Origin of the sequence: Idiomarina rhizosphaerae (genome assembly GCF_024159085.1) — a bacterium.
Lineage (GTDB): Bacteria > Pseudomonadota > Gammaproteobacteria > Enterobacterales > Alteromonadaceae > Idiomarina > Idiomarina rhizosphaerae.
In genome coordinates this window covers 115,343-173,013 of record NZ_JAMZDE010000003.1, presented here as the reverse complement: position 1 = coordinate 173,013, position 57,671 = coordinate 115,343, and the positions used below count along the sequence as shown (strand labels likewise).

General features: G+C 46.4%; 50 protein-coding genes and 1 pseudogene (2 of these 51 running past the window's edge). 46 read left to right on the top strand and 5 right to left on the bottom strand.

Going from position 1 to position 57,671, the window contains the following annotated elements; genetic code table 11:
• The 4 genes from ptsP to NJR55_RS03160 form a co-directional block, all read left to right on the top strand.
• On the top strand, positions 1-187 hold the final stretch of the coding sequence (ptsP, locus tag NJR55_RS03175) for a phosphoenolpyruvate--protein phosphotransferase (protein WP_253618055.1). The gene continues 2,084 nt to the left of window position 1, outside the view; 187 of the gene's 2,271 nt are visible here — the last part of the coding sequence; its start codon lies beyond the left edge, outside the window; its stop codon occupies positions 185-187.
• A gap of 2 nt (positions 188-189) precedes the next feature.
• Positions 190-981: a sulfite exporter TauE/SafE family protein gene (locus NJR55_RS03170; RefSeq protein ID WP_253617779.1), complete on the top strand. Its 792-nt coding sequence runs from the start codon at positions 190-192 to the stop codon at positions 979-981.
• A gap of 23 nt (positions 982-1,004) precedes the next feature.
• On the top strand, positions 1,005-1,805 hold the full coding sequence (gene lgt / locus NJR55_RS03165) for a prolipoprotein diacylglyceryl transferase (protein ID WP_253617777.1): 801 nt from the start codon (positions 1,005-1,007) through the stop codon (positions 1,803-1,805).
• A 219-nt stretch (positions 1,806-2,024) separates the two neighbouring features.
• Positions 2,025-2,876 (top strand): thymidylate synthase, encoded by an 852-nt coding sequence (locus NJR55_RS03160; protein WP_253617775.1) that lies wholly within the window; start codon positions 2,025-2,027, stop codon positions 2,874-2,876.
• Positions 2,877-3,066: 190 nt separating this feature from the next.
• Here NJR55_RS03160 and NJR55_RS03155 read toward each other — a convergent pair whose 3' ends face one another.
• A complete protein-coding gene (locus NJR55_RS03155; RefSeq protein ID WP_253617773.1) occupies positions 3,067-3,624 on the bottom strand; it encodes an REP-associated tyrosine transposase in 558 nt (185 codons plus the stop codon).
• A 543-nt stretch (positions 3,625-4,167) separates the two neighbouring features.
• Here NJR55_RS03155 and NJR55_RS03150 point away from each other — a divergent pair.
• From NJR55_RS03150 to tcdA, 3 genes are read left to right on the top strand one after another with little or no spacing between them, the layout of a single operon-like run.
• Positions 4,168-5,190 (top strand): response regulator, encoded by a 1,023-nt coding sequence (locus NJR55_RS03150; RefSeq protein WP_253617771.1) that lies wholly within the window; start codon positions 4,168-4,170, stop codon positions 5,188-5,190.
• Positions 5,187-5,606, top strand: a complete 420-nt coding sequence (locus NJR55_RS03145; protein ID WP_253617769.1) for a PAS domain-containing protein — start codon at positions 5,187-5,189, stop codon at positions 5,604-5,606. The genes NJR55_RS03150 and NJR55_RS03145 overlap by 4 nt, the downstream gene beginning before the upstream one ends.
• Positions 5,599-6,384, top strand: coding sequence for a tRNA cyclic N6-threonylcarbamoyladenosine(37) synthase TcdA (gene tcdA, locus NJR55_RS03140; RefSeq protein ID WP_253617767.1), 786 nt, complete (start codon positions 5,599-5,601; stop codon positions 6,382-6,384). Before NJR55_RS03145 ends, tcdA begins: the two co-directional genes overlap by 8 nt.
• A gap of 115 nt (positions 6,385-6,499) precedes the next feature.
• On the opposite strand, the gene NJR55_RS03135 is transcribed toward tcdA, so the two are convergent.
• Positions 6,500-6,862: a SufE family protein gene (locus tag NJR55_RS03135; RefSeq protein WP_253617765.1), complete on the bottom strand. Its 363-nt coding sequence runs from the start codon at positions 6,860-6,862 to the stop codon at positions 6,500-6,502.
• Between the two features lie 124 nt (positions 6,863-6,986).
• On the opposite strand from NJR55_RS03135, the gene NJR55_RS03130 reads away from it, so the two are divergent.
• The 9 genes from NJR55_RS03130 (at position 6,987) to ung (ending at position 17,788) form a co-directional block, all read left to right on the top strand.
• On the top strand, positions 6,987-7,736 hold the full coding sequence (locus tag NJR55_RS03130) for an electron transfer flavoprotein subunit beta/FixA family protein (RefSeq protein ID WP_114981866.1): 750 nt from the start codon (positions 6,987-6,989) through the stop codon (positions 7,734-7,736).
• Positions 7,733-8,662 (top strand): electron transfer flavoprotein subunit alpha/FixB family protein, encoded by a 930-nt coding sequence (locus NJR55_RS03125; RefSeq protein ID WP_253617763.1) that lies wholly within the window; start codon positions 7,733-7,735, stop codon positions 8,660-8,662. The genes NJR55_RS03130 and NJR55_RS03125 overlap by 4 nt, the downstream gene beginning before the upstream one ends.
• A 181-nt stretch (positions 8,663-8,843) precedes the next feature.
• A complete protein-coding gene (locus tag NJR55_RS03120) occupies positions 8,844-10,742 on the top strand; it encodes a DUF1302 domain-containing protein (RefSeq protein WP_253617761.1) in 1,899 nt (632 codons plus the stop codon).
• A 268-nt stretch (positions 10,743-11,010) separates the two neighbouring features.
• Positions 11,011-13,026 carry a S9 family peptidase gene (locus tag NJR55_RS03115; protein WP_253617759.1) on the top strand — a complete coding sequence of 672 codons (2,016 nt, stop codon included), beginning with the start codon at positions 11,011-11,013 and terminating at the stop codon, positions 13,024-13,026.
• Positions 13,027-13,100: 74 nt separating this feature from the next.
• Positions 13,101-13,790: an acylneuraminate cytidylyltransferase family protein gene (locus tag NJR55_RS03110; protein WP_253617757.1), complete on the top strand. Its 690-nt coding sequence runs from the start codon at positions 13,101-13,103 to the stop codon at positions 13,788-13,790.
• Entirely contained in the window at positions 13,783-14,841 is a 1,059-nt protein-coding gene (gene neuB, locus NJR55_RS03105) for an N-acetylneuraminate synthase (RefSeq protein WP_275978031.1), read from the top strand. The genes NJR55_RS03110 and neuB (NJR55_RS03105) overlap by 8 nt, the downstream gene beginning before the upstream one ends.
• The gene (gene neuC, locus NJR55_RS03100; RefSeq protein ID WP_253617754.1) at positions 14,841-15,980 is read left to right on the top strand and encodes a UDP-N-acetylglucosamine 2-epimerase; all 1,140 of its coding nucleotides are present in this window, start codon (positions 14,841-14,843) and stop codon (positions 15,978-15,980) included. The genes neuB (NJR55_RS03105) and neuC (NJR55_RS03100) overlap by 1 nt, the downstream gene beginning before the upstream one ends.
• Positions 15,967-17,028 (top strand): polysialyltransferase family glycosyltransferase, encoded by a 1,062-nt coding sequence (locus NJR55_RS03095; RefSeq protein ID WP_253617752.1) that lies wholly within the window; start codon positions 15,967-15,969, stop codon positions 17,026-17,028. The genes neuC (NJR55_RS03100) and NJR55_RS03095 overlap by 14 nt, the downstream gene beginning before the upstream one ends.
• Positions 17,029-17,137: 109 nt before the next feature.
• A complete protein-coding gene (ung, locus tag NJR55_RS03090; RefSeq protein ID WP_253618051.1) occupies positions 17,138-17,788 on the top strand; it encodes a uracil-DNA glycosylase in 651 nt (216 codons plus the stop codon).
• 201 nt (positions 17,789-17,989) lie between these two features.
• Here the strand turns inward: ung and NJR55_RS03085 are convergent, their stop codons facing one another.
• Entirely contained in the window at positions 17,990-18,856 is an 867-nt protein-coding gene (locus tag NJR55_RS03085; protein ID WP_253617750.1) for a LysR family transcriptional regulator, read from the bottom strand.
• Positions 18,857-18,968: 112 nt separating this feature from the next.
• Here NJR55_RS03085 and NJR55_RS03080 point away from each other — a divergent pair, with 112 nt between their 5' ends.
• The 3 genes from NJR55_RS03080 to NJR55_RS03070 are packed head-to-tail and all read left to right on the top strand — an operon-like array spanning position 18,969 to position 22,758.
• Entirely contained in the window at positions 18,969-20,294 is a 1,326-nt protein-coding gene (locus NJR55_RS03080) for an NADH-quinone oxidoreductase subunit L (protein ID WP_253617748.1), read from the top strand.
• Positions 20,291-22,564 carry a putative inorganic carbon transporter subunit DabA gene (locus tag NJR55_RS03075; protein WP_253617747.1) on the top strand — a complete coding sequence of 758 codons (2,274 nt, stop codon included), beginning with the start codon at positions 20,291-20,293 and terminating at the stop codon, positions 22,562-22,564. Before NJR55_RS03080 ends, NJR55_RS03075 begins: the two co-directional genes overlap by 4 nt.
• Positions 22,561-22,758: a hypothetical protein gene (locus NJR55_RS03070; protein WP_253617745.1), complete on the top strand. Its 198-nt coding sequence runs from the start codon at positions 22,561-22,563 to the stop codon at positions 22,756-22,758. The genes NJR55_RS03075 and NJR55_RS03070 overlap by 4 nt, the downstream gene beginning before the upstream one ends.
• Positions 22,759-23,168: 410 nt before the next feature.
• Here the strand turns inward: NJR55_RS03070 and NJR55_RS13700 are convergent, their stop codons facing one another.
• Positions 23,169-23,297 (bottom strand): hypothetical protein, encoded by a 129-nt coding sequence (locus NJR55_RS13700; RefSeq protein WP_275978030.1) that lies wholly within the window; start codon positions 23,295-23,297, stop codon positions 23,169-23,171.
• Between the two features lie 149 nt (positions 23,298-23,446).
• Here NJR55_RS13700 and NJR55_RS03065 point away from each other — a divergent pair.
• Positions 23,447-23,758 (top strand): annotated as a pseudogene (locus tag NJR55_RS03065) (DUF4143 domain-containing protein); the annotation flags it as partial.
• Between the two features lie 8 nt (positions 23,759-23,766).
• Complete coding sequence (locus tag NJR55_RS03060) at positions 23,767-25,278, top strand: Fic family protein (protein WP_253617743.1); 1,512 nt, start codon at positions 23,767-23,769, stop codon at positions 25,276-25,278.
• A 117-nt stretch (positions 25,279-25,395) separates the two neighbouring features.
• Here NJR55_RS03060 and NJR55_RS03055 read toward each other — a convergent pair whose 3' ends face one another.
• Complete coding sequence (locus NJR55_RS03055; protein ID WP_253617741.1) at positions 25,396-26,787, bottom strand: MBL fold metallo-hydrolase RNA specificity domain-containing protein; 1,392 nt, start codon at positions 26,785-26,787, stop codon at positions 25,396-25,398.
• 358 nt (positions 26,788-27,145) lie between these two features.
• Here NJR55_RS03055 and NJR55_RS03050 point away from each other — a divergent pair, with 358 nt between their 5' ends.
• The 25 genes from NJR55_RS03050 to NJR55_RS02930 all read left to right on the top strand — a co-directional run.
• Positions 27,146-28,312, top strand: coding sequence for a nucleotide sugar dehydrogenase (locus NJR55_RS03050; RefSeq protein WP_253617738.1), 1,167 nt, complete (start codon positions 27,146-27,148; stop codon positions 28,310-28,312).
• A 47-nt stretch (positions 28,313-28,359) separates the two neighbouring features.
• Positions 28,360-29,376: a Wzz/FepE/Etk N-terminal domain-containing protein gene (locus tag NJR55_RS03045; RefSeq protein ID WP_253617736.1), complete on the top strand. Its 1,017-nt coding sequence runs from the start codon at positions 28,360-28,362 to the stop codon at positions 29,374-29,376.
• Between the two features lie 154 nt (positions 29,377-29,530).
• Positions 29,531-31,240 carry an ABC transporter ATP-binding protein gene (locus tag NJR55_RS03040; protein ID WP_253617734.1) on the top strand — a complete coding sequence of 570 codons (1,710 nt, stop codon included), beginning with the start codon at positions 29,531-29,533 and terminating at the stop codon, positions 31,238-31,240.
• A 79-nt stretch (positions 31,241-31,319) separates the two neighbouring features.
• Positions 31,320-32,510, top strand: coding sequence for a UDP-N-acetylglucosamine 4,6-dehydratase (locus NJR55_RS03035; RefSeq protein WP_253617731.1), 1,191 nt, complete (start codon positions 31,320-31,322; stop codon positions 32,508-32,510).
• Positions 32,511-32,522: 12 nt separating this feature from the next.
• Positions 32,523-33,665, top strand: coding sequence for a LegC family aminotransferase (locus NJR55_RS03030; protein ID WP_253617728.1), 1,143 nt, complete (start codon positions 32,523-32,525; stop codon positions 33,663-33,665).
• Positions 33,666-33,675: 10 nt separating this feature from the next.
• A complete protein-coding gene (gene neuC, locus NJR55_RS03025; RefSeq protein WP_253617726.1) occupies positions 33,676-34,839 on the top strand; it encodes a UDP-N-acetylglucosamine 2-epimerase in 1,164 nt (387 codons plus the stop codon).
• A gap of 5 nt (positions 34,840-34,844) precedes the next feature.
• Positions 34,845-35,918, top strand: coding sequence for an N-acetylneuraminate synthase (neuB, locus tag NJR55_RS03020; RefSeq protein ID WP_253617724.1), 1,074 nt, complete (start codon positions 34,845-34,847; stop codon positions 35,916-35,918).
• Positions 35,911-36,549 carry an acetyltransferase gene (locus NJR55_RS03015; RefSeq protein WP_253617722.1) on the top strand — a complete coding sequence of 213 codons (639 nt, stop codon included), beginning with the start codon at positions 35,911-35,913 and terminating at the stop codon, positions 36,547-36,549. Before neuB (NJR55_RS03020) ends, NJR55_RS03015 begins: the two co-directional genes overlap by 8 nt.
• A gap of 4 nt (positions 36,550-36,553) precedes the next feature.
• Positions 36,554-37,609, top strand: coding sequence for a nucleotidyltransferase family protein (locus NJR55_RS03010; protein WP_253617720.1), 1,056 nt, complete (start codon positions 36,554-36,556; stop codon positions 37,607-37,609).
• Positions 37,609-38,604, top strand: a complete 996-nt coding sequence (locus NJR55_RS03005; RefSeq protein WP_253617718.1) for a Gfo/Idh/MocA family protein — start codon at positions 37,609-37,611, stop codon at positions 38,602-38,604. Before NJR55_RS03010 ends, NJR55_RS03005 begins: the two co-directional genes overlap by 1 nt.
• Before the next feature lie 7 nt (positions 38,605-38,611).
• Entirely contained in the window at positions 38,612-39,301 is a 690-nt protein-coding gene (locus NJR55_RS03000; protein WP_253617716.1) for an acylneuraminate cytidylyltransferase family protein, read from the top strand.
• Complete coding sequence (locus NJR55_RS02995; RefSeq protein WP_253617714.1) at positions 39,301-40,074, top strand: oxidoreductase; 774 nt, start codon at positions 39,301-39,303, stop codon at positions 40,072-40,074. Before NJR55_RS03000 ends, NJR55_RS02995 begins: the two co-directional genes overlap by 1 nt.
• Positions 40,071-41,456 carry a surface carbohydrate biosynthesis protein gene (locus NJR55_RS02990; protein ID WP_253617711.1) on the top strand — a complete coding sequence of 462 codons (1,386 nt, stop codon included), beginning with the start codon at positions 40,071-40,073 and terminating at the stop codon, positions 41,454-41,456. The genes NJR55_RS02995 and NJR55_RS02990 overlap by 4 nt, the downstream gene beginning before the upstream one ends.
• 263 nt (positions 41,457-41,719) lie before the next feature.
• Positions 41,720-43,210, top strand: a complete 1,491-nt coding sequence (locus tag NJR55_RS02985; protein ID WP_253617709.1) for an asparagine synthase-related protein — start codon at positions 41,720-41,722, stop codon at positions 43,208-43,210.
• A 110-nt stretch (positions 43,211-43,320) separates the two neighbouring features.
• Entirely contained in the window at positions 43,321-44,382 is a 1,062-nt protein-coding gene (locus NJR55_RS02980) for an EpsG family protein (RefSeq protein WP_253617707.1), read from the top strand.
• Positions 44,383-44,401: 19 nt separating this feature from the next.
• A complete protein-coding gene (locus NJR55_RS02975) occupies positions 44,402-45,505 on the top strand; it encodes a glycosyltransferase (protein ID WP_275978037.1) in 1,104 nt (367 codons plus the stop codon).
• Positions 45,506-45,509: 4 nt separating this feature from the next.
• Positions 45,510-46,358, top strand: a complete 849-nt coding sequence (locus tag NJR55_RS02970) for a glycosyltransferase (protein ID WP_253617703.1) — start codon at positions 45,510-45,512, stop codon at positions 46,356-46,358.
• Positions 46,351-47,322 carry a UDP-glucose 4-epimerase family protein gene (locus NJR55_RS02965; protein WP_253617701.1) on the top strand — a complete coding sequence of 324 codons (972 nt, stop codon included), beginning with the start codon at positions 46,351-46,353 and terminating at the stop codon, positions 47,320-47,322. Before NJR55_RS02970 ends, NJR55_RS02965 begins: the two co-directional genes overlap by 8 nt.
• A 14-nt stretch (positions 47,323-47,336) precedes the next feature.
• The gene (locus NJR55_RS02960; protein WP_253618047.1) at positions 47,337-47,885 is read left to right on the top strand and encodes a sugar transferase; all 549 of its coding nucleotides are present in this window, start codon (positions 47,337-47,339) and stop codon (positions 47,883-47,885) included.
• Positions 47,882-48,937 carry an NAD-dependent epimerase gene (locus tag NJR55_RS02955; RefSeq protein WP_253617699.1) on the top strand — a complete coding sequence of 352 codons (1,056 nt, stop codon included), beginning with the start codon at positions 47,882-47,884 and terminating at the stop codon, positions 48,935-48,937. The genes NJR55_RS02960 and NJR55_RS02955 overlap by 4 nt, the downstream gene beginning before the upstream one ends.
• A 122-nt stretch (positions 48,938-49,059) precedes the next feature.
• The gene (locus NJR55_RS02950; protein ID WP_253617697.1) at positions 49,060-51,825 is read left to right on the top strand and encodes an SLBB domain-containing protein; all 2,766 of its coding nucleotides are present in this window, start codon (positions 49,060-49,062) and stop codon (positions 51,823-51,825) included.
• 164 nt (positions 51,826-51,989) lie between these two features.
• Entirely contained in the window at positions 51,990-52,286 is a 297-nt protein-coding gene (locus NJR55_RS02945; RefSeq protein WP_253617695.1) for a hypothetical protein, read from the top strand.
• A 136-nt stretch (positions 52,287-52,422) separates the two neighbouring features.
• Positions 52,423-53,142 carry a YjbF family lipoprotein gene (locus NJR55_RS02940; RefSeq protein ID WP_253617693.1) on the top strand — a complete coding sequence of 240 codons (720 nt, stop codon included), beginning with the start codon at positions 52,423-52,425 and terminating at the stop codon, positions 53,140-53,142.
• Positions 53,139-56,021, top strand: coding sequence for a YjbH domain-containing protein (locus tag NJR55_RS02935; protein ID WP_253617691.1), 2,883 nt, complete (start codon positions 53,139-53,141; stop codon positions 56,019-56,021). The genes NJR55_RS02940 and NJR55_RS02935 overlap by 4 nt, the downstream gene beginning before the upstream one ends.
• A gap of 43 nt (positions 56,022-56,064) precedes the next feature.
• Positions 56,065-57,671: the 5' portion of a nucleoside-diphosphate sugar epimerase/dehydratase gene (locus tag NJR55_RS02930; RefSeq protein ID WP_275978036.1), read on the top strand. It continues 298 nt past the right edge of the window; the window shows 1,607 of its 1,905 coding nt (coding positions 1-1,607); its start codon is at positions 56,065-56,067; its stop codon lies beyond the right edge, outside the window.

Sequence of the window (57,671 nt, the reverse complement as noted above, 5' to 3'; positions counted from 1 at the left end):
ACAGCTCAGCATGAACAGTTACAACGTCGACCGGGTACGCTGGATACTGCGTAATGTGCGCTCCAGTACGCTTAACGTAATGCTGGCGAAAGCCTTGCAGGCACGTAACCCCGATCAAATTCGCAAAATGATTGCCGAGAAGATGGAAAGCATCGGACTCGGTGGTTTTGTCAGAGCAGGGAAATAAGCATGTTACTCACCACCTGGATTTGGTGTATTGGCGGCGGAGCAGTGGCGGGTTTATTAGCCGGCTTACTGGGTATTGGCGGTGGTCTGGTTATTGTGCCGCTGCTCATTTATTTATTGCCTATTATTGGCGTATCGCCGGAATTGGTTGTCCCCAGCGCTATCGCCACCAGTCTGGCAACCATTTGCATGACCACAGCCAGTGCATCACGTGCGCATGCTAAACATGGTTTGATGGAAAAGTTTTGGCTAATTCGGGTATTGCCGGGGTTATCGGTTGGCGCAATGACAGGCGCTTTTCTGGTCACTGTTGTTGATCCAGACTGGTTAAAAATCATTTTCTCAATTGTGTTAATAGCCCTGGCTGCCCGCATGGTACTTCCGCAGAAAACTGGCGAACCATTAACGTCAGTTTCTAAACGGTTAGTGGCGCTGGGCAGTTATATTATCGGAACTATATCGGGCCTGGTTGGTATTGGCGGTGGCGCGCTGACCGTGCCATTTTTAAGTCGCATGCGCTTGCCGGTGCGCCAGGCTATCGCTATTTCCTCGCTCGGCAGCTTTGTTATTGGTTGTAGCTCGGTGGTGATGTTTATTTTAAATGGCTGGTTGTCGGGTCGGGAAACTGGTGCTTTAGGTTTAATTAATGTGCCTGCCTGGTTAGGGATTTCCGTTGCATCGGTGCTATTCGCCCCTCTGGGTGCTAAACTTGCGCACAAATTACCAGTCAAACAGTTACAGCGCGTTTTTGCGGCGTTTTTAATTCTGGTCGCCATACAACTTATTTTTAATTAACCATAAAGCAGGGAGTACAAGCAGTGCCGTCTAATGACTATTGGCAATTTCCGGCCATTGATCCTGTTCTTTTTCATATTTGGGGACCTTTGGACATTCGCTGGTATGGCCTGGCCTATATAGCGGCTTTTGCCTTCGCTTATTTTTGGGGCATGCGCCAGACCAAAACAGACCCCAACTGGAGCAAGGAAGAGTTCAGCGACTTGATGTTCTGGGGTTTTATCGGCGTTATTCTCGGTGGTCGCATCGGTTATACCCTGTTCTATCACTTCGACTACTTTATCGATAACCCGTTGTACCTGTTCTATATACACGAAGGCGGTATGTCGTTCCACGGCGGTTTGCTGGGTGTTATTGCCGCTATGTATCTGTATGCCCGCAAAAAACAGCGCTCATTTTTGCAGGTAGGTGACTTTGTTGCTCCGTTAGTGCCAATGGGGTTGTTTTTCGGACGCATTGGTAACTTTATTAACGGCGAGCTTTGGGGGCGTGCGGCAGAAGTGCCCTGGGCTATGTATTTCCCCAGTGGCGGGCCGGTGCCACGCCATCCGTCGCAGTTATACGAAGCCTTGTTAGAGGGCTTGCTGTTGTTCGCCGTTATTCTGTGGTTCCAGCGCAAACCCCGTGGCGTTGGTGCGGTTAGCGGACTGTTTCTGTTAGGCTACGGCGTTGCACGCTTTATTGTCGAGTTCTTCCGCGAACCCGATGCTCACTTAGGTTTATTATCACTCGGCATGTCCATGGGCCAATGGCTGACCCTGCCAATGATCATTCTGGGTGTTTTCCTGATGGTTCGTGCAAAGAAACAATCGCCTACGGGCTGATGGATGCGGGACGTAGCCTGACATTTATGTCAGGTGGGATATTAGCCCTGACATAAATGTCAGGCTACGAAGAGGTTATGTGAGATACCGTTCCTGACATAGATGTCAGGCTACTGCAGATGGCCTTCCACGGATAAGATCTCACCTGATGCAATAGCATCAGGCTACAGCATCAGGTACGATATAAAACATTACGCACAAGATGATTCTGCATAAAAAATGAAACAATATTTACAACTGTGCCAACGCATTGTCGACGAAGGGGTCTGGGTTAAAAATGAACGTACAGGCATTAACTGCCTAACGGTCATAAACGCTGACTTAGAGTACGACGTTGCCAACAACCAATTCCCGCTAATTACTACTCGGAAAAGCTATTACAAGTCGGCTATTGCTGAGCTTCTAGGGTACTTGCGAGGCTACGACAGCGCCGCTCAATTCCGTGATATTGGCTGCAAAACCTGGGACGCCAATGCCAACGAAAACCAGGCATGGTTGAATAACCCGAATCGCAAAGGCGAAGACGACATGGGACGCGTTTATGGCGTGCAGGGGCGCTCATGGCAAAAACCGGACGGAAGCCACTTAGATCAGTTGAAAAAGGTTATTAATAACCTGTCGAAAGGCATTGATGACCGCGGAGAGATAGTGACCTTCTATAACCCGGGCGAATTTGAACTGGGTTGTTTGCGTCCGTGCATGCATACCCACAACTTTTCACTGTTAGGTGACACGTTGTATCTGACATCGTACCAACGCAGCTGCGACGTACCGCTGGGACTCAATTTTAATCAAATTCAGTGCTTTGTTCTTTTAGCTTTGGTGGCACAAATTACCGGTCACAAGCCGGGCAAGGCATATCATAAGATAGTGAACGCTCACATTTATGAAAACCAGTTAGAGTTAATGCGCGACGTTCAGTTGAAACGTGAGCCTTTCCCATCGCCGCAGCTGCACATAAACCCAGACATTAAATCTCTGGAAGACATTGAAACCTGGGTCAGCAAAGACGATTTCACCGTCAGCGGTTACCAGTGCCACGAACCCATTAAATATCCCTTCGCCGTGTAGCCTGACGTTTACGTCAGGAAGGATGTCGAACACAAGGCACCGCCTAATTATTTGGGCGGTATTTTCATCGGTGATATCTCACCTGACATAAATGTCAGGCTACGCCCGTAATATCGCAGTTTATCTCCCGTAGCCTGACGTTTACGTCAGGATCGATGTCGAACACACGGCATCACCAACGCAGGTTGCGTCATGGGTCGTACGCGGCGAGGTTACTGTCTACCCAAGATTCGTTAATGTAAGCCCAATCGGGTGGGTAGCGCCTGTTGCGTAGATATTGGTTCAAAGTTGAATAGGGCCATTCGGTAGCGTTTGAAACGTAACGGTGTTTTACCGGGTTGTAGCAGCAGTAAAGTAAGTACATATAAAGTTCTTTTTCGTTACGAATTGTGTGCTCCCAATATCCTTTTTGCCACAGGCTGTTTAGTTGACGTTTTTGTCTGCTCTTATTCTTATAGTGCGCGTTGTAATTTTTGTGTGAAAATTCTGGCAAAGCTTTAGAGGTTAAGGCCTTAATTTTAGACCATCGAACCGGAACATTCGTGTCCATTATTCTCAATACGCAATGCAGGTGATCAGGCATGACAACCCACGCCTCTATTTCAAACGGGTGAGTTTTTATGGTCTCTTTCACGGCACTACGTAACGCCGCCAGAACATCGGGGCGTGTTAGTACCTTTTGTCTTTTGTAGGTGCAAACGGTAAAAAAATACCATCCACCTTCGTAGTATCTGCGTACACTAGTCATGCAGCTAATTAATAGTCATAACCCAGAAACGGTCAATTCCATTGTGTTGTAGGAAAACGGCGTATTGGTTGATGCAGCCTGACATTGATGTAGCCTGACGTTTACGTCAGGAGCGATGTTGAACACAAGGCATCGCTTAATTATTTAGACGGTATTTTCATCGCGGATATCTCACCTGACATCAATGTCAGGCTACAACACCGCTGCAACTTATCCGTTCGTAGCCTGACGTTTACGTCAGGAAGGATGTCGAACACAAGGCATCGCTTAATTATTTAGACGGTATTTTCATCGGTGATATCTCACCTGACATAAATGTCAGGCTACAACACCGCTGCAATTTATCCGTTCGTAGCCTGACGTTTACGTCAGGAAGGATGTCGAACACAAGGCATCGCTTAATTATTTGGGCGGTATTTTCATCGGGGATACCTCACCTGACATAAATGTCAGGCTACATCGGCGGGCATATTCACATCCATGGCATCAGGTTGTGGCCTGCGCTAGAATAAAAGCATTCAACAATGGCGGGAGCCTGAATCTATGACGTTAAAAGTCACTCTGTGCGATGACTCCAAAATGGCGCGTAAGCAGCTATTACGCACGCTGCCAGATGACTGGGATGCAGAGGTTCACCAGGCGGAGCACGGAGAGCAGGCACTCACCTGCGTGCGCGAAGGTCGCGCCGAAGTACTGTTTCTGGATTTAAATATGCCGGTAAAAGACGGCTATGAAACCCTGCAGGCCATAAAAGAAGAGCAATTAGAAACCCTGGTTATTGTCGTGTCCGGTGACATTCAGCCCGAGGCGCAAAAGCGAGTGCAGGCTCTGGGTGCTATGGCTTTCGTTAAAAAGCCGATGAAGCCAGAGGACATACAAACCCTGTTGCAGCAGTTTGGCCTGTACCAACCGGCCGCGGGTCAGCTTAAACTGGCCGATGAAACACCACAGGCTCCGGCGAATCCGCTGGATGTCTACCGGGAAGTATCAAACGTTGCCATGGGGCAAGCCGGTGATCACTTAGCCCGGGTGTTGGATACTTTTATTGAACTGCCTGTACCTAATGTGAATTTTATCGCCCCTTCCGAACTGCACATGGCAATAGAGTCTATCGACACAAACAAGCAGGTAGCTGCGGTAAGTCAGGGGTTCTCCGGCAGCGGTATTCTGGGTGAAGCACTAACACTGTTTAACGACGCCTCTATTGACGATATTGGCAAACTGCTGGGGGCTAAGCTTGGCGAGAGCGGCTCAGTTAAGCAACAACGCATTGAGTCGTTAATGGACGTTGCGTCCATTTTGTCCTCAGCGTGTTTAAACGGTTTAGGCCAGCAACTGCATGTGGAGTTTGCGGCTTCGCAGCCGGTGCTGTTAGGCGAACATCAGTCTATGCGGGAATTGATTAAACACGGCGAACATCGCTGGCAGAAAATTCTGGCAATAGAAATTGGTTATCAGTTACCGGAGCACAAACTGGCCTTCGATTTACTGCTGTTATTCCCTGCCGACGCGGTGAAAATTCTTGACCAGCAGCTGGCCCATTGGCTCCAGGGAGACGACGAATGATAGACGATATGGACGAACTGCACAGCAAGCTGAGCATTCTGGGTGCTATTGATGTCGGCATTGTGGTTATCGATAACGACAACAACATTCAGATGTGGAACGAGTTTATGCAGAACCACAGCGGCCTGCGCCCTAGTGAAGTACGCGACAAAAATTTATTTCGCTGCTGCCCGGGTATCGAAGAGGCCTGGTTTCAGCGTAAAATTGACCGGGTGCGGCAGTTAAGTTCGCGGGTGTTTATTACCTGGCAACAGCGTCCTTACGTCTTTCGTTTTCGCCATAGCCGCCCAATAAGTGGGCAGAGTGAATGGATGTATCAAAACGTCACCCTAATTCCGCTGAAGAACCCTCGTGGTGAAGTGCACCAGGTGGGCATTATTATTTACGATGTGAGTGAACAACCCAGCCATGAGTGAAGAAGTACCTGATCAACGTTTTGGCGGCGTAAGCCGTGTTTACGGGCAAGCGACGTTAACGCATTTTCAGCAGTTACATATTGTGGTCGCCGGGCTTGGCGGCGTAGGTTCCTGGGCAGTGGAAGCTCTGGCGCGTACAGGTATTGGTAAGCTAACGCTTATCGATCTGGACGATGTCTGTGTCACTAACATTAACCGCCAGCTACCGGCAACGGATAACACCATAGGCCAGCTTAAAAGCGAAGTATTGGCGCAGCGGGTGAAAAGCATTAATCCTAACTGCGAAGTGCGGGTAATTGACGACTATTTGCTGCCGGAAAACTTTGAAGAATACTTAACCGGCGCCGATGCCGTGCTCGATGCCATAGACAGCGTTAATACTAAGTCAGCACTTGTGGCCTGGTGCAAACGTCGCAAATTACGCATAGTGGTGTGCGGTGGAGCGGGTGGGCAGATAGACCCTAGCATGATCCGGGTAGCTGATTTAGCCAAAGCCAAGCAAGACCCTCTGTTGGCCAAGGTGCGCTCACAACTGCGCCGCGACTACGGCTTTTCCAAGAACCCCAAACGTAAATGGGGCGTCGACTGTGTCTATTCCGAAGAGCAACTGCGCTATCCAATAATTTCAGGTGAGCACGAAGGCAACGTCACACTGCAGAAACCAGGCTCCGGCACCATGCGCATGGACTGCAGTTCCGGCTTTGGCGCCGCCATGGTGGTCACCTGCAGCTTCGCCATGCAAGCCACTGCTACGTTATTGAAGCGATTGAGCCCGTAGCCTGACAGCCCCAGATGTAGCCTGACGTTTACGTCAGGAACGATGTTGAACACAACGTCGTCATCTAATTATTTGGGCAGTATTTTAAGTGGTTATATCCCACCTGACATGAATGTCAGGCTACAACCCTTAGCTTCAAGGTTTTGGCTACCTGATACAGGCCGTTGCTGCGCGAGGGGCTGAGCGCGTTGTCGAGGCCTTCGGCGCGGTAAAAGGCGTCAATATCAAAAGTCGAAATCTCAGCAACAGAACAGCCGTCCAGCCGTTGTTGCAGCAGCGCCAATAAGCCGCGCACTATGCGTGACTCCGAATCAAAACGAATCACTACTGCCTCCACATCAGAGGTATCCAGCCATAGCCACACTTTAGCCTCGCAGCCGCCCACCAGATGATCGTCATCACGACATTCCGCCGGGTATTCTGGTAGACTTTTAGCTTGTTGAACTAAGTGACGAAAAAGCTGTTCCCAGCTGGCCATGTAAACTCTCCCTTACGGCAATAGAGTTTTATTCTCCCATAACTTGTGAGATCGACGCCAGTCTAGGATAATGGCAACATAATAAATACCAACATTCAGAACATTCCAGAAAAAGGAAGACAACATGAAGATACTTGTCGCGGTTAAGCGCGTCATTGACTACAACGTCAAGGTGCGTGTTAAACCAGATCAGTCCGATGTCGATTTGGCAAACGTCAAAATGGCACTTAACCCATTCTGTGAAATTGCGGTAGAAGAAGCCGTACGCCTGAAAGAAGCGGGCACCGCAGACGAAGTGGTTGTCGTTTCTATTGGCCCTAAAGCGGTGCAGGAACAACTTCGCACAGCCCTAGCATTAGGCGCTGACCGTGCCATTCAGGTTGAAACCGACGACATGCCGGACTCCTTATCCGCCGCCAAAATCTTAAAAGGCGTAGTAGAGAAAGAAGGCCCGGACATGGTTATTCTGGGCAAACAGTCTATCGACTCAGACAACAACCAGACCGGCCAGATGCTGGGCGCTTTAACCGGTATGCCACAGGGCACTTTCGCGTCTAAAGTGGAAGTGGGCGACGGTTTTGTTAACGTCACTCGTGAAATCGACGGCGGTCTGCAAACCGTTAAGCTTAACCTGCCAGCGGTTGTCACCACCGACCTGCGCCTGAACGAGCCGCGTTACGCGTCGCTGCCAAACATTATGAAAGCCAAGCGTAAGCCGCTGGAAACCACAACCCCGGACGAACTGGGTGTGGAAGTTAAGCGCACTATTAAGCTACTGAAAGTTGAAACCCCTGCCGAACGTAGTGCCGGCGTGAAAGTAGCTGACGTAGATGAGCTGGTCGACAAACTGAAAAACGAGGCGAAAGTATTATGAGCATCTTAGTGGTAGCAGAACACGACAATAACGCGGTTGATCCATCAACCCTGAAAACGTTAGCCGCTGCACAGAAAATCGGTGGCGACATCGAGGTACTGGTTGCTGGTAAAGGGTGCTCAACTGTTGCCGAAAACGTAGCAAAAGCTAACGGCGTGAAAAAAGTTTTTCTGGCAGACAACGAAGCTTACGCGCATCAGTTAGCGGAAAACATCAGTGAACTGGTTGCCGATTTAGGCAAAAATTACAGCCACATTCTGGCACCAGCCACAACTACCGGCAAAAACTTCATGCCGCGCGTTGCTGCATTATTAGACGTAGCGCAGGTATCTGACATTATCTCGGTAGAAAGCGACGACACTTTTAAGCGTCCTATCTACGCAGGTAATGCTATTGCCACGGTGCAGTCAGAAGACAAAGTCAAAGTGATTACCGTACGTGCAACAGCTTTTGACGCCGTCGCAGAAGAAGGCGGAAGCGGTGAGGTTGAAAGCATCGACTCAGTATTTAATAACGACAAATCTGAGTTTGTGGAAGAGCAACTGGCCGAATCCGAGCGTCCTGACCTGACCTCAGCAGAAATCGTTATTTCTGGTGGTCGCGGTATGCAAAACGGCGAGAACTTCCATATGTTGGAAGACATCGCTGACAAACTGGGCGCTGCCGTGGGGGCATCTCGTGCCGCGGTCGACGCTGGTTTTGTACCAAACGACATGCAGGTTGGCCAAACCGGTAAAATTGTTGCACCGCAGCTTTATATAGCCGTGGGCATTAGTGGTGCTATCCAGCACCTGGCCGGTATGAAGGACTCTAAAGTCATTGTTGCTATCAACAAAGACGAAGAAGCACCTATCTTCCAGGTTGCAGACTACGGTTTAGTCGCCGATTTATTCGACGTACTACCGGAATTAAACAGCAAAATTTAACTTCTATTAGCTGTTAAAAATCGCTGCTGACGGGCAGTTTTAGCCGTCAGTAGCGACATTTCCCCGCACTTTTTCTAACAACTTGTTATATTTTCGTGTTCATATACTTGCATATTTTTAACTCATCGGACATGATTCAGACATAACCGCCAAACAAGTTAAAAAGATTAGGTGGCTCACAATGAAAAGAAGAACAACTATGCTAAAAAAACTTCCTCTGGCTACGGCCATTGCACTGAGCTTTGCAGCATCAGGCCAGGCAGCTGACTTTGAAGTCGGCGATTATGAAATTAAATTCGACTCTATTCTGTCTTACGGCGCAGCGTGGCGTATGGAAGATCAGGCTAACCACCTGATCCATCCCGGTAACATGGCTGGTGGTACGGCTCAATCTAGTGTCGGCGACGACGGCAACCTCAACTTTGATAAAGGTGACTTAGTGTCATCGGTATTCAAAGGTGTACACGATCTAAGCATTGATGGCGGCAGTCATGGTGCTTTTATTCGTTTCAACTATTGGTACGATCATGTGGTTTCAGAAGAAAATATGCCGCATGGTCACGCAGGTAACAATTATTATCCTGATACCAAATTAAATGACGATATCTTTGACGATTACTCACAAGGTAAAGGCATCGAGTTACTCGATGCTTTCGTTTACGCTAATTTCGATTTAGGCAGCATGCCAGCCAGCGTACGTTTGGGTCGTCAGGTGTTAAGCTGGGGTGAAAGTACCTTTATTTTTAACGGCATTAACGACATTAACCCGTTAGACGTTAACGCGGCACGTCGCCCTGGTGCAGAAATTAAAGAAGCTTTGCTGCCAGTTGGTATGTTCAGCACCAGCATTGGTTTAACCAACTCACTCAACTTAGAAGCGTTTTACCAGTACGAGTGGGATAACACCAAGCTGGACGGCTGTGGTACGTACTTCTCGAGTGTTGATATTATTGGTGGTTCAGGCTGTGGCAAAGTTACGCTTAACCCGCAATTAGTTCCGGGTGACCCTAACAGTTACCTAAGTGACTTTGAATCGGTACAGGCAGGTGCTTATATCGGCAGTAATCCAACCCTGGAAGCTTCTGACAGTGGTCAGTGGGGTGCAAACCTGCGTTATTACTCGTTAGATCTTGGTGCTGAGTTTGGCGTTTATTATCTTAACCTGCATAACAACACGCCTATTATTTCGGCTTATAACTGGATAGATGATCCTCGAGCCAGCCAAGAAGGCGTATCGCCTCTGGATCTTGGTTTTACCTGGTCTTCTCCTAATGGCTACCCTATTGATGGCCCTCGGTTGGTACTCGAGTACCCTGAAGACACCGAAGTTTATGGCTTTAGCTTTAGTACCAATTTAGGCCTATGGTCTGTTTCGGGCGAGTACAGCTACCGCGATGGCGTGCCTGTGCAAATTAACACCACCGAAATTTTAACGACTGGCCTACGTCCAAATGTACCAAGTACTTTTTCAAACCGCTTTAATAACACACCGTTTGGCGGTAATGGTTTAGCTCATGGTTATGACCGTTTAGACGTTAGTCAGACCCAATTAAGCTTTGTGCGTTTTGTTGACCGTTTGTGGGGCTCAGATCGCATGACTTTCGTGGGTGAAGTGGCTATGAACAACGTTCACGACATGCCGGGATTACAAGAGCAACGTTATGGTCGCCTGCCATTGTATGGCAAGTGTTTAACTCAGGCTGATATGGATCCTTTAATTGGCGCGGCTGGACAAGCTGGACGGGATGATATAGCAGGCGCTTTGCAAAGCCGGGTCGGCAACTGCGAAGGTTTTGCGACATCTACCTCATGGGGTTATCGCACCCGCTTCCAGTTTGAATATTCAAATGTTTGGCAGGGCTGGGGTTTAAACCCAACTATTCAGTTTAATCATGACGTAAATGGCTACTCAACTAACAGTAACTTTATTGAAGGTCGTAAGTCATTAGGCTTGAATTTGATGGCTGATTACCTGTCAACTTACAAAGTTAGTCTAGGCTACACCATGTATTCTGATGAAGAACTTGATCCGCTAGCTGATCGCGATTATGCGTCAGTCAGCTTCTCATACGCGTTCTAATTCATTGAATTAATGTGTTAACCACGATAAAACCGTCTCTACTGAGGCGGTTTTTTTATTTGCGCGACGTGATATGGGACGTAACCTGACATTTATGTCAGGTGAGATACGGAACGGATTTACCTTGTAGCCTGACATTTATGTCAGGTGAGATACGGAACAGATTTACTTTGTAGCCTGACATTTATGTCAGGTGAGATATCGCTCCTGACGTAAACGTCAGGCTACATAAACCTCAGGCTTATGTAATATTTCCGGGAGAACAACAATGAAAAAATGGATAATAACAGCGGCGGCGCTGATGCTTTCGGGCACAGCAGCAGCCCAGGAAAAACTCCAGTTAGAAGACATATTCACGCTGGAATACGCATCATCACCTACCATTCACCCCAGCGGCGAGTGGACGGTGTTTGTCCGTCAGTCTATGGACATAAACAACGACCGCAAAGTCGGGCGTTTATGGGCCAGCCTGCCAGACGGTGATATTCGGCCGTTAACGGGCAGCCAGGGCAGTGAAAGCCAGCCGGTATGGTCACCCAGTGGCGACCGTCTGGCGTATGTATCAACCGAAACCGGCTCTCCACAGGTTCATATTTACTGGGTCGATTCCGGTGACAGTGCGGCAATTACTCAACTAACACAAGCGCCGTCTGGCTTAAGCTGGTCACCCGACGGCAGCCAAATTGCGTTTTCCATGTTTACGCCCAAGTCACAGCCAGCACCGGTCAGCTTACCGGGCAAACCCGAAGGTGCCGACTGGACTGCTGCGCCTAAGTATATCGACAAAGACAATTATCGTTACGACGGCGGTGGTTATGCTAAAGATGGACATCAGCAAATCTATGTTATTCCGGCAACCGGTGGCTCTCCGCGTCAGCTAACAGACGAAGAATTTAATCACGGCGGGCAAGTCTCGTGGTCGCCGGACAGTAAGCATATTTTCTTCTCGGCAAACCGCCGTGATGACGCATTCCGTCAACCAGTTAACAGCGAAATTTATCGCCTAACTCTAAGCTCCAAAGAAATTACTGCAATTACTGAACGTGACGGCCCCGATGGTTCGCCAAAAGTCTCTCCAAACGGGGAGAAAATTGCTTTTACTGGTTATGACGACACCAAAATGAGTTTTCAGGCCTCTAATTTGTACGTAATGGACTTAGACGGTTCAAGCGTCGAACTGCTGACAGGAGATTTAGACCGCAGCGTTACAGGGTTTGAATGGGACCGTGACAGCGAAGGTGTTTACTTTACCTACGACAACAACGGGGTCGGACAGCTGGCGCGCACCGACTTAGACGGAGATCATCGCCAACTGACCAATAGAGTCGGCGGTCTGTCTTATGCCCGGCCTTATGGAGGTGGCGACTTCAGCGTAGCCAAAAACGACCGTATAGCTTTTACTATCTCTAATCCTATGCGTCCGGCGGAGCTGGCATTATGGGACGACGGCGACGTACAGCAGCTAACTCGTTTAAACGAGGATGCGCTGGCACATAAGCAGTTAGCCAAAGTAGAAGAAATTAACTACAAATCGAGTGTCGATGGCATCGACCTGCAGGGCTGGATAGCCTATCCGCCGGGTTTCGATAAAGACAAAAATTACCCGCTAATGCTGGAAATTCACGGTGGTCCGCACACTAACTATGGTCCTCGTTTTGCGGCTGAAATTCAGTTGTTTGCAGCAGCTGGCTATGTGGTGCTTTACACCAACCCGCGCGGCAGTACCAGCTACGGCTCTGACTTTGCTAATGAAATTCATCACAACTACCCAAGCCACGACTACAACGACTTAATGGACGGCGTAGACGCAGTTATTAACAAAGGCTTTATCGAAGAAGACGAGCTTTACGTTACCGGTGGTAGTGGCGGCGGCGTGCTAACCGCCTGGATAGTCGGCCATACCGACCGTTTTAAAGCTGCGGTTGTGGCTAAGCCGGTTATTAACTGGTACAGCTTTGTGCTCACTGCCGATATGTACAACTTCTTCTATCAATACTGGTTCCCGGGTCTGCCGTGGGACAATATGGAACATTACATGAAGTATTCGCCTATCAGCTATGTCGGCAATGTGACTACGCCAACCATGCTGTTAACTGGTGAAAACGACTATCGTACGCCTATGTCAGAAACCGAGCAGTATTATCAGGCGCTGAAACTTAAAGGTGTGGACACCGCTATGGTGCGTATTCAGGACTCAGGCCACGGTATTTACGCGCGGCCCAGTAACCTGATGAACAAAGTGGCTTACATTCTGCATTGGTTCGAAAAGTACCGGGACGAATAACTCAGGTAGACTAAGTCACCGTAGAACGTGATAAACTACGCGATATTTTTTAAGTCGTCAGGTCAACAAAACGAATGAATGTTGCATTGATAACCGCCCGTGGTGGCTCGAAAGGGCTACCCGGGAAAAATATCGCGTTACTGAACGGTAAGCCGCTTATTGTCTGGACCATACTGGCTGCACAAAAGGCTGCGTCGGTTGACGCTGTTTATGTGTCGACAGAAGACCAGGCCATTGCCGACATCAGTCAACAGGCCGGAGCTCAGGTTATTCCGCGGCCGGCAGAGCTGGCACAGGACGACACCAGCAGCGAACCGGTTATTGCACACGCCATTAATTACTTAAAAAAGCAGTCGCTTAAGGTTAACAGCGTAACGCTGCTGCAACCCACGTCGCCGTTAAGATCGGCACAGCATATTGACGAAGCTTACCGAATTTTTTCGGCCAGTAACGCCAGCTGTGTTTTAAGTGTTATTGAACCGGCACATTCTGCCGCAAAAGCATACAAACTGAATTCAGACGGGTCTTTATCGGGCCTTTTGAGCCTGGACGCGCCTTACATGCGCCGTCAGGATCTTCCCCGTACCGTTCATCCCAACGGTGCCATTTATATATTTAGTACAGCAGCCTTCGAAGCTGGCGGCGGTATTCCGCGCCAAAATGTCTACCCTTACATTATGAGCGAAGAGGCGTCTGTCGACATTGACAGAGCAAGTGACCTGCAACTTGCCGAACAGATTATGGAGAAAACACAACATGGCTAACACCCCGGAAAAACACCCAGTAATGAAAATTGGTTCGCGCGAAATTGGTTACGACCACGACCCGGTTGTGGTCGCTGAAATAGGCATTAACCACGAAGGCAGCCTGGAAACCGCTTATGAAATGGTCGACGCTGCAGTCTCTGCGGGCGCTGAAATTATTAAGCACCAGACTCACGTGGTTGAAGACGAAATGAGCGCCGACGCGAAGAAAGTCATTCCGGGCAATGCCGACGTGTCTATCTACGAAATTATGGAACGTTGTGCGCTGAACGAAGAAGACGAAACCAAGCTGAAAGAATACGTCGAAAGCAAAGGCGCGATATTCATCAGTACGCCGTTTTCCCGCGCCGCCGCCGAGCGTTTAGAGAGAATGGGTGTTGAAGCCTATAAAATTGGCTCAGGCGAATGTAACAACTACCCGTTATTGGAGCTTGTGGCGTCGTACAAAAAGCCCATTATTCTCAGCACCGGCATGAACGACATTCCGTCTATTGCTAAAGCCGTTGATATTTTCCGTAAGCACGGTGTGCAGTATGCCCTGTTGCATTGCACTAACGTGTACCCAACACCGGATAACCTGATCCGTTTAGGTGCCATGAACCAGTTGCAGGACGCATTTGACGACGCGGTTGTCGGTTTGTCTGACCACAGCATTGATAACCTGGCCTGCCTTGGTGCCGTAGCCGTTGGTGCCTCTATTCTGGAGCGTCACTTTACCGACCACAAACAGCGTACCGGCCCGGACATTAACTGCTCTATGGACACCGAAGAATGTCGTTCGTTAATTCAGGAGTCCAAGCGGATGAAAGCCATGCGTGGCGGCCAGAAAGGCGCGGTAGCTGAAGAGCAGGTGACCATCGACTTTGCCTACGCCAGCGTAGTAACCATTAAGCCCATTAAAAAAGGCGAAACCTTTAGCCAGGACAATTTATGGGTTAAGCGTCCGGGAACCGGTCAGTTCCTGGCAGACGACTACGAAAACCTAATGGGTAAAACCGCCGCTAAAGACATTGAAAACGATGTTCAATTGCGTTCTGAGGATGTTCAGTAATGAAAAAGAAGGTGCTTTTCGTAACCGGTACCCGTGCCGACTTTGGCAAACTGAAAAGTTTAATTGAAGTCACCGATAAAGCGGATGAATTTGAAGTTCAGCTGTTTATTACCGGCATGCACATGATGTCCCGCTACGGCATGACTTCTATTGAAGTCGAGCGCCTGAAAATAGCCTCCAGCTATAAGTACATTAACCAGACCAAAAACGACACCATGGACGTGGTTCTGGCGAAAACCATAACCGGTTTGTCGGACTACATTCACGAGAATAACCCGGACGTTATTGTGGTTCACGGCGACCGGGTAGAGGCCATGGCTGGCGCCATTGTGGGTAGCCTGAACAACATTCTGGTTGCCCATATTGAAGGCGGCGAGGTGTCGGGCACCATTGACGAGCTTATCCGTCATTCCATATCCAAAATGGCGCATACGCACTTCGTGTCCAATAACGAAGCGCAGGAGCGGCTGGTGCAATTGGGCGAGGCAAAGTCGTCTATTTTCACCATCGGCTCACCCGACCTTGATGTCATGAATTCACCGAATTTGCCTTCGCTGGATACAGTTAAAGAAAAGTACGACATTGCGTTTAAAGACTACTCGGTGTTTATGTACCATCCGGTGACTACCGAGCTTGAGTCGCTGGAATCGAATATTAAGTCAACCGTCGATGCCATGCTGGAAAGTGACGAAAATTTTGTGGTGGTGTACCCCAATAATGACCACGGCACCGACACCATTCTGACGGAGCTAAAGCGCTGCGAGAACCATCCGCGTTTTCGCATTTACCCCAGTATTCGTTTTGAATACTTTCTGGTGCTGCTTAAAAACGCCAATATGATCATCGGTAATTCAAGCGCCGGCGTTCGCGAAGCGCCGTTTTACGGCATACCCACCATTAACCTGGGCAGCAGGCAACAAAGCCGGGCTACAGCCGAGTCTATCTTAAACGTAGAAGAGCAGACTCCGGCTATTTTAGAGGCCATAAAAACCTTTAAAACCAAACGCTTTGAGCCTTCGTCTGAATTTGGTGACGGCAACAGCGCCGAGGGCTTTATCAGCACCTTGCGCTCGGAAGCCTTCTGGGCAATATCCAAGCAAAAAGTTTTTGTAGACTGGGACAAACGTGAAAAAAGTTAATTACTATTTTATTTCATCGCCGCTGCACCTGCTGTTCAGCGTAACCACGGCTTTGGGTCATAAAGACGACATTAACGTGGCTATTGTCGATTATTACCTTGAAAGCAATCGTCTGTTATTTACCCAGGCGCTGGAAAACAGCTCTATTTTTGAAACTGTTATCAGTTTTAGCGATGCGCACGTAAAAAGTAAGCTCAGTAAGCGTAAAGCACGACTAAAGAGGCTGGCCGATCTGGTTGCAGAAACGCCGCCGTCGCGGGTTTATACCGGCTCCGACCGAAGCGTTGAGTTTCAGTACACAATGCACCTGGCGAACCGCGGGAAAAACAGTGCTGAAGGCCATTACCTGGATGAAGGAACCCAAACCTATCTGGGTCACCGGCACATGCACAGCTTTGTGCACAACTACGTCGACCCTTTATTGAAGAAGTTGGCTTACGGCATGTGGTGGAGCAGCCCGCAAATGATAGGTGCGTCTAAGTGGATATCGACCATTCATGCGACGTTTCCGGAGCTGATACACCCAGTTTTGCGGAACAAGAAAGTTGAGCCTATTTCAAAAGCGGCGTTTAAACTGCCTGAGTTCGATGAGTTTAATAAGAACTTGCTGGCGTTGGCAGATATCGACATAGAGCCGTTAAAGAATGTCGATTACGTTATTATATTAACGGGTGATTCTTTCTATAAAGATGTGAATGAACACCTCGACAGAATGGTGGATATTTTCAGCCGCAAAACAGAGAAAAGCCGTATTGCGTTAAAAGCTCACCCGCGGTCAAACTATATTGAGCACTTTAAACAAAAGCATCCGGAGCTGGTGCATATTGATAACCGGGTTGGGTTTGAGTTGCTGCTGCCGCAGTTTCCCGAGTCCTGTACTTATGTTGGTGACGTCAGCTCAACCTTATTTACTATCCGCTGGTTGAGCAATAAACAGAATGTTATGGCCGTGAAGTTAGAGCAAAAAACACCCGAGCATTTTTCAGCGCCACTGGCTAAATTATTAAGCGAAGTCGACGTAAAACAGTTGAGCTATCAGGAATTGTAGCCTGACGTTTACGTCAGGAACGGTATCTCACCTGAAATAAATGTCAGGCTACGCCGTCAGCAACAACGTACGTGGAACCCGGCACGACACAAAACAAAGGAATAAGACCATGCCCTGGAGCACTCTTTTAGCCGAAGAAAAGCAGAAGCCTTATTTTCAGCAGCTGTGGCAGCGCGTAGAGCAGGCGCGGCAGGAAACCGTGGTGTATCCACCCAAAGAAGACGTCTTCAACGCGCTTAAGCTCACCGATCCGGAAAATATTAAAGTGGTTATTCTGGGGCAGGACCCATACCACGGCCCCGGTCAGGCGCATGGTTTGAGTTTTTCGGTACCCGAAGGCGTCAAGTTTCCGCCGTCGCTGCGCAACATGTTTAAAGCCATAGCCATAGACTACCCCGACACTGTATTGGCGCAGCATGGCGATTTAACCTGTTGGGCTGAGCAGGGAGTGTTGTTGCTGAACACGGTACTTACGGTAGAGCAGGGCAATGCGCACAGTCATGCCAGCTGGGGCTGGGAAACCTTTACCGATACGGTTATCAGCAAGGTGTCGGACGCAACCGATCATGTGGTGTTTTTGCTCTGGGGTTCGCACGCGCAGAAGAAAATACCGCTTATTGACGGCAACAAGCATTGCATACTGACCGCACCGCACCCATCGCCGCTGTCAGCGCATCGCGGGTTCTTCGACGCCAATCATTTCCGCAAAACCAACGATTATTTGCAGCAACACGGGCGCCAACCGATAAGGTGGGTGTGATGTAACGGCATTCCTGATGTAGCCTGACGTTTACGTCAGGTGAGATACACCCAGTTTAAAACACCGCCCAAATAATTAGACGATGCCGCGTGTTCAACATCGCTCCTGACATTTATGTCAGGCTACGCGGGTTAGGAGCGGCACCTCACCTGACATAAATGTCAGGCTACGCGGGTCAGGAGCGGTTACGTCGGGGCGGCATTAAACAAACCGCTGCAGCAGCTTGGCGACCATGGGGTGTTCGAACGGGCGCTTCAGGGTTATGGCGTAAAAATGCTCGAATACATTGGGCAGAGTTAAATAGCGCTTCAACTGCCCGCTGGTCAGCTCGTCCCGTACCACAACGTCCGGAATAACCGCCAGCGCGCCGGTATCCCTGGCCAACAGGCGCAGCATCGCCATATCGTCAGCTTCTGCCAGCACCCGCGGCTGCCAGTTGTATTCCGCACTCAGCATATCAAACGCCGCACGCAGCGGCATATTCTCCGGCGGTAACACCCAGTTATTATTGCGTAAAGCTACATCGGTTAGCTGCTCAATGTCACGGCCCGGTGGCCCAATAATTGACACCGGCTGCCGCGCCAGTAAACGGCTCTGCCACAATTGCTTGTCGCTGCCGCGCACGCTGGTATTGGCCAGAGCAATATCAATTTGATGATCCGCCAGCTCATTAAATAACTGGTCCGGCGTCATTGAATGTAGCCGGTACTGAACATCATGCTGGTGTATCAACTCGTGAATAAAAGCTTCCACAAAGTTACGTGACATGGTCGATGCATGACCAATACGCACAACCAAATCACTGCCGTCCATGCCTTGCTTTAGCTGGTTAACCAGGTTTTCACCCTCGTGAAAAATGCGGTCGGCATACTGGCGCGCAATGTACCCGGCCTGAGTCAGCACTAACTTACGCCCTGTGCGCTCAAACAGCGGCGTACCCAGCCACTCTTCCAGCTGCTTTATCTGTGCCGATAACGCCGACTGCGACACATGAAGCTTCTGTGCGGTTTGGGTTAAATGCCCGTTTTCTGCCACGTGCCAAAAGTAATAAAGGTGTTTATAATTCATCGGGCTTACCAACCGTTCACTTAAAGCGAATGAATTTATAGTTTATATCTATTTTACTTAACATCAAGCCTGCCTCCATAATTGCTCCAAACAAGACACACGAGGCGCATTCATGGCGGAATGGTTGACACTATCGGGTATACGACCGGTTTTACTGGTGCTGGTTGCAGTATTAGCGTGGGTCGTTACGCGCTACGCCTTCAGAAACTTCCGGCTGGACCCGCGCCGCCGCGCATTTGTCACCAAGCTGGTTGGCTGCCTTATAGCGGTCTTTATTCTTATTGTCAGCAATAACCTTATTGTGTTTTTCGCCGCCTGGATGGCAATAAGCCTGCAGCTGCACAGCCTGCTCATGTTCTACCCTGAACGTGACCGCGCCGTACTGGCAGCTCACAAAAAATTCATTCTGGCACGTTGCTCAGAAACTTTTCTGGGCACGGCTTTTATTATTATGTACTTAACCACCGGCAGCCTGCAGCTGGATACCGCGTTACAGCAGTTCGGCACCGGCTCCACACTCCTCTCCCAGCACATTGCCGCACTATGCCTGGTTATGGCGGCACTCATTAAATGCGCTCAGCTACCCTTACACGGCTGGCTTATTCAGGTGGTTGAAGCACCAACCCCGGTTTCTGCTTTACTGCATGCCGGTATTATTAACCTGGGCGGCTTTTTGTTGCTGGCAACCGTACCGCTATGGAGCAACAGCGCGCTGGCTGTGTGGTTACTATGTCTGGTGTCGGCGGCGTCGTGCTGCTTTGCCGCGCTTATTATGGCCACCCGCATTAGCATAAAAGTGCGCTTAGCCTGGTCTACCAGCGCGCAAATGGGACTTATGCTGCTGGAAATTGGTCTGGGTTATTACGACTTAGCCCTACTGCACCTGGTGGCGCACTCGGTGTATAAAGCCCATGCGTTTTTGTCGGTAAGCGAAGTGGCAATAATAAAGCAGCCAAAGGCCCGTTCACTCTGGCGTATTGGCGTTGTCTTTATAGCGTTTCAGGGCATTATTGCCGCCGCTTGCTGGTGGTTCCTGGGCAATCCTAAATGGCTTCCGTCGGCGTTACTGGCTATGGCGCTCACCACCTTATGGATGAACCTGCATCAGAAACTGCTGCGAATTACTGTGTCGGCATTAACCGTGGTGGCTTACCTTATTCTGGGCATGCTAGCGCATCAGGTTATTGAGCCGCAACCACCGTTCAGCAGTGTCTGGCTGGAGCCTGTCGTAACCCTTATGTTTAACGCCTTCGCCTTTACTTACTGGTTGGTGCATCACACGCCGTCTCACCGGCTTAGCCAGCGCTGGTTCATTACCTTAAACGCCGGGTTGTATCTCGACGAATGGTTAACGCGGCTGGTGCTGTGGCTCTGGCCCAGCCATCCCATTCACTATTACCAGCGCCAGGGTCGCATTCAGCGGGAGAAACACTCATGAGCACAGCGAATCGTTTAGCGACTATTGCCGGACAGGTGAGTAAAGCCATTGCGCCACAATGGCCGTTGTCTCAGTGGATAGCCGTTAACCCCTTCTGGCATTACCGCCAGCAGCCGGTAGCCGGGGTTGCCGCGCATTGGCGTTACAGCGCCGGTACACGTTTGCTCATGAGCCCGGACTTTTACTGGCAACAATGGCAGCAAAATCGAATAGACGCAGCGCTGGTCACCAACAAAATGGTAAACGAGCTGGAGCAGCGCTCCCTGCTAAAAGCGCAGCTGCCGCAATGGCGTAACCTCAGTCAGTTGGTGGACAAATACACGCGGCGTCGCCGCAAAATGCGCTGGAACGATGAAGTGGTGCTGCAAATTAGCCAAACCTGTGGCTTATTTATGCAGTTTCCAACCCGCTTTCAGCAGACTGGCAAAGACAGTTCGTTGTATCAGCATTGGCTGACTATTTCGCGTGCCGATCGCGGTATCGAAACCTTAATGGACGAGGCCGAACTCACCGAGTTATTCGCGCAATTGCCGGACGACCCGCACACGCTTGTTCAGGTGTGCCATGACAACTTTTTAAGTGACGCGTCAGATTACGCTCTGCGCTGTTACAGCCAGGCGCTTATCAGTGACTTATGGGGTTGGGCTGCAGCATTTGCCTATCAGGATGCCCGTCAGGACAGCCAGTGGGTATTCGAGTTGCTGTGCATTCGGCTGGCCTGGGAATATATTTTGTGGCAGCTGGCCGAGCGCACCAATACTAAGGTTTATCAGCAGCTGCAGCAGGCTTTAAGCGCACAAATTGAAAATTGTGAAGGGCAGGTGGCTCATATTGAGCAGCACAACAGCTTATTGTGGCAATGGCAGGCGGCTTACGAACGCTCGCAGCTAAACAGGTTGCAGTTTAACCCCGACACGGCCGAAGAGAACAACACGCCACATTTACAAGCGGTGTTCTGTATCGATGTGCGCTCAGAGCGTTACCGTCGTGCGCTTGAGCAGGCCGGAAAAAGCCTGGGCAGCTACGTACAAAGCAAAGGCTTTGCCGGGTTCTTTGGTGTGCCGCTGGCTATTCAGCGTAAAGGTCGCGATGTTCCTCATGTACCGGGGTTATTGCAACCGGCGTTTTACATTAAAGCACCGGCGCGTAAGCAATCGGTTGGTTCCTTATTAAGCAATATGTTCAATGCGCCGGTATCCATGTTCAGCGGCGTTGAGGCGCTGGGCTTAAGTAAACTGAAGTCTTTACTCACCGGTGTGCCCGGACAACTGGCTACGGCTAATAATGCGTACATTGCCGACGGCAGTATTTGTGAGCACAACGGCGAAGCGTCAATGGAGTCGCTGGTAAATATATGTCAGCAGGCTCTGACGGGAATGCAGTTTACCCGCTTCGCCAAGCATATTGTGCTGGTCGGGCATGGCTCGCATCACAGTAACAACGCCCAGCGCGCCGGTCTTAACTGCGGCGCCTGCGGCGGCCAAACCGGTGCGTTAAGTGCCCGGGTGTTAGTACGGCTGCTTAACAACCAGGATATTCGTGAGAACTTGCGTGAGCGGGGCGTTGCTATTCCCGACGCTACTCAGTTCCATTCTGCTATGCACGAAACCGTCACCGATAAGGTTATTTGGCTGTCCAATACCGTGCCGGACAGTGTCAAACAAGTGTTCCGCGCAGCAACGGAACAGCTAACCCAGGCCAGCGGCGAGTCAGAAAAAGACCGTAAAGCACGCTCCGGCCACTGGGCTGAACTACGTCCGGAGTGGGGGCTGGCTGACAACAATGTCTTATTTTTCGGACAGTCTGAGCGGTTAACCTCTGCTGAAACTATCGGCAGTAACTTTCTGCATGACTACAACAGTAAAAACGACCCAAATGGCGAACTGCTGGCTCAGCTCATGAGCGCGCCGGGCCTCGTTGCTAACTGGATAAACTGGCAGTACTACTGCTCGGTAACCGAGCCCAAACAACTGGGTAGCGGTAATAAGCTGCTGCATAACCGGGTAGCCAACGACATCGGTGTTTTTGAAGGCAACGGGGGTGACTTGCGCCAGGGGCTGGCCTGGCAGTCAGTGCATAACGGTAGCGACTTTGTGCACCGGCCCATGCGCCTGCAGGTTATTGTCGAAGCCGACGAAGCCACCATTCAGCAAGCGCTGGCCAAGGCTGTCACTTTTAACGAACTCTTTGAACAACAGTGGATCAATCTGCATCGACTGAACGCGCGAGGTGAACTATGTCCAGTGACAACACCAGTAACAGCAAAATGACAGCGACAACCTGCCATACCCTGAAAGCCTTTTATGACTGCGTGCGCTCGCGGCCGTATAACCAGCCCTTCGCCCTGCGCTACAACGACGGCAGCATCGACCACGGGCTAAACTCCGAAGAAGCCGCCAAAGAAAGCCTCCGCGCCCACCACAACCCCTACCTCGAACAACCCGTTGTTGTTGAGTGGGGGTGACGCACCCGCCTTGCCGCCGGACATGCCCACCATGTGCCTGACATGCACGCCATGTCATGATACATTCAGCCCATACCGCTCGCGGGCTTCTTCGTCCCATAATTCCTTCATGGCCCGGTTTCAGCTTCCTGTTCACGCAACGCTCAACTACGGCCTTTAACCGCTGAGACCGGTCAGTGCGGGACTCATGGTTTTTGTCGCCGTAGGTGCTTTCCAGCAGCAAAAAGTCAGCACGCTCTAAAGGCGTAGGGTCGGGCAATAGCGGAGTATTTTTACAACCTAAGTCACCTGAAAACACCACTCGGTAGTGGGTACTCATATTCTCAATTTCAACATAGGCCGAGCCCAGAATATGTCCGGCCTGACGAAAGCGCAGCTTAAAGCGCTCAGAGGCTACATCCTCAGGCAGTTCAATCCATTTGTCGTAAGCCGTAGGCCGAAAGCCCGCAGTCAACTAAAAGTGAGTGGTCACTGTCTAAAAACAGCTCGTGGCAAGAGCCTGTAACTCCTTCAAACGCGCCGTGGTGTATTACGTCCATGTGTTGGTTCCGTCTTGTTTAAAGCAACAAGGTTACAAAAACTAGCGGAAAAGCGCTATGGGATAAATGGGTGATATTGCACACATGAATCTATAATTAGCCGATGTCTTACTTTCAATTAGACGAACTTCTATTTTCAATCAGACGAGCTTTGGAAGGATAATGAGTTACTTGGACAATTACTGGAAACTTTCATCTATCAGGAGCTTAGAAAACATGCTGGTTGGTATGATGAGGACCTGAAGTTCTATCATTTTAGAAACAAGGATAAAGTAGAAGTCGATATTCTAAACGTCAGTCTACATGCAGGAGGCCTGCGCTCTCGATTAACGTTGATGAATTACTTCGCGTTAAAACCTATGAATAGATATACTTCTAAACCTGTAAATGGTAAAACATTAAAACCTATAAAACATAAAGCGTTAAACTCGAAATTTAATACAGCTTTTGAGCCATATTAGGAACTCCCATGAACGATGTATCACAAAAACTGGCAAGCTCTCTTGAGCAGTTAAAGCAGCTTCAGGAGTCAGGCGTTGTCGCTATACAATCAAAGCATCTTAGTCGAACACATCGTGAACGATTGTTAAAGCACGGGTTTATTAAGGAAGTTATGCGAGGCTGGTACATACCAGCTATGCCCGATGAAAAACCTGGTGACAGCACCTCTTGGTATACATCGTTTTGGGACTTCTGTAGTGCCTACTTGTCAGAGCGGTTCGGCAACGCCTGGTGCTTATCACCAGAGCAGTCAATTAACTTTCATATTGGTGATAAAACGGTGCCTCAGCAGTTGCTCGTGCGGTCTCCCAAGGGAAATAACAAGCCAACTTCTTTCTTACATGACACGTCTATTTTTGATGTCAGACTGAATATGCCTAACGCTGAACAAATTGAGAGTTTGAACGGCTTAAATGTTTACAGTTTGCCTGCTGCGTTAGTGAATTGTTCGGCTAATCAGTTTTTGAATGCGCCCATTCAAATGCGAACCGCCTTATCAATGGTGACCGATGCCTCAGACGTGTTATCTGTTTTGTTGGCTGGAAGCCATAGTGTGATTGGCGGCCGACTCGTCGGGGCTTTTAGAAATATTGGTCGGGATGTCATTGCCGATAATATTTTAAAAGTTATGCAAGCTGCCGACTTAAAAGTGCAGGAAGAAGACCCTTTTGAAGAAAAAGTTCCGGTAAATTTCGGTCGCCGTGACCTGTCACCTTACGCTAATAGATTAAGGCTTCTGTGGGCACAAATGCGTGAAAGCATAATAAAGCAATTTCCTGAACAACCAAAGCAGCCCCCGGATATTGACATTTACATGGCAGAGGTAGAGGAAAAATACGTTACTGACGCTTACCATTCACTATCTATTGAGGGTTATCGGGTTACAAGAGAACTGATTGAACTTGTCCGCTCAGGAAACTGGCAAGCTGACGGTTCAGATGAAAGCAAAAAGCACTTGGATGCTATGGCTGCAAAAGGTTACTGGAATGCGTTTCAGGAAGTGAAAAAAGCTGTTAGAGAAGTATTACAAGGCAAGAATCCGGGTGAGTTGTTAGAGCAAGTGCATAGCGATTGGTATTTGGCTTTATTTAGTCCGAGTGTGGCGGCCGGTATTATTAAACAGGCGGACCTGGCCGGCTACCGGACAGGCCCTGTCTATATTCGTCAGTCGAAGTACACGCCACCAAGCCGGGAAGCAGTACGCGACATGATGCCAACGCTTTTTGAATTGCTATTAGAAGAAGATAACGCTGCCGTTCGGGCTGTTTTAGGTCATTTTATTTTTGTCTATATTCACCCTTATTTCGACGGTAACGGCAGAATGGGTCGCTTTATTATGAATTTAATGCTGGCTTCGGGGGGCTATCCCTGGACGGTGGTTCCCGTAGAACGGCGCACCGAATATATGCAGGCACTGGAAGCGGCTAGCGTTAAACAAGATATAAAGCCGTTTACCTCGTTCTTGGCGTCGCTGCTGTAGCCTGATGCTATTGCATCAGGTGCGGTATACCCGGTTCAACCACCGTTAAAATAATTCCGTGATGCTACCGTTGTGAGACACCTTCCCTGACGTGAACGTCAGGCTACACACGCCACGTCATGATACATCCACCCCATAACGCTCGCGGATCTTAGCCGCCAGCGCCTGTCGCGCATCGGCTTCGCCATGAATTAGTCGTATGCGCTTAACCGGTTCTTCTGTCGCGTCAATAAAATCCAGCAGCTCTTGCTGGTCGGCGTGGGCGGAGTAGCCACCTAAAGTATAAATACCGGCTTTAATCCAGACCCGCTCATGGTCAAGCTCAACATAACCGCCGTCCGGACCATATTGCTGAATATCCCGCCCCGGTGTACCCGCGGCCTGATACCCGACAAACAGCACGTCGGTACGCGGGTCGGGCAGCAACGCTTTTAAGTAATTAAGCATGCGCCCGCCGGTACACATGCCGCTGGCAGCAATAACAATACAAGGGTCACCACTGCTCTGTAAGAAATTCACAATACGTTCATGCTCGCTGTGCTCATCCACCGTCAGTAAGCGGTCAAAATTCAGCGGGTGACGGTCTTCACTTAAACGTTCGCGGGCTTCTTCGTCCCATAAATTTTTCATTGCCCGGTATTGTTTTGTGAATTGCGCAGCCAGCGGGGAGTCCAGAATAACCGTCATTTTATGCCACACCGCGTCAGCTACTCCGGTTTCAGCTTCCTGCTCACGCGCGGTGTGAATAATGTCTTCCAGTTCGTACAGCAGTTCCTGCGTGCGGCCAATACTAAAAGCCGGAATTAAAATAACACCTTTGTTTTCCACGCAACGCTCAACCACAGCCTTTAACCGCTGAGAGCGGTCGGCGCGGGACTCATGGTTTTTGTCGCCGTAGGTACTTTCCAGCAGCAAGAAGTCAGCGCGTTCTAACGGCGTCGGGTCGGGCAGTAGTGGTGTGTTTTTACAGCCCAGGTCACCTGAGAACACCACGCGGTAGTGGGTACTCACATTCTCAACCTCAACGTAGGCCGAACCCAGAATATGCCCTGCCTGCCGAAAGCGCAGCTTAAATCGTTCCGGGGCTACGTCGGCAGGTAGTTCCATCCATTTATCGTAAGCTGTTGGACGCAGCTGGCGCTGTAAGCGCGCAATAACCGCGTTTATAATCTCGCCGTTACGGGTTAAGCCAATTTTCAGGGCGTCTTCAATAACCAGTGGCAGCAACATCGCCGTAGCTTTAGTGCAGTATATGGGGCCGACAAAGCCCGCAATAAGCAACCAGGGCAAACGTCCTACGTGGTCTATGTGGCAGTGAGTCACCACCACCGCCTGCACTTTGCTAATATCGAAGTCAATTTTTTGGGTGTCAGAATTCGCGCCGGAACCGGACGTTTCTGCGCCCTGAAACAGTCCGCAGTCAACTAAAAGTGAGTGGTCACTGTCTAAAAATAGTTCGTGGCAAGAGCCTGTAACCCCTTCAAACGCGCCGTGGTGTATTACGTCCATGTGTTGGTTTCCTGTGTGTCGCTTTGTGCTTCTGACTTGATGCCCTTAGCCTGACATTCATGTCAGGTGAGATAGTGTTCCTGACATGAATGTCAGGCTACAAATCGAGATTACACAAACCTTATAAAAACCGCCATAGGACAAAAGGGTGAAAAGTGTAAAGGAACCAACCGCTCAAAATATCGTCGAAAAGGGTGTGAAAAGCCTTTGTAGGGCAAGGGCTGCATGCGGTATCATACGCGCTTGATCTAAATTTAGTAACGCGCAAAATACAAAAAAATAACAGCACCATCGGTCTATGGGAGCCGCACCCCATGGGCGGTAGCGTGCCCAACCGTTGTAACCAGGGTTAAAACGAATGAAAATTGCAGTAGCAGGTACAGGATACGTAGGTTTATCAAATGCGGTTCTCTTTGCACAACATAATCAGGTTACCGCAGTCGACATAGACCAAGAAAAAGTCAAGAAAATAAATAAAAAACAATCACCTATAGTCGATAAAGAAATTCAGTTTTTTTTACAGGAGAAGCCCCTGAACCTCAGCGCCACCACCGACGCGCACGCAGCATACAAAAACGCCGACTTTGTGGTTATTGCCACCCCCACCGACTACGACCCGCAAACCAATTACTTCAACACCAAAACCGTTGAAAGCGTTATAAGCCAGGTAATAGAAGCCAACCCAAATGCGGTTATGGTTATTAAATCAACCATTCCTGTGGGGTATACGCAGTCGCTAAAAGAAAAGTTCGGCACCAATAACATTCTGTTTTCGCCAGAGTTCCTGCGCGAAGGCAAAGCCTTGTACGACAACCTGCATCCGTCGCGTATTATTGTCGGCGAACGCTCAGAACGCGCTGAAACTTTTGCAAACCTACTAAAGCAGGGTGCCGAAAAGCAAAATATAGACACCCTGTTTACCGACAGCACCGAAGCCGAAGCCATTAAACTGTTTGCCAATACCTATTTAGCCATGCGTGTTGCCTACTTTAACGAGCTGGACACCTACGCAGAAGTGCACGGTTTAGACACCAAACAAATTATTGAAGGCGTGTGCTTAGACCCGCGCATAGGCTCGCATTACAATAATCCCAGCTTTGGTTACGGCGGCTATTGCCTGCCCAAAGACACCAAGCAGCTTCTTGCCAATTACGACGACGTACCACAAACCATGATTAAATCCATTGTGGACGCCAACCGTACCCGTAAAGACTTTATTGCCGACCAAATTATTGCAAGACAACCCCAAGTGGTTGGCGTGTACCGCCTGGTTATGAAGTCGGGCTCAGACAACTTTCGGGCGTCGGCCATTCAGGGCATTATGAAGCGCATTAAAGCCAAAGGCATAGAAGTGGTAGTGTACGAACCAGAGTTAAAAGACGAGCGCTTCTATAACTCGCGGGTTATTAATAACCTGACGGAATTTAAAGCCGTGTCGGAAATTATACTCAGTAACCGGCTGGCCGATGACTTAAAAGACGTGCAAGCGAAGGTGTATACGCGCGACCTTTTTAATAACGATTAGCCATAACAACGACTAACTTTTAGTAAAGAACCCAATAAGACAAAGCCATGACACAAGAAAACCAGCAAAACCCAAATAATCAGCCACCTGCGCCATACGGGTCAGGGCAATACCCACCCAACTATTACAATGCCCCTTACCCGCAAGACGACGAAATAGACCTTCGCGAGCTGTTCGGCATTATTTGGGACGGCAAATGGATTATTATTGCCATTACCTTTGTGTTTGCGGGGGCATCGGTTATTTATTCATTAAGCTTGCCTAATATTTATAAAGCAGAAGCTACCTTAGCACCTACCGAAGAAGCTCAAGGCCAAGGGTTTGGTGAAGAAATGGGAGGCTTAGCAAGCTTAGCGGGGCTGAGTGTTGGAAACAAACAGGTTGATAAAGTGACCATGGCAATGGAAATACTGCAGTCGCGTCAATTTATTAAAAACTTTGTACAAAAGCACAATATTTTGCCTGAAGTAATGGCGGTTAAAGAGTGGCATAGAGCAAGTGGTGAGTTGGTTTTTAACCAAGAAGTTTACAACCCTAAGACTAGTGAGTGGGTACGGGATGTAGAACCCCCGAAACAACCTGAGCCTAGTAGCTGGGAATACGTGAATGTTTTTCAAAATGAGATTCTTTTAGTTGAAAAAGACTCCGAAACTCCGGGTCTTATCAATATTTCAGTTAACCATCAGTCTCCTGTTATTGCTCACCTGTGGGTTGAGTGGCTAATTGAAGACATTAACAACCATATGCGTCAGCGTGATATTAAAGAAGCGCAAAGCAGTATGGAGTACCTGCAGAAAGAGTTGGGTGAAACCAACTTAAGCAGCATGCAGCAGGTATTTTACCAACTTATTGAAAAGCAAATACAAACCATAATGTTGGCAAATGTTAGGCCTGAATATATTTTTCAAGTGCTAGACCCTGCGGTAGTACCAGAGCAAAGAGACGCTCCCTCTCGAGCCTTAATTTGTATTATTGGTACCTTTTTAGGCGGCTTTTTATCGTTATTTGTTGTTTTTATTCGTCACTTAGTCAGAACCAGTAAAAGTAAGCAACCCGACGCTTAATGTAGCCTGACGCTATTGCGTCAGGTGCTATCTTCCTCTACGTGCTACAAGGCAATAAGCAATAACCATGTTCAAACGCTTAAAAACACTATTTAAATTACTAACCTCTGAACAACGGAAACGCTTAATTCGGCTCCAGTTTCTGGTGGTGCTTATGGCTTTTGCTGAAGTTGCTGGTGTTGCCGCAATAGGCCCTTTTATGGCCTTGGTGGGTGACATCAGTTTGTTGCAAGGCGACGGGAAATTAGCGCAACTCTACGCACTAAGTGGTTTTGAAAGTCCAAGAGATTTTCTTTTCTGGTTAGGCATTGCCGTACTTTTAGCACTGTCCGGCGCGGCAGCGGTTTCAATGTTCACAACTTGGCGGCTGTCCTTATATGCTGCTCAGGTAGGAGCTGAAATTTCAACTCGTTTATATAAGCACTATATGCAGCAGTCATGGCTCTTTCATGCCAGCGGTAGTAGTAGTGAATTAACTAACAGAATTTCACAAGAATCGAATCGAATAACAAACCTTGTTATTCAACCTTTAATGCAAATGAATGCTAAAGGAGTCTTGGCAATAGTAATGACAGCAGCCATTTTCGTTTTCAATCCCTTAGTTGCGTTGATAGGACTGCTAGTTTTTGGGTTAGCTTATGTGGTGTTGTATAAAACAGTCCGAAAACGTTTAAGCAGCAACGGTGATCATATTTCTAAAGCGAATCAACAAAGATTTAAATTAATGAATGAAGGTTTTGGTGGTATTAAAGACACCTTATTGTTAGGCCGACAAGCAGAGTTTAATCAACTATTCGATAAATCAAGTAAAACGTTAGGGCGCGCTCAAGGGGTAACAAGGGCTCTCGCTCAGGCTCCTCGGTATGCTATGGAGCTTGTAGCTTTTGGCGCAGTAATATTCTTGGTGCTGTATTTATTATCAGCCTACGATGGAAACCTTGGGAATATCTTGCCTGTTTTATCGGTGTACGCTTTGGCGGGTTTTAAGTTACTCCCTGCTTTCCAACAAATGTACACCTGCCTGGCGCAAGTAAAAGGTAATATTTCGTCTTTCGATAGTATTGAAAAAGATTTAGTCGAAAGCCAAGGTTTTGAAGATATTAAGCCTTCATGTAAGGCTGGTAAACTCTCACCTAAAAAATTAATTAAATTAGATAATGTCAGTTTTAATTACCCGGATAAAGAAGAAAAAGCACTAAGCGAACTTACGGTGGAAATACCGGTAAATCAAGTAATTGGTCTGGTTGGTGCTTCAGGCTCTGGTAAATCAACAGCTATAGATATTTTATTGGGGCTAATTGAACCTCAAAATGGTTGTTTAGTTGTTGATGGAGAAAAAATAGATGGGCAGAAAAAAAGAGCCTGGCAGAACAACGTGGGCTTTGTGCCTCAGGCTATATTTTTAGCTGACTCAAGTATTAGAGAAAACATCGCTTTTGGAATACCTCCAGAAGAGATTGATGAAAGCCGAGTGACTAGAGCCGCTCAAATGGCTCATTTGGATGAACTGCTTGAGCGTCTACCAGAAGGTTTAAATACAAGAGTTGGTGAACGCGGTATACAGCTTTCCGGTGGTCAAAGACAAAGAATAGGTATTGCTCGTGCGCTATATGACGATGCAGAAGTTTTGGTTTTAGATGAAGCTACTAGTGCACTTGACGGCATAACTGAAAAACTTGTGATGGATGCAATTCATGACTTTTCCGGTAAAAAAACAATAATTATGATTGCTCACCGTTTAGCTACGGTTAAGAAATGCGACTGTATTTATTTACTAGATAAAGGGAAAGTTATAGATAAAGGTAAGTACGAGGATTTGGTTTCCAGAAGTGACATGTTTCAGGAAATGGCTCGGCATGCTTGAATATGCAAATAATAGTGCTTTGAACTTTTCAGTGTATTGAAGGTTGACTAATTAGAATATTCGATATAAGGCTGCAAGTATGCAAGATATTTTAGGTTTGGTTGGGCGAGAAACTCCACTATTTATTAAAGATATTAGTGTTAGTGAAAAAACGACAAGAGCGATAATTGAATCTTCGTCTTTTTTGGTTATTGGTGCGGCTGGTTCAATTGGTCAAGCAGTTACCAAGGAAATATTTAAAAGAAACCCCCAAAAACTTCATGCAGTTGATATTAGTGAGAATAATTTGGTTGAGCTTGTCAGAGACTTGAGAAGTTCTATTGGTTATATAGAGGGTGACTTTCAAACATTCGCCTTAGATATTGGCTCTCTGGAATATACTGCGTTTATAAAAAAAGATGGGCAGTATGATTACGTACTGAACCTTTCCGCGCTAAAGCATGTGAGAAGTGAAAAAGATCCTTATACGCTTATGAGGATGATAGAAACTAATATTTTTAATACCGTTAAGACGCTAGAGCAGTCGAAAGAGGCTGGGGCGCGAAAGTACTTTTGTGTCTCTACTGACAAAGCCGCAAATCCTGTCAATATGATGGGAGCTTCAAAACGTATTATGGAAATGTTTCTTATGCGGGGCAGTGAGTTAATCGAAATATCGACTGCTCGCTTTGCTAACGTAGCTTTTTCAGACGGCTCTCTTTTGCATGGGTTTAACCAAAGAATTCAGAAAAAACAACCTATAGTTGCCCCGAACGACATTAAACGTTACTTCGTTACTCCGCAAGAATCTGGCGAGTTGTGCTTAATGTCGTGCTTGTTTGGTGAAAATAGAGATATATTTTTCCCTAAATTAAGCGAAGCGCTTCATTTAATTACATTTTCTGAAATTGCAGAGAAGTATTTGAGAAGTATCGGTTATGAACCTTATCCTTGTAGTTCTGAAGACGAAGCCAGAGAGTTTATTAAGACCTTACCGGAACAGGGGAAATGGCCTTGTTTGTTTACTTCCAGCGACACAACCGGAGAAAAGGACTTTGAAGAGTTCTTCACAGAAAATGAAGTGCTGGATATGGATCGGTTTAGCAACATTGGGGTGATTAAAAATGACGCTATTTATGATGAAAAGCTGTTAGAGCATTTCAGTAAAGAAATTAATGAACTACGAACCTCTCACTCCTGGACGAAAGAAGACATAGTAAAGCTATTTCACGAAATGATACCTGCATTCGGTCATAAAGAGATGGGTAAATATCTCGACAGTAAAATGTAATTTGAGAAAAGTATGTCACATCATTTAAGCGAGTTTATTCGTTCTCTTTATAAAACGAAGGATTTCATTCCGCTTCATGCTCCAACATTTGGCGACCAGGAAAAATCCAATGTGCTAGACACCATTGAAACAACCTTTGTGTCGAGCGTTGGTAAGTACGTTGACGAATTTGAAAGAGAAATTGAGCGTTTTACTGAAAGCCCAAAAGCAGTAGCTACAGTTAATGGAACCGCTGCACTGCATACTGCACTTTATATGGCAGGTGTAAAACAGGGCGATTTGGTAATTACTCAAGCATTAACTTTTGTTGCAACCTGTAATGCTATTCACCATATGGGTGCTGCCCCTGTATTTGTAGATGCATCACGTGAGACCTTAGGGCTTTGCCCCATCGCGCTAGAGTCTTTCCTTGAGCATAACGCCAAACTAGATGGTGAACGGTGTATCCATAAAGAATCCAGGCAGGTAATAAAAGCGGCTGTTCCAATGCATACATTTGGTCACTCAGTGCATTTGGATGAAATACAACGTATTTGTCAGAAGTGGCATATTACGCTAGTGGAAGACGCTGCAGAGAGCTTAGGTTCTTATTATAAGGGTAAACACACAGGCACAATTGGTGAGTTTGCCGCTTTAAGTTTCAACGGTAATAAAATTATTACAACTGGCGGTGGCGGTATGGTGCTTTGCGCTAATGATGTTGACGGCCGGCACACGAAACATATTACGACTACTGCTAAAGTACCTCACCCTTATGAGTTTTATCATGATGAACCCGGTTTTAACTATCGGATGCCGAACTTAAACGCAGCACTTGGTTGTGCTCAGATGCAAAGGTTGCCTGTATTCTTAGAACAGAAACGTGAACTGGCTAATCAGTATAGAGAGTTCTTTAAAGGTTCGAACTACGAGTTTGTCGATGAACCAAGCCATAGTCACTCCAACTTTTGGCTCAACGCAATACTTTGTGAAGATAAAAGTGCACGCAATGCTTTGCTCGAAGAGCAAAACAGTGCAGGCATAATGTGCCGACCCATATGGCAGCTTATGCATAAGTTACCTATGTTTGCACAGTGTTTAAGAGGCGACTTGGAAGTATCCGAAGATATAGAAGCGCGTCTTGTAAATGTTCCTAGTTCACCAATTTTTAGATAACGGAATTACTATGAAAAAAGTCGCAGTATTCACAGGAACTCGAGCTGAATATGGACTTTTGTATTGGTTGCTGAAAGACATTCAAGGTGCAGATGATTTAGAACTGAAGTTGCTGGTTTCTGGTTCCCATTTATCTCCAGAGTTTGGTCATACCGCAGATCAGATAGAAGCTGATGGTTTTGAAATTTCTGAAAAAATTGAAATGTTACTTTCATCAGATTCGGCGGTAGGCACTGTAAAAAGCCTAGGACTAGGTATTATTGGGTATGCTGACGCCCTTGAGCGGCAACAGCCGGATATTTTGGTTGTTTTGGGCGACCGCTATGAAGCACTGGGAGTGACGCAAGCCGCTATGCTAATGCGTGTGCCGGTGCTGCACATTCACGGAGGCGAGATAACCGAAGGCGCTTATGATGATGCTATTCGGCATGCGATAAGTAAATTAAGTTTGTTACACGCAACCTCCACTGAAAGCTATCGCAAACGAGTCATACAATTAGGTGAAGCCCCTGAAAGGGTTATCAATGTAGGAGCTATAGGACTCGATCATCTTAAGCGCTCTGAGTTCATGTCTCGTCAGGAACTATCCGAATCTTTAAAGTTTTCTTTAGATGGCGACTTTGCAATTGTGACTTATCATCCAGTAACACTCGCAAATGAACCTGCAGAAAAGGCTTTCGAAAATATTACGAGGGTTCTGGACACCTATCCTTGGCTTAAAGTAATTATAACTTATCCAAACGCTGATGAGGGTGGGCGAAAGATTATCCCTTTGATAGAAGCTTATGCTGCAAAGCATAAAGAGAGGGTTATTGTCGTTCCTTCGTTAGGTCAACGCCGTTATTTGAGCGCAGTTAAGCATGCAACAGTTGTTATCGGTAACTCATCCAGCGGTATCATCGAGGTTCCTTCTTTCAAAGTGCCTACTATAAATATAGGGACGCGCCAGTTTGGACGACTTGCTGCCGAAAGTGTAGTTAACTGTTCTCCAAGTGAAGTGGGTATCAGGAAAGCGTTAGAGCAAACAATTGATATGTTTAAGTCTAATGCATTAAGCTCGGTGGTTAATCCTTACGGTAAAGGTAATGCTAGTGAAAAAATCCTTAATCTAATTCGTAAAGCCGACTTAACAACCATAAAGACATTTCACGATTTAGATTCAGAACAAGGTTAAGAATAATGACATTGATAATCGCTGAAGCAGGAGTTAACCATAATGGTGATGCAAAGCTGGCTCGTGATTTAGTAAGTTCAGCTCATAAAGCTGGAGCAGATATTGTAAAATTTCAAACATTTAAAGCGAAGAACATTGTCACAGAGAAGGCAACTCAGGCTAATTACCAGAAAAAGAATCTTGGTAAAGAAGAAAGCCAGTTAGCAATGCTACAACGTTTGGAATTGAGTCACGAACTCCATTATGAATTGGTAGCATATTGTAATGAACTAGGTATTGAGTTTCTTTCAACGGCATTCGACGATGAAAGCCTGGACTTTTTAGTCAATGATTTAGGTTTGAAACGTTTAAAATTACCGTCTGGCGAAATTACTAATGCCCCCTTAGTGTTAAAGCATGCTCAAACTGGGTGTGATTTAATTGTTTCGACAGGCATGGCAACAATGGCCGAGATCGAATCGGTTTTAGGTGTTATTGCTTATGGTTATTTAAATCCGACTGCTAATCAAGCTACTCGAGCAGATTTTGAAACGGCATATGCATCAGAAAGTGGGCAGCAAATTCTGCGTGAAAAAGTGACGGTTTTGCATTGCACGACAGAATATCCTGCGCCTATGGAAGAGATTAACTTGAACGCTATGGACACTATAGCTAGTACGTTCAAATTAAAAGTTGGCTATTCCGATCATAGCCGTGGTATTACGATACCTATAGCCGCTGTTGCTAAGGGCGCGAGTGTTATAGAAAAACACTTCACCTTAGACCAAAACTTGGAAGGGCCTGATCACAAAGCGTCATTAGAGCCTGACGACCTTGCTGAAATGGTTACAGCTATTCGTGATGTGGAAAAAGCAATGGGCGACGGTGTTAAACGCCCGACGGTATCAGAAGTAAACAATAAAAATATTGCCCGTAAAAGTTTGGTAGCAGCGCGGTCAATAGAAAAAGGTCAGGTAATTAAGGCCGAAGATATTGCTATAAAACGACCGGGTGGTGGTCGTTCACCTTATGATTATTGGCAAATAGTAGGTGAGCAAAGTCGGCACAACTACGAAGCAGGAGACTTGCTACTTGACTAAGTCTTTTTTGATTCTCGGTGGCGGAGGTCATGCGAGGGTTTTAATTGAAACCTTATGTAGTCAGGGGGGGATGATAGAGGCTATCGTTGCACCCGAACTAAGGCAAGTTCCTGAATTTCAAGGAGTCAAACACCTACACCATGACGATGATGTAGAAGCTTATGAGCCCGATAGTATAAAGTTAGTGAACGCTGTAGGGTCGCTGCCAAATGATGCAAAACTGCGTGAGCAATTATTTAAGCGTTTTAAGAGTGCAGGTTATTCATTTGCTACCGTCGTTTCGAGTACGGCGACATTATCGAAGTATGTACAGCTTTCGGAAGGTTGCCAAGTGCTCCCTCGAGCAACTTTAAACGCTTGCGAGGTGGGAGCTAATACCATTGTAAATACTGGAGCTATTATAGAGCACGATGTGGTTATAGGCTCAAATTGCCATATTGCTCCAGGCGCAATAATTTGTGGAAATGTGTCCATTGGTGACAATGTGCATGTAGGCGCTGGTGCCGTTGTAATTCAAGGCGTTTCAATTGCTGAAGGAGCAATTGTTGGAGCTGGTTCAGTAGTTAAACAAAATTTATCTGCTACATCTGTACATTATCCTGCAAAGTCGTTTATTAAAGAGGGAAGCTAATAGAATGAGTTATGATTGGCGCAATGTCGTTGTCGCACCATCGGTTTCTGTTAAAGAAGCGCTACAAAGACTCGATAAGGAAGGATTGCGCATAGTTTTGGTGTGTGATGACTCAATGAAGCTGCTGGGTATCGTAACAGATGGCGATATTCGCCGCGCTTTATTGAAAGGTGTCGGTCTGGAAAATGAAGTTGAGACGATAATGAATACATCACCGACAACCGTTGCAAACAGCCTATCGCGAAAAGACGCTATTGCGCTGATGCAAAGTAAAAGCATTCTAGCGGTACCTGTGCTCGATGAAGAGAAGCTGGTTGGCTTACAAACTCTGCAGCAAGCAAAAAGCACGCAAGAGTATGAGAACCCAGTGTTTATCATGGCAGGTGGGTTTGGTACTCGCTTACGGCCCCTTACTGATGACACACCCAAGCCAATGTTGAAAGTGGGTGAGCGACCCATTCTGGAAACCTTGCTACTTAACTTCATTAAATCTGGATTCTCCAACTTTTATATTTCAACTCATTATTTGCCCGACGTGATAAAAAACTATTTTGGCGACGGCAGTCAATGGAATATTAATATTACCTACGTACACGAAGAGAGTCCGCTAGGTACCGGCGGAGCACTTGGCTTGCTTCCTGATAGTACGCCCGAATTACCCTTAATTATGGTTAACGGCGATGTGCTAACCACAGTAGATTTTGAACGCGTCTTAGATTTTCATACGACGAATAATGCACTAGCAACTATGTGCGTCCGGGAATACGACTACCAGGTGCCTTATGGAGTTATAGTTGGTGATGGCGAACGTATCGTCAGTATGGAAGAAAAGCCGGTTCAACGCTTCTTTGTCAACGCGGGCATTTATGTCATTGAGCCGAAAGTGTTTCGTCGCGTTGAAAAGAACCTGCGTATTGATATGCCAACGCTGTTGCAAAGCTATATCGATAAAAATGAAGACGTACTGATGTTTCCTATACATGAGTATTGGTTAGATATTGGTCGCATGGATGAGTTTAATCGTGCACAAGAAGATATTTATACGTTAGGGTTAGGTTGATGAACAAAGTTGCTGTTGTGGGATTAGGGAATATATCCGATCGGCATCGACGAAATTTAAAGCAGCTATTTCCCAAAGCGTGCTTGTATTGCATGTCTGCTAGCGGCCGTATTCCGAGGGAAGTGATAAGTAATGCAGACCAATTGGTTAGCTCAATTGAAGCTTTGATAGAAGAACAAGTTGAGCTAGTTATTGTTGCTTCTCCTGCGCCCTTTCATGCAGCCCATGCGATACCTCTTATTGAAGCTGGCATACCAGTGCTTATCGAAAAGCCAGTCACAGCAACATTAGAAGATGCTAAGGCTTTACAAGCTGCCATAACTCGTTATCAAACTCCTGTGGCTGTTGGTTACTGTTTGCGTTATCTATCTTCCGTGCTAGAAATGAAAGCAATTCTTGCATCAGGCAAGCTAGGGCAATTATACCACTCTAGTGTTGAAATTGGTCAGTATCTACCTGATTGGCGGCCAAACAAAGATTACCGTGAAAGCGTGTCTGCGCGAGCAGAATTGGGCGGTGGCGCTTTGTTAGAATTGAGCCACGAACTGGATTACACGCGGTGGCTTCTTGGAGATGTTACCCTAGAGCATGCGATTTTGCGAAAAACGCAAGAATTAGGCTTAGATGTCGAAGACAGTGTCGATTTGATGTTAAGCACACGTGAAAAAGCAGTAGTGCATGTTCATCTGGATTTCTTGCAGCGTACGGCCTATCGCCAGTGCCGTTTTGTTGGTAGCTACGGAGCTTTGGAGTGGGATTTAATGAACAATGAAATCCGCTTTATCTCTGCTCAAGAAAACCAAGTGCTATATAGCGCACCTCAATGGGATAAAAATCAAATGTATACTGCCATGATTATGGATTTCGTTGCGTGTATCCATAACCAACCTAATCAGTGTATGCCTGTGGTGGAAGCAGTAAAAAACATCGAGTTAATAGAACAGATAAAGAAGGGCTCTCCTATTAAATCGGTCCCTGTCGATTTGAAAGGCTAAACACTCTATGAAAAACTTTGCATTTATATTTGCTCGCGGCGGCTCAAAAGGACTGCCGGGAAAAAACATTAAACCATTAGCGGGCAAACCCCTGTTACAGTACTCCATCGATACAGCATTTGCTTCTCCGTCTATAGACCAAGTATTTGTCTCAACTGATGATATCGAGATAGCTGCGGTGGCTCGCGCTGGCGGCGCCATTGTAATTGACCGTCCAGCTAAACTAGCGAGTGATATTAGCCCTGAATGGCTATCATGGCGTCACGGAGTTGAGTGGGCTCAAACGCATTACGGCGAATTTGATGGTTTTGTTAGTTTACCTGCAACAAGTCCGTTAAGAAGCATTGACGACGTTGAACGCGCGATTGCAAGGCGTAAAAGCGTGGGAGCAGATATCTGTATTTCTATTACGCCAGCCAGCCGCAGCCCATATTTCAATATGGTTAAGCAGATAGGCGAAGGCTTGGTTGAATTAGTTAATAAGCCGCGTGGGGAGATCGTCCGCCGGCAAGACGCACCGACTATTTTTGATATCACAACCGTTGTTTATGTTACTACACCCAATTTTCTTTTAAGTCATTACGGCATTTTTTCAGGCAAAGTGACCAGTGTCGAAGTACCAAAAGAGCGGGCGATCGATATTGACGATATTTATGACTTCAAATTAGCAGAAACCATCATTCAGGAACATCAATAATGGAAAAGCTCCTAGACAATAAAACTATTCTCGTCGCTGGCGCTGGCGGCCTTCTAGGTACACGGCTTGTTCCTGCTTTGCTAAAGCAAGGTGCAAAAGTAATTGCGGTAGATATTAATTTAAAAGCGATGCTTGAGCGTATGGTGGCACTCGGTGTTGACGTGAATAATAGGAAGCTAAGCTGTAGTGAGCTGGATATAACCTTAGAAGAGAGTGTAAAAACGTTTTTTGAACAACATGATATTTTGATTGATGGAGCCGTAAACTCGGCTTATCCACGTAATAAGACTTACGGTAAGCACTTTTTCGATGTTAGCTTAGAGAGTTTTAACGAAAATCTATCGCTGCATCTTGGCAGTGCCTTTTCGTTTACTAAACAGTGCGCAGCTTACTTTAAGCAAAATCAGCGCCCCTTCTCTTTAGTTAATATTTCTTCTATTTATGGTGTGATTGCTCCAAAATTTGAGATTTACAACAACACACTGATGACTATGCCCGTGGAATATGCAGCGATTAAATCTGCGATTCAACATCTAAGTAAATACGCGGTGGCTTATGTTGGGGATAGTCGTTTCCGTATTAATTGTGTCAGCCCTGGTGGTATTTTTGACCATCAACCAGAAGCGTTCTTGAAAGCTTATAAAGAAAAAACTCATGGAGCCGGAATGCTGGAAGTTGAGGAAGTGATCGGCTCAGTGTTGTTTTTACTGTCCGAGCAGTCAAAATATGTGACTGGACAGAATATTGTTATAGACGATGGATTCTCATTATGAGTATTAATAAACCTCTAGCATTAGTACATATAGAGCTATTCAAGAGAGAATTTCTTCCTAAACTATATTTGGCATTAAAACTTGCAAAAAAATATGACTTTCAAATCCTAATTGGGAAAGTTGAAAATTACGCACAGAAGAAAAAAGGAACCGGTGTTTATCTGAATAAAGATCACGGACTTTGGAGTCGTGAGCGGCTATTAAAAATACAAGAAAATGGATACTTGGTTACGGCTTTTGACGAAGAAGGCATGATATATAAATCTGATGAGTTATACAATCAGACTCGAGGGGATAAAGAGCTTCTCGAACGCTTGGATGCGGTTTTTTTATGGGGCAATAAACAACTAGAAACAATACGGAAAAATAACCCTGCGCGTAATAATAAGTATCTAACGGGTTCACCGAAATTTGATCTTTATAGAAAACTCAAGGATCGCACTAACGAAACCAGCAATGAGTCAGAATTAGTAAAAGTTCTAATCAATACGAGGTTTACATATGTGAATCCTCTGAGTGATTCTTTAGAAAAAGAGATAGATAACCTAAGAAGGCTAAATTTTATAACGACTCCTAGAGAAGAAGTTGAATTTCAGGAGTTTGTTGAGTCAGACAAAAAAATATTTTTAGAGTTTGTTAAATTAATTAAATCATTAGCAAATAATGACCGATTCCGTATAACTATACGTCCGCATCCCGCAGAGAAGATAGACGTTTATAGGGAGCTTGCCGGAGACTTTAAAAATGTAACGGTAGATTATAGTACGGAGCTGGCTCAACAAATATGTGAAAATGATTGTGTTATTCATGATGGTTGCACAACTGCAATCGAGGCAAGAGCTCTGGGTAAGCATGTTTTTGGTCTTAGACCAGATGGACTGAAAAGTCCTTATCTCAGTTTTGCTAATCAATTCTCCACAAACTTTCAAGAGTGCAAACCACTAATAGAACATTTGCATAATCGAAATAATTGGCAGTTTGAGGACGTAACTGATATTGCAAGAAAATATATTGCGAATTGGTCTGATAGCACCGCTACTGATTCGATCGCCAAAGTTATGAACTCTTTTAATACTGCACCGAATCCCCTTTTAAAGCACATAGCTTTCAAAGAGAGAGTAAAGTATTCGTTTAAAAGAATGTTATTCCATTTAATTCATAAAACCTTTTGGATTCATGGAAAACTACCTAGTAAAATTAAAAACAGGTTAGATTCATTTTATAAAAGTGAGAATAAGTCTTTAGCAACGTTCCCGCCTATTTATATGACAGATGTTAAGAGAAACATTCAAAATCTATGCAGTCTGGATAATAGTCTAGGAAGCGAAAGTGATTATGTCATAAAGAAAGTTTCTGCCCATTCATTTTTGATTTACAAATAGAGGCTTTGATAAAATAACCACTTTAAAATTAGAATAAAAATCTGTTAGAAAATGACTTTGATGTGCGAAGAGTCGTTTCTCATATAAAAATAATCTCTTCAGACAGTCTGTAGGTTTTAAATATACTTTTTAATTCTCGCGTTCAATATGAATTCCATTCAGTTGGTGGCTAAAGTCTATTCGTATTATTGTCTAGTTACCGCGGCAGATCAGTCTTAAAAAGAGTCTTTAAAAATAACTTTGGAATTAACGAGTCAACAAAAATGATTAATCAGTATAACTCCAGCCAAGCAGGACTGGAACTCACATCTGATTTAGCGGGTGAGTTTCCATTGTACTTGTACTGGCCAGAAGACCAGTCGACTCTACTATATACCGATTCCATCACTGAGTTACTAAATGATGCGCGTGTACCGAAACCTTTAAAGGTAAGTAATGAAGGTATTTGCTTTTTATTACAGAGTGGGGTAGTTCCTCCACCTAAGACTGCTTATCGAGATATATACGTTCTTGGTATTGGTGATATGGCAAAAGTATCCAGTGTAGGCGGTAAAATAGAAATTAAATTCAGTCACGAATTTCCATTTTTGAATGCAAATCGTTTAACTGAAGATGAGATGCAACCTGATGAAGGTCTAATCTTAAAAATGCTTGCTGATGCGACCATAAATCGAATTGATAAATCTAAACCCATTTTTTTATTCCACAGTGCAGGTAAAGATAGCAACAGTGTAGCCTTAGCCCTGGCCGAAGCTGGATGGCAAGATAAAGTAACTTTAATAACTCATAAGTCTAAAGGTAATGCAGATGAAAGTGAGGTCAGTGCTAAAATCGCAAAAAAATTAGGCTTTAGACATCAGATTTTGCACGAAATTGACTATTTGCAAGGCGAGCATAAACAAGCAATTAAAGATTACTTTATAAATGCGCCTTTTCCTTGTACGGATAACGTTACATTGGCGTACCCATTGTACGCGTATCAGTTACCAGAATTGAAAGGTGCGAATATTATTGATGGTGGTGGTAATGATAGCTATATGTGTACACCTCCGACTAAAAGAGAAAAGATTGCTATTCCTTTCGCAAAGCTTACGACTCCCTTCCGCGTATTGAGAAGTTATGTAAACTCGGAATCCGTAGTATCTCCTTTACTGAGGACCCCTGCCGAATGGTGTGGGACCGGTGGAATGAGCTATGCGGATACGAAAAGACTCGTAAAGGGCGCTATTAATGTTCAACGGTATTGGGAAACGATAAGCAAAGAACGAAAGGAAATGGAGTTATTCGACTTCAAGACCAGTATTTTGACTCCTATAGTTGCATCTGAACTACATATTCGAAAAGCCCGAAATTTTTCAAGTTCTATTTCTGGAAATTTGATATTGCCATTTATGAATCAAAGTGTTGCAGAATACTTTCAAAACCTTCCTGAGGAATATCTTTTTGATAGAGTAACGCTGAATAATAAATTGACTTTGCGAAATGTTTTAAAAAAACGTATAGGTCTTGATAGCGACGCTATTGGAAAGATGGGGTGGACATATAATTCTCCGAAGATCGTCAAAAAGAATTTAGATTTTATGTTATGTGAAATAGATAAGTGTTCACTATGGAGTGAAACAAAAGGCATTGTAGTAGATAGATTAAAGAATAATATTGGAAAGGATAACTGGAGTTCAATTATGGCTAGTAAAATGATTTATAGACTTTTCCTTTTGTCAGGCTGGTATAACTCTAACCGATTTCTAAAGTGATTATGTCAATTTCTTTTGCTCGCTTTTATTATTTTCTTTCATTATTGCTGGTTGCTTTTTATTGGCGTGATTAATTGTTATAAATGTTAATTTATTATGTAATTCTAATTATGTTAGCTTGTGGAAGTCTGCTTGAGGCTTCCACAAAAGATCGATATTTAAAATTTTACTTGCCGCTGTGTGCAGTTTTTTTTATGTCGCTGTTGGCTGGCTTAAGAACAGTAAATGTAGGTGCCGATTACAGTTCATATGAAGAGATTTTTTATAACTTTACAGGGATTGCTGAACATGGTATCCAAAAAATATTAGCATTCAACTATTTTTTTGAGCCAGGTTTTGCTGTTTATATCGTTTTATTCAAAACTTTTTTTAATAGTTCTGAAGGTTTCTTTTTTCTCACTGCTTTAATAAATTGTGTTGTATTTTATTTTGCGGCGAAACGATTAACTCCTCTAGTTTTAACTGCTTTTTTGGTTTATTTCTCTTATCTTTTTTTTACACATGCACTAACGGCAGTAAGGTATGGTATAGCTTCCTCTATTGGCCTTCATGTTTTGTACCAACTTTCTGTGAGTAGGCATAAAAAAGCTCTCTTTTATACCTTTCTAGCAATGACTATGCACACTGCATCGATCGTCCTCTTTGCACCCTTTCTCTATAAACTCCTAAATTTGGGTAAAAGAACCTTGGTTTTCGGTTTCTTTTTGTCTTTTATAATGGGTGCAGTGGGACTAGGTCGAAGTATAGTTAAACTTATTCTTCCTGACTGGCTGCCGAGAGCCGACTCTGCATTAAATTATGTGGATAGTGGCCAGTATGGGGACTCTCTTGGTTTTTTGGGTATGGTAAACCTGAAAAACGCACTTCTCTGTTTATTAATATTTTACTTTTGGCGTAAGTGTAAAAATAAATTCCAACATTTTAAATGGCTCGCCATCTTCTTCGTTTTAGGCACGTGTTTGCGGTTAGCCTTCCACGATTTAGGCTTTATTATCGGTCGGATGTCAGCTTTTTTAACACTGACAGAAGTTATTTTGTTCCCTATGTTAATGTTCACTATTTTTAGGTGGAAAGTTCTAAGTTGGGTTAGCGTATGTTTATACGCTCTTCTTAACCTTATTATGCTTTTACATATTCGGGGCTTTACGCCATACGAGTCTATTCTCTTTTAAGGTAAGTGATTTGAAGATAATGTATCTGGTTTCCACGCTAAAGCGAACGGGGCCGACTAATCAGCTTTTAAACTTGGTATCGCGAGTTAACTCGAAGTATGAGGTAGTCGTAGTGACGCTTTCGCCAGAAGAGAGTGACTCACTTAAAAGTGACTTTGTTGGAAAAGGTATTCAAGTTAGAACGCTGAACTTGTCCAGGTTGGCAGGTTTGTTTTTCTCTGCCAAAGCTTTAAAAAAAATAATTGCCGACGAAAAGCCCGATATCATTCACACTCAAGGCGTTCGTTCAGACAGTTTGGCAGTGAAAGTTTCCTCTACCACTCCTTGCATAGCAACAGTCAGAAACTTCCCTCAATTAGATCTACCCATGACCTATGGAAGTTTCAAAGGAAAGCTGTTGGAGCTGGCTCAGTTAAAAGCATTAAGAGAAATGTCCGCTGTTTGCGGTGTATCAAAAGCAGTAACCCAAAATTTGATTCAGTATTATGGTTTGAAGAATGTAACTTGTGTTTTAAATGGCGTTGATACCGAACGATACAACCCTGTGTCTAGTGCGGTTAAGAAAGAATTTCGAGAACGTCTCGATTTACCCGTTTCTGACTACCAGTTTGTATCCACGGGTCACTTAAGTGGGCGTAAAAATCCAGCTCGTTTAATTAAGGCGTTTAAAGAAGCCTTTGGAGAGAGTGAAGAAGTATCTCTGGTGCTAGTTGGTGGCGGGGAGCTTGAAAGTGAGTGCAAACTTTTAGCTAAAGATCTCAATATTCACTTTACTGGACGAGTAACAAATGTTTCCGACTATCTAGCTGCAAGCGATTGTTTTGTATCGGCGTCTCTAGCCGAAGGTATGCCTAACGCAGCTCTGGAGGCTATGGCAAGTGGCTTGCCTGTCATACTGTCAGATATTCCACCGCATAAAGAGATATTTGAACTTAACTCTAATGTTGGCTATCAGTTTCGTTTAAATGAGCTTGATGAGCTCGCACTGAAGTTGAAGAACATGACTAGCAATAATCGCAATAGTTATACCGCCGCATTAAGTAATATTATTGATTCGGAACTAAGCGCTGATGTAATGGCGTCAAGATACATGTCTCTTTACCAAAGCACTCTTAAAGCATAATCCAATGAATGAACAAAAAAGTAATTTGAATGTATCGGTTTTAATGTCGGTATACAAAGGGGACAAACCTAATTGGTTTGACGAAGCTTTGCAGAGCATTCTTATAAATCAGATGCCAGCTCAGTTGGTTCTTGTCGTAGATGGTCCTATTTATGAGAGCTTGGAAAATGTAATTAGTAGATATAAAAGCAAATTTCCTGCCGTTTTAGATGTTATCCGAATTGAAAATAACAAAGGCTTAGCTCATGCATTGAATGTTGGGCTGCGTCATTGTCGTTACGAGCTGGTTGCTAGGATGGATGCTGATGACATTAGTGACCCGGAAAGGCTTAAGGTTCAGCAACAATGTTTTACGAGCGATAAAGCACTGGATATTTTAGGTTCTCCTGCTATTGATATTAATGCTGAAGGCTTAAGGCTTGGAAAGCGGGGAGTGCCGAAGTCGCATGAAGAAATATACAAGCTTATGTGGACGTGCCCTTTGATTCACCCTTCCGTTATGTTTAAGAAAGACCGAATTTTAGCTGCAGGAGGCTACTCTGAAGAGCTAAAAAGAAGGCAGGATTACGAATTATGGTTTCGGTGTGCCGATCTGGGCTACCGTTTTGCGAACACAGAAGAGCCATTGATAAAATATCGGGTAACTGACGACAGTCATAACCGGAATAGCCTTTCTGTGGCGTGGAGCCAGTACAAAATTGGTTTAAAAGGTGTGTCCTCCCTAGGATTGGGTTTCAAAGCTCGCATGGGCGTTGCTTTCCCGGTTGTAAAAGCCTTGTTGCCAACACCACTAAGAAAGCTGCTAACTCATGTCGCTAACCTATTTGATCCGAGAGGGAGGGCGAATGGTTAGTCGTTCCGAGGAAAATAACAGAGTGCTCGTAACAGGGGCAACGGGGTTTATTGGCGGCTCGTTAAGTGATGCTCTGACGGACAGCGGTTACACAGTAAAACGTACCGCAAGAAAAGCTCGCCCGGAAGTTATGGCTGTGCCCTTGAATACGGAAGACTGGAGCGCGGCGTTAGATGGGGTTAATACGGTAATACACTGCGCCGCCTTAGCGCATGTACCGGTTTCCAGTGATGATTCATTTATAGCGAAAGTTAGAGAACTGAATGTTCTTGCTCCTCAAAGGCTGGCTAAACAAGCGAAAGAGAAGGGCGTAAAGCGCTTTATATTTTTGAGTTCAGTAAAAGCCTTGGGCGAGTCAACAATCCCCGGCAGCTCCTATAAAAACACAAGTGAATATTCACCCGAAGACTTATACGGTGAGTCAAAACGCGATGCTGAACTGGCCTTGAAAAAGGAGCTTTCAGGCTCTGCTACTGAGCTTGTTATTATTCGCCCTCCACTGGTTTATGGGCCCGGGGTAAAGGGTAACTTTAAAGCTTTAATGGGGTTAGCTAAGAAAAATGTGCCTTTGCCTTTTGGTGCCGTAAGAAATAAAAGAAGCCTAGTTTCGTTAGAAAACCTGGTTAGCTTAATTATTACTTGTGTTAAGCACTCACAACCTCTTAATGAAACATTTTTAGTTAGTGATGATCACGACGTTTCAACCAAAGAGCTATTTGAAACCTTAACCCGAGCTTATGGTAAAAAGCCTAAATTGTGGCCATGTCCGGTTGGGTTAATGCGCTTTGGTGCAACAATATTAGGTAAAAAAGCCATTGCGGACAGGCTGTTTGGTAATTTACAACTTGATATAACCCACACTAAAAAAACGTTAAATTGGGAGCCGCCAGTTAGCTTTCAACAGGCAATACAAGCCTGTGTTAACCATGAGCTGCACAGCTCTAATAAACCCGACAACCAATAGTGATAACCTATTCAATGATTCGTGTTCTTGATTTTCTTTTCTCTTTTTTTGGCTTGATAATTGGCTTCCCCATACTTGTTTTACTTACCCTTATAGGGTTGTTTGATACGGGCTCCCCCATATTCCGACAAGAGCGGGTAGGCAAAAACAAAAAACCTTTTGTTCTGGTTAAGTTCAGAACCATGAAAAAGGACACCGCCTCAGTAGCCAGCCATTTAGCCAGTAGTGCATCTATTACCAAATTCGGACATTTCTTGCGCCGCACTAAGCTAGATGAACTTCCGCAGCTTTGGAATGTTCTAAAGGGCGAGATGAGCTTAGTTGGCCCACGGCCTGGGCTTTTTAATCAGGAAGAGTTAACCCAGGCGCGCGAGGCAAAAGGCGTGTTTAACGTTCGCCCTGGTATAACCGGGTTGGCGCAGGTAAACAAAATAGACATGTCCACGCCGCAGTTACTGGCAGAAACTGACGCAAAAATGATTAGTACACTCAACATAAAAAGCTACTTTCAGTATATTTTAATGACGGTTACCGGCAAAGGCTCAGGGGACAGAGTAAAATGAAGGTTTTAGTAACAGGCACGGCGGGTTTTATTGGTTTTTACACGGCCTTAAAGCTGCTAAAACAAGGCCATACCGTAGTTGGGCTGGACAGCATAAACGACTACTACGATGTAAACCTAAAATATGGCCGCCTACAAGAAAGTGGCATACAGCAAAGTAACATTGAATACGGCGTACCGGTTCAGTCTGAGTTGCATTCTGGTTATTCTTTTATACAGCTTAAATTGGAAGACAAGACCGCATTAGACGCCCTGTTTGAACAAGAGCAGTTTGAAGCTGTCTGTAACCTTGCTGCCCAGGCCGGAGTTCGTTACTCGCTGGAAAACCCCAATGCTTATATCGATTCCAACATTGTTGGTTTTATGAATGTGTTGGAGGCTTGCCGTCATAACGGTGTTAAAAACTTAAGTTATGCGTCCAGCTCTTCGGTGTATGGTTTGAACGAACAAATGCCGTTTTCAACCTCGCACGGTGTTAACCACCCGGTAAGCTTATACGCAGCCACCAAAAAGTCGAACGAACTTATGGCGCACACCTACGCGCACCTGTACGGCATACAATGCACCGGCCTGCGCTTTTTTACCGTTTATGGGCCCTGGGGCAGACCCGACATGGCGCCCTTTATTTTTACCAAGGCTGCGTTAAATGGTGGCACCATTAAAGTTTTCAATAATGGAAAAATGAAGCGTGACTTCACCTATATTGACGACATTGTTGAAGGTGTGGTGCGCGTTATTGAGAACCCATGCAAAGCCAACAATGAATGGAACGGTAAGCAACCGGATCCGTCCATCTCCTCGGCACCTTATAAAATTTACAATATAGGTAATAGCGAGCCTATTGAGCTTATGACCTTTATAGAGGCGGTTGAGAATGCCGCCGGCGTTGAAATACAAAAAGACTTTCAGCCCATTCAGCCCGGCGACGTTGTCGCCACTTATGCCGATGTATCTGAGTTAGAAAACGATATGGGCTACAGGCCGTCAACGCCGGTAACCGAAGGCATGAAACGCACGGTTGACTGGTATCGCAGCTTTTACGGTATGGCTTAAGCTGTTACTTTTCTCTGTTAACAAATTGCTGTATCTTACTTGTCACTTCTCCCTGTTAATGCACTCACGTTTTAATACTGAGTTTTAATACAAAAATAATTGAGGGTTATACCTTGCTGACTATGAATAAAAACGCATTAAACGCCACGAAAACTTCTGTTTCTACGGTTCTTTTTGCTGTTGTTTTTGCTTTGGTAACAAGCTTGTTTTCAGTAAATGCGGCGGCGCAGGCTATGCCCAGCCAGCAACAGTTAGAGCAACTACAAAGCTTACCGCGTGCTCAGCAGGAGGCTCTGGCGCGTCAGTATGGTATTGACCCTTCTGCTATTGATGAATTTAACGCCGCCCAGCGCGATGGCGATGCCAGCGCCAAGCAGGAAGTGAATGTTGTTGGTGAACGTTCCGGTAACGGTGACCAGAGCGGGCAAAGGGGCTCGTCCTTTATGTCGGAAGATCTACAAAAAGAGTTCAACCGTGGGCGTTCAGAGTTAAAGCCTTTTGGTTACGATATTTTTTCCGGTGAACCCAACACCTTTGCTCCGGTAGCACACGCACCTATTCCGGCAAACTACTTAATTAGCGTGGGCGATGTTATTCACGTTGAAATGTTTGGCAAGCAGGACGAGAGCTTTAAGTTAACCGTAAACCGTGATGGCAGTATTGTATTGCCCGACGTAGGCGAAATGAAAGTTGCGGGCATGACCTACTCCTTAATGCAGGAGATGATCCACCACGAAGTTCAGGAGCGCTTAATTGGTTATAAAGCAGCAGTGACCATGGGTGAGCTGCGTTCTATTCAGGTGTTTATTGTGGGCGAAGCCTACAAACCGGGAGCCTACACGGTAAGCTCGTTGGCGACTATAAGCCAGGCTTTGTATGTAGCGGGGGGCGTTTCAGATATTGCCTCGCTACGTTCGGTGCGTTTAATGCGTGGCGGTAAAGTCGCGTCCGAATTCGACTTATATGACTTACTGTTACAAGGCGACGCCTCTGCCGACAAGATCTTAAAAAGCGGTGATGTGATTTTTATTCCGGCACGCGGCGACATGGTGGCGGTAAAAGGTGAAGTAAAACGCCCTGCGTTATACGAATTAAAGGGTGATGAAACCTTAGAGGACGCCCTGGAATTTGCCGGTGGCGCTACTGACTCTGCTTATTTAAGCTCTGTGGAGCTGCTCCGAATTGTAAAAGGTAAGCGCCTGGTCAGCACGGTAGATTTAACCACCGAACAAGACTTAAACCGTGAACTTAATGGTGGCGACGCAATAACGGTTCGTCAGGTGTCGGAGGAGCTGGACAACAGCTTAATGGTGGTTGGTGCGGTTACCCGACCGGGGTATTACGAATGGCAAAAAGGCCTGCGCATTAACGATATATTGCGCGACGTTCGCCACGACCTGCTGGAGCAGGCTGACTTGGGTTACGGCCTGGTGGTGCGAGAGGAAGGCCCGCGTCGTGACGTAAAAATTCTTCAGTTTGATGTGGCCGACGCCATTCATGGTGTGGAAGGCGAAAACCTGCGCCTGAATGAGCGTGATCAACTGGTGGTTTTCAGCCGCTTTGAAACCAAAGCCGAAGAGCGCGATAACTTGTCGCGTTACACTTTGTCTGAACAGGAAAGAGAATATCGTAAGCGTCAGCGTCAGTTAGATGCTTACCGTGATGCTTACCTTAACGACTTTGTTAACACGAAGCTGGCCGGTTCGTCTGAAAGCCCCGATGCCGAGAACCAAGATAAAATTGTCCCCTTACGTGAGCTGTTTACTGAAAAGCAGGAAGAAGAGCCTACGGTGAAAAAAGAGCTGGCTATGTATTCGCGCCAGAACTTATTAGAGCCTATTATGCAGCGGTTGCAGCGTCAACGCACCGCAACGGGCACAGCGCCTTTTGTATCCGTTGCGGGAGAGGTAATGCACCCGGGGGTTTATCCTCTGGTTGAAAACGCGACGGCAGACAAACTGCTTGCGGCAGCGGGGGGGCTGAAAAATGGCGCCTACCTGGATCAGGCCGAAATTACCCGCTGGGCTATTGGTAAAGACACCGCTAATACCGACTATTTAACAATTAATTTAGCGGAGGTTATTCACGGTGAAGTGAAGGTACCTTTGCAGGGACGTGACCGTTTAAATGTATTAAGCATTCCTGAATGGCAGAATACCTATGAAGTGACCCTGCGGGGCGAAATTCGCTTTCCGGGTACCTATGCTATTAAACGCGGCGAAACGCTTAGCGACGTCATTAAACGCGCCGGTGGCTTTACCGACCACGCCTTTTTAGAAGGGGCCGTGTTTACCCGCGAAGAGTTGCAGGAGCAGGAACAAAAACGCAAAGAAATGCTGGCGCAGGAGCTGCAGCGTGAAATTGCCAGTAATATGATTACCGGCACCGGCGATGCTAATCAGTCTTACGACCAAATGCGTACCCTGCTGGCAGACTTAATGTCGACACCCACGGTTGGCCGTTTAATTATGGATTTACCCAAAGTGCTGTCAATGAACGGTAGCCGCGACGTGCAGCTAAAAGACGGGGACACACTGCATGTACCTTCGCGCAGCGACTCCATTAGCATTATGGGCGAAGTGCAAATGGCTACCTCTTACCGGTTTGACCCCGAGTTAACAGTAGAAGACTACATTAGCCGCAGTGGCGGCACGAAAGAAAAAGCCGATACTGACCGTATTTACGTGGTGAAAGCTAACGGCGCTATTGAACCCTACAAAGGTGGCAGTAGTTGGTTTGGTTTTGGTGGCGGTACCGACTTAGGCCCGGGTGACGCTATTGTGGTGCCGCTGGATACTACCTATACTGAGAGCTTAGAGTTGTGGTCAGAAATTACTAATATTATTTATAACTCGGCTGTAACCGTAGCCGCTATCAGTAGTATTTAATGCGGTATAGTAAAGAAGTGTTAAAAGCACAATTACTTGAAAAAAATAGAAAAATCTAGTTTGCAATTTGTTGCATAGCAACATACTATGGAAGTTGCTGTTAGTTAAAATAGTTTTAGCAACGGCGATACATGTATCTATATCTCTGGAGTGAGGTTAACATTATGAAAACATTAGCATTATCAGTAGTTGCTGCGTTAGGCTTAGCTGCCGCACCAGCAATGGCACAAGACGGCGCTGCAGGCGCAAACGCTTCTGAAAGCGGCTTAGGCGGCTTATCAACTGAAGCTTGGGTATTTGCAGGTGTTGCAGCAGCAGCAACTGTAGCAGTTGTTTCTGACAGCTCTTCAAACTCAGCTATCGACCCAACTGACCCGACTGATCCGACAGACCCGGATCCAATCGTTACAGTTACTGGTACAGGTACTAACACCTATACTATTACTATTCCAGCTCAGTAAGCTTTACTGAAGTAAGAATACGTGACCAGTAAGCTGAGTTAAGTGTGAAGAAGCGCTTCTTTGCGTTTTGCTTGGCTTACTGTGATAAAATACCGCCGAAGGGCGGTATTTTTTTGTCCAGCTATTGAGGAATAACATGTCTCGTTTGTTGCTGATACCCATTGTTTTATTGCTGTTAAGCGCTTGCACGGCAGTAACAGATGAAGTGCGCGCCACTATAGAATACGCTTTTGAAGGCAGCGAAGACGCCGAGCTTTCCCAGGAAAAAATAGACTCTTTTCCCTACACCTCACTTTACGCACAATGGTCCGGTAGCCCCCGAAGCTTAATAGTACTGGGGTTCGTGAACAAACCCGACGACTGGCATTTTATTACCGCTGAGAAAGAAACCCTGGTGCTGCGTAATGGCCGGGTGATACGAACCCAGGCCCTTAATAAGAACCTGCTGGCGGTATCTAATTTAAAAGACGACCCGTTACGCTGCATAGTAACCCAGCCGGCAAACTGCCCAACCCACTGGCAGCGCCAGTACGATATTGAAATGACTAATAAAGTGGTCAGCCGCGAAGTCACCTCTGAGTTCTCTGTACAAAACAAACAACTATTAGATTTACCCATAGGCCCGGTTAACACCACCCATGTGGTTGAGAAAGGGGAGTTTACCCTTAGTGGTCAGGAGTTTGAGAATGAGTTTTGGCTGGAAGACGACGGGCACGTTGTGAAAAGCCGGCAGACGTTATTTCCGGGTGGTGATAAGTTAACCCTGACTCAGGTTACCTGGATAGGCCGCGATTATTCTGCAAGCCGCAATGCGCGCGAAGAGCGACAAGAGCAACAAGGGCAAGAAGCGCAATGATGAAACCAATGAAATTTATGCTCCGGAACACGCTACTTATTAGTGCTTTTTTTTCGCTAAATGCCGTGGCTGAGCAACAGGCTACTTACCAATTTGAAGGCCCGGTGCGGCTGCAGCAAGTACTGGATGACGCCGAGAACGAAGGCCTGCTGGCCGACGCCTATTGGCCCTTAGTGAGGTTGGTGAAAACCGACGATCAGGCAGAAATAGAACAACAGCGTAACCAAATACTGTCGCAACTGACAGAGCTTGAGCAGTATTGGCAGTCGCGCAGAGAAACCGAAAAAGCTCAAAGTGCCGCGTTACTGAAAAGCCAGGTAACAAGCTGGCAGTTGGGTAAGCAGTTATGGGGGCAAATTAGTATTGAAAATGCCCGTGTAGAGCTTGCCAGTAACCCGCTATTGCCCGCCGGTGAATATAAGCTTTATGTGCCTGAACGTCCGGACTCTATACATGTTTATGGCGTGGTTAACGCGCCCGGAGATTACCGCTATGCCAGTGGTAAAACTGTAGCCGACTGGCTGAACAGTATAGACGACAGCGAAGGACTGGGGGCGGCCTATAATAAAAGCCAGGCTGTGCGCATTAGACAAAACCAGCAGCAGCCAGCAGACTGGGCTTATTACAAGCAAAGTGACGCCGAACTGTTACCCGGAGACATTCTTTGGTTAGGCTTTGAACCTAACCAGTTACCACCTAAATTTCGTGGTTTAAATGCGGACATTCGCAACTTACTCACACACTATGTTTCGAATGAAGCTGAGCGTAATAGCTTAAACCTGCCAATTCATGAAGTTGAAAATAACCATGCCACTTCCAGCTGGCATTGGTCGCGCCGGGACTTGTCTCCCAGTTATGGCGACTACGGCTCTATTGGTTTGTTACAAACCCCCACTGCCCGTATGGCCGAAGAAGGGGCTTTAGCTATTACCTACAGCAATATGGAAGAGTACCGCCGTTATACCGTGAACTTACAGTTGCTGCCCTGGCTGGAAACCACTGCCTTTTATACCGAGTTCCCAAACCGTAAGTACAGTAATGTCCCTGACTTTAGCGGAGACAATATTCTGGCCGATAAAGGCTTTGATATAAAAGCCCGCTTGTGGGAAGAGAGCTACTGGGTACCTGAAGTGAGCGTGGGTTTGCGCGACTTTGTTGGAACCGGGCTTTTTGATGCCGAGTATATTGTGGCCAATAAACGCTTTGGTTCTTTTGATGTGAGCTTAGGTTTGGGGTTTGGACGCCTGGGTACGCACGATGATTTAACCAACCCCTTTTGTGAGTTGTCTGACGAGTATTGTGATCGCCAAGGTAGTTTTAGTGGTAATGGAGGCCAATTTGAGCTTGGTCGCTTGTTCACTGGACCCGCAGCTTTGTTTGGTGGGGTGGAATACCATACGCCTTGGGAGCCATTGAGTTTAAAAGCTGAGTATGAAAGTAACGACTACTCCACCGACCGTGCCGGTGCACCCATTATAGCCGACAGCCGCTGGAACTTTGGTGCCAATTACCGGGTAACCGACTATTTTGATGTGCAGTTGAGTTATGAGCGTGGCAACACCTTTATGTTTAACTTTAGCCTGCGTACTAACTTCGGCACGCTGAACCAAATAAAGGTAACGCCGGACAAAACCGTACCCACACCGGAAAAACGTAAAGAGTCGTTAGACGAGGTAAACTGGTCGGCAATGAACCTGGCTATGCGCGAGCAGGGGGCATTTAGTGCCGCGCGTTTTGCCGCAGAAGACGACGAAGTCACCCTGTTTGCTTACCATTTGCGGTACCGCGACAGCAGCGAGGCTTACGACCGCGCGGCGCGTATTATGGCGGCAGAATTGCCGGACAGTGTGAAAACCTACAATCTGGTGGATATGACGCTGTTTGATCCGGGCGTGAATACCCGGGTGAATGCCGACAAATTTAAAGACCGAGTGCTGAATAAAGACCCGGGTAAGGCGGTGGATGAAACCGACGACTTATTTGAACGCCTGGACTCACCAGACATGCCGGCAGACGGCGATGACAGCTGGATGCTGAACCCGCGAAACCAGTTTAGCAACCGTTATGGCCTGAAGCCGTTTCTTGACCAGAGCTTTGGTAACCCGGAAACCTTCTATACTTATCAGTTAGGTGTTTATGCTTTTGGGCGCAGATGGCTAACCGAGAATGTGGAGTTATTTGGCGAAGTGGGCTTTAACATTGCCACCAACTACGACGACTTCTTGTTCTTAGGTGGAGGTGAAGATGCACTGCCCGATGTGCGTACGAACATTCGACGTTATGTGCAGAATGACATTTGGCTAGACTCTGCGCAGGTCACTTACCACAAACGTTTAGGACAGGACTGGTTTGCTATGGCTTATGCCGGTTACTTAGAACGTATGTTTGGTGGTGTCGGTGCCGAAGTGCTTTACAAGCCGCTAGACAGCAACTGGGCTTTCGGGCTTAGGGCTAACCGGGTAAGGCAGCGTGACTTTAATGGCGGCAGTGGCTTCTTAGATTATGAAGTGACCACCGGCTTTGCCAGTGTGTATTATCAAATGCCGTGGCTGTCTGATTCGTTATTGCAATTAGACTTTGGTCAGTTTCTGGCGGGCGACAAAGGTGTTAATGTAACCATGCAAAAACGTTTTGATAGCGGCGTTATAGCGGGTGCTTATGCGGCCTTTACCGATGTTTCGTCGGAAGAATATGGCGAAGGAAGCTTTACCAAAGGCTTTTTCATTAGTATTCCGTTTGATTTAATGAGCATAAGACCGACACGGGAACGAGTTGGCTTTAGCTGGGTGCCGCTGTCTCGTAACGGTGGTCAACAGTTACAGCGCCGCACGCGCTTGTACGACTATACTGATGACAGAGCGCCGTTTTACAGCCGTTAACTGAGTAAAAGGACACAAAGCTTTGAATCTTTTTAAGGTACTAATGCAGTTGCCGCGTAATGTTAAGCGCGGTATTGGCTTGGGCGTTGATATTGTTTCGATAGCCATTGCCATGGTGTTTTCGTACTTGTTGAGTTTTGAAGCGGTAATGCCGTTGCGGGTGTCGCAGTGGTTATTGCTGGGAGCCATTGTGCTGTGCGTAACCTTGTTGGTGTTTATTCGCATGGGGCTGTACCGCGCAGTGGTGCGTTACGTTGGCTTTAAGGTATTGAGCCTGGTCTTTTTTACCGTATTATTAAGCGGTGCTTTACTGGTGCTGGGTGCTTTATGGATGGGCATTGCTCTGCCGGTAACCGCTGTTGTTAACTATGTGCTGGTGGCCTTTTTATTAACCGGGGGCAGCCGTTTAATTGTGCGCGAAGGCTACCAGCGTGCTATGAGTCGCCAAAAAGACCGGGTAATGATTTACGGTGCAGGCTCTGCCGGACGGCAGTTGGCGCAGGCACTGGCTAATGGCGACGAATTTCACCCGGTGATGTTTATTGATGACGACTCGGGTTTGCAGAATACCTCGGTACTGGGGTTAAAAGTCATATCTCCGGAGAAAATTGAATATGCGATTCGTGAGTTAGACATTCATCGTATTCTATTGGCTCTGCCCAGTACACTGCGCTCACGTCGCCGCCAGATTCTGGACAGTCTGGAGAAATTGCCGGTAAAAGTACAAACCGTACCGGGTATGTCTGACATGGTTAATGGCGATATGTCGATTGACCAGTTGCAGGATGTGCGTGTAGAAGATTTGCTGGGGCGTGACCCTGTGACCCCGGCACCGCAGTTAATGGAAAAGCACATTACCGGACAAACCGTACTGGTTACCGGGGCAGGGGGCTCAATTGGTTCTGAATTGTGCCGCCAAATACTGCAACAACGGCCCAAGGTACTGGTGCTGTATGAGTTGTCCGAGTTTGCTTTGTACGCTATTGAACGCGAATTAACGCAAATTTGTCAGCATCAGGGTATTGGCGCGGAAATTATTCCGGTAATAGGTACGGTACAGCGACGCAATCGCATTGAAACCGTGCTGAAGACCTTTGCGGTTGATACCGTATACCACGCCGCCGCCTATAAGCATGTGCCTTTAGTTGAATACAATATGGTTGAGGGCGTGCGCAACAATGTGTTTGGTACCTGGCATACCGCGGAAGCGGCCATTTCGGCGGGTGTTAAGCAGTTTGTGTTAATTTCCACCGACAAAGCTGTGCGGCCCACCAATGTTATGGGTACCACTAAGCGCTTGTCGGAGCTGGTGCTGCAGGGACTGGCGCAACGGCAGCGCGGAACGCGTTTTTCAATGGTGCGTTTTGGTAATGTACTGGGGTCTTCCGGTTCGGTGGTGCCTTTGTTTAAAGAGCAGATTGAACACGGGGGGCCGGTAACCGTAACGCACCCCGATATTACCCGCTTTTTTATGACCATACCCGAGGCTGCTCAGTTAGTGATTCAGGCCGGCACCATGGGGCATTCGGGCTCGGTGTTTGTGCTGGACATGGGCGACTCGGTTAAAATTGTCGATTTAGCCCGCAAGATGATCCGCCTGTCGGGGCTGGAAGAGAAAACCGAGAAGAACCCGCACGGTGACATTGCTAT

What these genes read in the sequence shown, in the direction of transcription:
- NJR55_RS02980 (WP_253617707.1), top strand. Translation starts at nt 43,321, where the DNA reads ATGTTAGCTTGTGGAAGTCTGCTTGAGGCTTCCACAAAAGATCGATAT.
- NJR55_RS03045 (WP_253617736.1), top strand. Translation starts at nt 28,360, where the DNA reads ATGACACAAGAAAACCAGCAAAACCCAAATAATCAGCCACCTGCGCCA.
- NJR55_RS02955 (WP_253617699.1), top strand. Translation starts at nt 47,882, where the DNA reads ATGAAGGTTTTAGTAACAGGCACGGCGGGTTTTATTGGTTTTTACACG.
- neuB (WP_253617724.1), top strand. Translation starts at nt 34,845, where the DNA reads ATGACATTGATAATCGCTGAAGCAGGAGTTAACCATAATGGTGATGCA.
- NJR55_RS03040 (WP_253617734.1), top strand. Translation starts at nt 29,531, where the DNA reads ATGGCTTTTGCTGAAGTTGCTGGTGTTGCCGCAATAGGCCCTTTTATG.
- NJR55_RS03110 (WP_253617757.1), top strand. Translation starts at nt 13,101, where the DNA reads ATGAATGTTGCATTGATAACCGCCCGTGGTGGCTCGAAAGGGCTACCC.
- NJR55_RS03125 (WP_253617763.1), top strand. Translation starts at nt 7,733, where the DNA reads ATGAGCATCTTAGTGGTAGCAGAACACGACAATAACGCGGTTGATCCA.
- NJR55_RS02940 (WP_253617693.1), top strand. Translation starts at nt 52,423, where the DNA reads ATGTCTCGTTTGTTGCTGATACCCATTGTTTTATTGCTGTTAAGCGCT.
- NJR55_RS02990 (WP_253617711.1), top strand. Translation starts at nt 40,071, where the DNA reads ATGAGTATTAATAAACCTCTAGCATTAGTACATATAGAGCTATTCAAG.
- NJR55_RS03115 (WP_253617759.1), top strand. Translation starts at nt 11,011, where the DNA reads ATGAAAAAATGGATAATAACAGCGGCGGCGCTGATGCTTTCGGGCACA.
- NJR55_RS03085 (WP_253617750.1), bottom strand. Translation starts at nt 18,856, where the DNA reads ATGAATTATAAACACCTTTATTACTTTTGGCACGTGGCAGAAAACGGG.
- NJR55_RS02960 (WP_253618047.1), top strand. Translation starts at nt 47,337, where the DNA reads ATGATTCGTGTTCTTGATTTTCTTTTCTCTTTTTTTGGCTTGATAATT.
- NJR55_RS03050 (WP_253617738.1), top strand. Translation starts at nt 27,146, where the DNA reads ATGAAAATTGCAGTAGCAGGTACAGGATACGTAGGTTTATCAAATGCG.
- NJR55_RS03010 (WP_253617720.1), top strand. Translation starts at nt 36,554, where the DNA reads ATGAGTTATGATTGGCGCAATGTCGTTGTCGCACCATCGGTTTCTGTT.
- NJR55_RS03155 (WP_253617773.1), bottom strand. Translation starts at nt 3,624, where the DNA reads ATGACTAGTGTACGCAGATACTACGAAGGTGGATGGTATTTTTTTACC.
- NJR55_RS03130 (WP_114981866.1), top strand. Translation starts at nt 6,987, where the DNA reads ATGAAGATACTTGTCGCGGTTAAGCGCGTCATTGACTACAACGTCAAG.
- NJR55_RS02975 (WP_275978037.1), top strand. Translation starts at nt 44,402, where the DNA reads ATGTATCTGGTTTCCACGCTAAAGCGAACGGGGCCGACTAATCAGCTT.
- neuC (WP_253617754.1), top strand. Translation starts at nt 14,841, where the DNA reads ATGAAAAAGAAGGTGCTTTTCGTAACCGGTACCCGTGCCGACTTTGGC.
- NJR55_RS03080 (WP_253617748.1), top strand. Translation starts at nt 18,969, where the DNA reads ATGGCGGAATGGTTGACACTATCGGGTATACGACCGGTTTTACTGGTG.
- NJR55_RS03005 (WP_253617718.1), top strand. Translation starts at nt 37,609, where the DNA reads ATGAACAAAGTTGCTGTTGTGGGATTAGGGAATATATCCGATCGGCAT.
- NJR55_RS03035 (WP_253617731.1), top strand. Translation starts at nt 31,320, where the DNA reads ATGCAAGATATTTTAGGTTTGGTTGGGCGAGAAACTCCACTATTTATT.
- NJR55_RS02965 (WP_253617701.1), top strand. Translation starts at nt 46,351, where the DNA reads ATGGTTAGTCGTTCCGAGGAAAATAACAGAGTGCTCGTAACAGGGGCA.
- NJR55_RS03055 (WP_253617741.1), bottom strand. Translation starts at nt 26,787, where the DNA reads ATGGACGTAATACACCACGGCGCGTTTGAAGGGGTTACAGGCTCTTGC.
- NJR55_RS03150 (WP_253617771.1), top strand. Translation starts at nt 4,168, where the DNA reads ATGACGTTAAAAGTCACTCTGTGCGATGACTCCAAAATGGCGCGTAAG.
- ung (WP_253618051.1), top strand. Translation starts at nt 17,138, where the DNA reads ATGCCCTGGAGCACTCTTTTAGCCGAAGAAAAGCAGAAGCCTTATTTT.
- NJR55_RS02945 (WP_253617695.1), top strand. Translation starts at nt 51,990, where the DNA reads ATGAAAACATTAGCATTATCAGTAGTTGCTGCGTTAGGCTTAGCTGCC.
- NJR55_RS13700 (WP_275978030.1), bottom strand. Translation starts at nt 23,297, where the DNA reads ATGGACGTAATACACCACGGCGCGTTTGAAGGAGTTACAGGCTCTTGC.
- NJR55_RS03070 (WP_253617745.1), top strand. Translation starts at nt 22,561, where the DNA reads ATGACAGCGACAACCTGCCATACCCTGAAAGCCTTTTATGACTGCGTG.
- NJR55_RS03145 (WP_253617769.1), top strand. Translation starts at nt 5,187, where the DNA reads ATGATAGACGATATGGACGAACTGCACAGCAAGCTGAGCATTCTGGGT.
- NJR55_RS03135 (WP_253617765.1), bottom strand. Translation starts at nt 6,862, where the DNA reads ATGGCCAGCTGGGAACAGCTTTTTCGTCACTTAGTTCAACAAGCTAAA.
- NJR55_RS02985 (WP_253617709.1), top strand. Translation starts at nt 41,720, where the DNA reads ATGATTAATCAGTATAACTCCAGCCAAGCAGGACTGGAACTCACATCT.
- neuC (WP_253617726.1), top strand. Translation starts at nt 33,676, where the DNA reads ATGAAAAAAGTCGCAGTATTCACAGGAACTCGAGCTGAATATGGACTT.
- NJR55_RS02995 (WP_253617714.1), top strand. Translation starts at nt 39,301, where the DNA reads ATGGAAAAGCTCCTAGACAATAAAACTATTCTCGTCGCTGGCGCTGGC.
- tcdA (WP_253617767.1), top strand. Translation starts at nt 5,599, where the DNA reads ATGAGTGAAGAAGTACCTGATCAACGTTTTGGCGGCGTAAGCCGTGTT.
- NJR55_RS02950 (WP_253617697.1), top strand. Translation starts at nt 49,060, where the DNA reads ATGAATAAAAACGCATTAAACGCCACGAAAACTTCTGTTTCTACGGTT.
- NJR55_RS03120 (WP_253617761.1), top strand. Translation starts at nt 8,844, where the DNA reads ATGAAAAGAAGAACAACTATGCTAAAAAAACTTCCTCTGGCTACGGCC.
- NJR55_RS03160 (WP_253617775.1), top strand. Translation starts at nt 2,025, where the DNA reads ATGAAACAATATTTACAACTGTGCCAACGCATTGTCGACGAAGGGGTC.
- NJR55_RS02935 (WP_253617691.1), top strand. Translation starts at nt 53,139, where the DNA reads ATGATGAAACCAATGAAATTTATGCTCCGGAACACGCTACTTATTAGT.
- neuB (WP_275978031.1), top strand. Translation starts at nt 13,783, where the DNA reads ATGGCTAACACCCCGGAAAAACACCCAGTAATGAAAATTGGTTCGCGC.
- NJR55_RS03060 (WP_253617743.1), top strand. Translation starts at nt 23,767, where the DNA reads ATGAACGATGTATCACAAAAACTGGCAAGCTCTCTTGAGCAGTTAAAG.
- NJR55_RS03075 (WP_253617747.1), top strand. Translation starts at nt 20,291, where the DNA reads ATGAGCACAGCGAATCGTTTAGCGACTATTGCCGGACAGGTGAGTAAA.
- NJR55_RS03000 (WP_253617716.1), top strand. Translation starts at nt 38,612, where the DNA reads ATGAAAAACTTTGCATTTATATTTGCTCGCGGCGGCTCAAAAGGACTG.
- NJR55_RS03030 (WP_253617728.1), top strand. Translation starts at nt 32,523, where the DNA reads ATGTCACATCATTTAAGCGAGTTTATTCGTTCTCTTTATAAAACGAAG.
- NJR55_RS03170 (WP_253617779.1), top strand. Translation starts at nt 190, where the DNA reads ATGTTACTCACCACCTGGATTTGGTGTATTGGCGGCGGAGCAGTGGCG.
- NJR55_RS02970 (WP_253617703.1), top strand. Translation starts at nt 45,510, where the DNA reads ATGAATGAACAAAAAAGTAATTTGAATGTATCGGTTTTAATGTCGGTA.